This is a genomic window from Pseudomonas sp. HMSC065H01, assembly GCF_001815235.1.
Lineage (GTDB): Bacteria > Pseudomonadota > Gammaproteobacteria > Pseudomonadales > Pseudomonadaceae > Pseudomonas > Pseudomonas aeruginosa.
Genome location: NZ_KV819937.1, coordinates 66,569 through 113,747, shown reverse-complemented (window position 1 = coordinate 113,747; position 47,179 = coordinate 66,569). Strand labels below are relative to the sequence as shown.

The 47,179-nt window shown below is 66.4% G+C and carries 42 protein-coding genes and 1 pseudogene; 25 read left to right on the top strand and 18 right to left on the bottom strand.

From position 1 onward, the window contains the following. The 6 genes and pseudogenes from dctM to fabY form a co-directional block, all read left to right on the top strand. A pseudogene (dctM, locus tag HMPREF3014_RS30085) lies at window positions 1-803 on the top strand (C4-dicarboxylate TRAP transporter large permease protein DctM); the annotation flags it as partial. A 785-nt stretch (window positions 804-1,588) separates the two neighbouring features. After that, window positions 1,589-3,037 (top strand): arginine-ornithine antiporter, encoded by a 1,449-nt coding sequence (gene arcD, locus HMPREF3014_RS30080; RefSeq protein ID WP_003123669.1) that lies wholly within the window; start codon window positions 1,589-1,591, stop codon window positions 3,035-3,037. A gap of 21 nt (window positions 3,038-3,058) precedes the next feature. Continuing rightward, entirely contained in the window at window positions 3,059-4,315 is a 1,257-nt protein-coding gene (gene arcA, locus HMPREF3014_RS30075; RefSeq protein ID WP_003100029.1) for an arginine deiminase, read from the top strand. Window positions 4,316-4,394: 79 nt separating this feature from the next. Continuing rightward, window positions 4,395-5,405, top strand: a complete 1,011-nt coding sequence (locus tag HMPREF3014_RS30070; protein WP_003100031.1) for an ornithine carbamoyltransferase — start codon at window positions 4,395-4,397, stop codon at window positions 5,403-5,405. A gap of 60 nt (window positions 5,406-5,465) precedes the next feature. Next, a complete protein-coding gene (gene arcC, locus HMPREF3014_RS30065) occupies window positions 5,466-6,398 on the top strand; it encodes a carbamate kinase (RefSeq protein WP_003100033.1) in 933 nt (310 codons plus the stop codon). 415 nt (window positions 6,399-6,813) lie between these two features. Next, entirely contained in the window at window positions 6,814-8,718 is a 1,905-nt protein-coding gene (gene fabY, locus HMPREF3014_RS30060; RefSeq protein WP_019681080.1) for a beta-ketoacyl-ACP synthase FabY, read from the top strand. Window positions 8,719-8,764: 46 nt separating this feature from the next. Here fabY and cysQ read toward each other — a convergent pair whose 3' ends face one another. Beyond that, window positions 8,765-9,586 carry a 3'(2'),5'-bisphosphate nucleotidase CysQ gene (cysQ, locus tag HMPREF3014_RS30055; RefSeq protein ID WP_003114067.1) on the bottom strand — a complete coding sequence of 274 codons (822 nt, stop codon included), beginning with the start codon at window positions 9,584-9,586 and terminating at the stop codon, window positions 8,765-8,767. Continuing rightward, window positions 9,583-10,149: an ADP compounds hydrolase NudE gene (gene nudE, locus HMPREF3014_RS30050; protein ID WP_003096206.1), complete on the bottom strand. Its 567-nt coding sequence runs from the start codon at window positions 10,147-10,149 to the stop codon at window positions 9,583-9,585. Before nudE ends, cysQ begins: the two co-directional genes overlap by 4 nt. Window positions 10,150-10,274: 125 nt before the next feature. Between nudE and yrfG the strand changes: the two genes are divergently transcribed. Then, the gene (gene yrfG / locus HMPREF3014_RS30045) at window positions 10,275-10,940 is read left to right on the top strand and encodes a GMP/IMP nucleotidase (RefSeq protein WP_003114065.1); all 666 of its coding nucleotides are present in this window, start codon (window positions 10,275-10,277) and stop codon (window positions 10,938-10,940) included. A 51-nt stretch (window positions 10,941-10,991) separates the two neighbouring features. On the opposite strand, the gene lysM is transcribed toward yrfG, so the two are convergent. Then, window positions 10,992-11,429: a peptidoglycan-binding protein LysM gene (lysM, locus tag HMPREF3014_RS30040; RefSeq protein ID WP_003096210.1), complete on the bottom strand. Its 438-nt coding sequence runs from the start codon at window positions 11,427-11,429 to the stop codon at window positions 10,992-10,994. 173 nt (window positions 11,430-11,602) lie between these two features. On the opposite strand from lysM, the gene HMPREF3014_RS30035 reads away from it, so the two are divergent. The 5 genes from HMPREF3014_RS30035 (at window position 11,603) to HMPREF3014_RS30015 (ending at window position 17,080) form a co-directional block, all read left to right on the top strand. Beyond that, complete coding sequence (locus tag HMPREF3014_RS30035) at window positions 11,603-12,484, top strand: LysR family transcriptional regulator (protein ID WP_003100042.1); 882 nt, start codon at window positions 11,603-11,605, stop codon at window positions 12,482-12,484. Window positions 12,485-12,580: 96 nt separating this feature from the next. Beyond that, window positions 12,581-13,420, top strand: a complete 840-nt coding sequence (fdhD, locus tag HMPREF3014_RS30030; protein ID WP_003100044.1) for a formate dehydrogenase accessory sulfurtransferase FdhD — start codon at window positions 12,581-12,583, stop codon at window positions 13,418-13,420. A gap of 7 nt (window positions 13,421-13,427) precedes the next feature. Beyond that, the gene (locus HMPREF3014_RS30025; protein ID WP_003118023.1) at window positions 13,428-15,749 is read left to right on the top strand and encodes an FdhF/YdeP family oxidoreductase; all 2,322 of its coding nucleotides are present in this window, start codon (window positions 13,428-13,430) and stop codon (window positions 15,747-15,749) included. 309 nt (window positions 15,750-16,058) lie between these two features. Then, window positions 16,059-16,574, top strand: a complete 516-nt coding sequence (locus HMPREF3014_RS30020; protein WP_003100049.1) for a hypothetical protein — start codon at window positions 16,059-16,061, stop codon at window positions 16,572-16,574. A gap of 98 nt (window positions 16,575-16,672) precedes the next feature. Next, a complete protein-coding gene (locus HMPREF3014_RS30015; RefSeq protein WP_003100051.1) occupies window positions 16,673-17,080 on the top strand; it encodes a glycine zipper domain-containing protein in 408 nt (135 codons plus the stop codon). A 68-nt stretch (window positions 17,081-17,148) separates the two neighbouring features. Here HMPREF3014_RS30015 and HMPREF3014_RS30010 read toward each other — a convergent pair whose 3' ends face one another. Next, window positions 17,149-17,364: a carbon storage regulator gene (locus HMPREF3014_RS30010; RefSeq protein ID WP_003096222.1), complete on the bottom strand. Its 216-nt coding sequence runs from the start codon at window positions 17,362-17,364 to the stop codon at window positions 17,149-17,151. A gap of 224 nt (window positions 17,365-17,588) precedes the next feature. Between HMPREF3014_RS30010 and HMPREF3014_RS30005 the strand changes: the two genes are divergently transcribed. Further along, window positions 17,589-18,146, top strand: a complete 558-nt coding sequence (locus tag HMPREF3014_RS30005) for a chorismate mutase (RefSeq protein WP_003118024.1) — start codon at window positions 17,589-17,591, stop codon at window positions 18,144-18,146. On the opposite strand, the gene HMPREF3014_RS30000 is transcribed toward HMPREF3014_RS30005, so the two are convergent. Genes HMPREF3014_RS30000 through HMPREF3014_RS29985 form a run of 4 tightly spaced genes read right to left on the bottom strand, consistent with a single transcriptional unit; the run spans window position 18,128 to window position 22,811 of the window. Beyond that, window positions 18,128-18,571, bottom strand: coding sequence for an acyl-CoA thioesterase (locus tag HMPREF3014_RS30000; RefSeq protein WP_009877226.1), 444 nt, complete (start codon window positions 18,569-18,571; stop codon window positions 18,128-18,130). The two genes, HMPREF3014_RS30005 and HMPREF3014_RS30000, sit on opposite strands and share 19 nt — an antisense overlap. A 22-nt stretch (window positions 18,572-18,593) precedes the next feature. Then, a complete protein-coding gene (locus tag HMPREF3014_RS29995) occupies window positions 18,594-19,757 on the bottom strand; it encodes an iron-containing alcohol dehydrogenase (RefSeq protein ID WP_003114061.1) in 1,164 nt (387 codons plus the stop codon). A 26-nt stretch (window positions 19,758-19,783) separates the two neighbouring features. Next, window positions 19,784-21,574, bottom strand: coding sequence for an acyl-CoA dehydrogenase C-terminal domain-containing protein (locus HMPREF3014_RS29990; protein WP_003118026.1), 1,791 nt, complete (start codon window positions 21,572-21,574; stop codon window positions 19,784-19,786). Window position 21,575: 1 nt separating this feature from the next. Continuing rightward, entirely contained in the window at window positions 21,576-22,811 is a 1,236-nt protein-coding gene (locus tag HMPREF3014_RS29985; protein ID WP_009877227.1) for a 3-hydroxyacyl-CoA dehydrogenase, read from the bottom strand. A gap of 142 nt (window positions 22,812-22,953) precedes the next feature. Here HMPREF3014_RS29985 and HMPREF3014_RS29980 point away from each other — a divergent pair, with 142 nt between their 5' ends. After that, complete coding sequence (locus HMPREF3014_RS29980) at window positions 22,954-23,862, top strand: LysR family transcriptional regulator (RefSeq protein WP_009877228.1); 909 nt, start codon at window positions 22,954-22,956, stop codon at window positions 23,860-23,862. A gap of 14 nt (window positions 23,863-23,876) precedes the next feature. Here the strand turns inward: HMPREF3014_RS29980 and HMPREF3014_RS29975 are convergent, their stop codons facing one another. Further along, window positions 23,877-24,479 (bottom strand): nitroreductase family protein, encoded by a 603-nt coding sequence (locus HMPREF3014_RS29975; RefSeq protein WP_003100063.1) that lies wholly within the window; start codon window positions 24,477-24,479, stop codon window positions 23,877-23,879. 253 nt (window positions 24,480-24,732) lie between these two features. Here HMPREF3014_RS29975 and HMPREF3014_RS29970 point away from each other — a divergent pair, with 253 nt between their 5' ends. Next, the gene (locus HMPREF3014_RS29970) at window positions 24,733-25,089 is read left to right on the top strand and encodes a fimbrial protein (protein WP_003109981.1); all 357 of its coding nucleotides are present in this window, start codon (window positions 24,733-24,735) and stop codon (window positions 25,087-25,089) included. 57 nt (window positions 25,090-25,146) lie between these two features. On the opposite strand, the gene HMPREF3014_RS29965 is transcribed toward HMPREF3014_RS29970, so the two are convergent. Both HMPREF3014_RS29965 and hslO read right to left on the bottom strand, forming a co-directional pair. Beyond that, a complete protein-coding gene (locus tag HMPREF3014_RS29965) occupies window positions 25,147-26,688 on the bottom strand; it encodes a phosphoenolpyruvate carboxykinase (protein WP_003100068.1) in 1,542 nt (513 codons plus the stop codon). A gap of 115 nt (window positions 26,689-26,803) precedes the next feature. Continuing rightward, on the bottom strand, window positions 26,804-27,697 hold the full coding sequence (hslO, locus tag HMPREF3014_RS29960; RefSeq protein WP_003096245.1) for an Hsp33 family molecular chaperone HslO: 894 nt from the start codon (window positions 27,695-27,697) through the stop codon (window positions 26,804-26,806). A 112-nt stretch (window positions 27,698-27,809) separates the two neighbouring features. Between hslO and HMPREF3014_RS29955 the strand changes: the two genes are divergently transcribed. Continuing rightward, a complete protein-coding gene (locus HMPREF3014_RS29955) occupies window positions 27,810-28,613 on the top strand; it encodes a phosphatase PAP2 family protein (RefSeq protein WP_003096247.1) in 804 nt (267 codons plus the stop codon). A 37-nt stretch (window positions 28,614-28,650) separates the two neighbouring features. Here HMPREF3014_RS29955 and HMPREF3014_RS29950 read toward each other — a convergent pair whose 3' ends face one another. Continuing rightward, window positions 28,651-29,046, bottom strand: coding sequence for an RNA-binding S4 domain-containing protein (locus HMPREF3014_RS29950; protein WP_003120401.1), 396 nt, complete (start codon window positions 29,044-29,046; stop codon window positions 28,651-28,653). Between the two features lie 209 nt (window positions 29,047-29,255). Between HMPREF3014_RS29950 and HMPREF3014_RS29945 the strand changes: the two genes are divergently transcribed. The 3 genes from HMPREF3014_RS29945 (at window position 29,256) to HMPREF3014_RS29935 (ending at window position 31,841) form a co-directional block, all read left to right on the top strand. Then, entirely contained in the window at window positions 29,256-29,690 is a 435-nt protein-coding gene (locus HMPREF3014_RS29945) for a retropepsin-like aspartic endopeptidase RimB (protein ID WP_003123679.1), read from the top strand. Window positions 29,691-29,821: 131 nt separating this feature from the next. After that, window positions 29,822-30,727, top strand: a complete 906-nt coding sequence (rimK, locus tag HMPREF3014_RS29940; protein WP_003096254.1) for a 30S ribosomal protein S6--L-glutamate ligase — start codon at window positions 29,822-29,824, stop codon at window positions 30,725-30,727. Between the two features lie 190 nt (window positions 30,728-30,917). Continuing rightward, window positions 30,918-31,841: an LD-carboxypeptidase gene (locus HMPREF3014_RS29935; protein WP_003109987.1), complete on the top strand. Its 924-nt coding sequence runs from the start codon at window positions 30,918-30,920 to the stop codon at window positions 31,839-31,841. 76 nt (window positions 31,842-31,917) lie between these two features. On the opposite strand, the gene amgS is transcribed toward HMPREF3014_RS29935, so the two are convergent. Together amgS and amgR are read right to left on the bottom strand one after the other, a co-directional pair. After that, window positions 31,918-33,237 (bottom strand): two-component system sensor histidine kinase AmgS, encoded by a 1,320-nt coding sequence (gene amgS, locus HMPREF3014_RS29930; RefSeq protein ID WP_023087899.1) that lies wholly within the window; start codon window positions 33,235-33,237, stop codon window positions 31,918-31,920. Between the two features lie 94 nt (window positions 33,238-33,331). After that, window positions 33,332-34,075, bottom strand: coding sequence for a two-component system response regulator AmgR (gene amgR / locus HMPREF3014_RS29925; protein ID WP_003096259.1), 744 nt, complete (start codon window positions 34,073-34,075; stop codon window positions 33,332-33,334). A gap of 188 nt (window positions 34,076-34,263) precedes the next feature. Here amgR and HMPREF3014_RS29920 point away from each other — a divergent pair, with 188 nt between their 5' ends. From HMPREF3014_RS29920 to gshA, 3 genes are all read left to right on the top strand, one after another. Beyond that, window positions 34,264-36,603 (top strand): Tex family protein, encoded by a 2,340-nt coding sequence (locus tag HMPREF3014_RS29920; protein ID WP_003100071.1) that lies wholly within the window; start codon window positions 34,264-34,266, stop codon window positions 36,601-36,603. Between the two features lie 38 nt (window positions 36,604-36,641). Further along, window positions 36,642-37,004, top strand: coding sequence for a PaaI family thioesterase (locus HMPREF3014_RS29915; protein WP_042115369.1), 363 nt, complete (start codon window positions 36,642-36,644; stop codon window positions 37,002-37,004). A gap of 206 nt (window positions 37,005-37,210) precedes the next feature. Then, window positions 37,211-38,794 carry a glutamate--cysteine ligase gene (gene gshA, locus HMPREF3014_RS29910; protein WP_003109990.1) on the top strand — a complete coding sequence of 528 codons (1,584 nt, stop codon included), beginning with the start codon at window positions 37,211-37,213 and terminating at the stop codon, window positions 38,792-38,794. Window positions 38,795-38,836: 42 nt separating this feature from the next. Here gshA and argA read toward each other — a convergent pair whose 3' ends face one another. Then, on the bottom strand, window positions 38,837-40,135 hold the full coding sequence (argA, locus tag HMPREF3014_RS29905; RefSeq protein WP_003096265.1) for an amino-acid N-acetyltransferase: 1,299 nt from the start codon (window positions 40,133-40,135) through the stop codon (window positions 38,837-38,839). Between the two features lie 336 nt (window positions 40,136-40,471). On the opposite strand from argA, the gene HMPREF3014_RS29900 reads away from it, so the two are divergent. Further along, window positions 40,472-41,173, top strand: a complete 702-nt coding sequence (locus HMPREF3014_RS29900; protein WP_003114055.1) for a MarC family NAAT transporter — start codon at window positions 40,472-40,474, stop codon at window positions 41,171-41,173. Here the strand turns inward: HMPREF3014_RS29900 and argE are convergent. From argE to HMPREF3014_RS29885, 3 genes are all read right to left on the bottom strand, one after another. Further along, window positions 41,146-42,300: an acetylornithine deacetylase gene (argE, locus tag HMPREF3014_RS29895; RefSeq protein ID WP_003120396.1), complete on the bottom strand. Its 1,155-nt coding sequence runs from the start codon at window positions 42,298-42,300 to the stop codon at window positions 41,146-41,148. The two genes, HMPREF3014_RS29900 and argE, sit on opposite strands and share 28 nt — an antisense overlap. A 99-nt stretch (window positions 42,301-42,399) precedes the next feature. Next, the gene (locus HMPREF3014_RS29890) at window positions 42,400-43,668 is read right to left on the bottom strand and encodes an inorganic phosphate transporter (protein ID WP_023087900.1); all 1,269 of its coding nucleotides are present in this window, start codon (window positions 43,666-43,668) and stop codon (window positions 42,400-42,402) included. Window positions 43,669-43,712: 44 nt separating this feature from the next. Continuing rightward, on the bottom strand, window positions 43,713-44,390 hold the full coding sequence (locus tag HMPREF3014_RS29885; protein WP_003100081.1) for a TIGR00153 family protein: 678 nt from the start codon (window positions 44,388-44,390) through the stop codon (window positions 43,713-43,715). Between the two features lie 113 nt (window positions 44,391-44,503). On the opposite strand from HMPREF3014_RS29885, the gene HMPREF3014_RS29880 reads away from it, so the two are divergent. Together HMPREF3014_RS29880 and HMPREF3014_RS29875 are read left to right on the top strand one after the other, a co-directional pair. Further along, the gene (locus HMPREF3014_RS29880; RefSeq protein ID WP_023087901.1) at window positions 44,504-45,868 is read left to right on the top strand and encodes a CYTH domain-containing protein; all 1,365 of its coding nucleotides are present in this window, start codon (window positions 44,504-44,506) and stop codon (window positions 45,866-45,868) included. A gap of 37 nt (window positions 45,869-45,905) precedes the next feature. Continuing rightward, on the top strand, window positions 45,906-47,179 hold a 1,274-nt coding region (locus tag HMPREF3014_RS29875), incomplete at its 3' end, for a GspE/PulE family protein (RefSeq protein WP_049263257.1).

Below are 47,179 nucleotides of genomic sequence, written 5' to 3'. Positions count from 1 at the left end.
CCGCCACCGAGACCTCGGTGGGCAAGCTGTTCATCGCCGGCGTGGTTCCGGGGCTGCTGCTGGGACTGATCCTGATGGTGGTGATCTACATCGTCGCCCGGGTCAAGAAGCTGCCCGCCATGCCAAGGGTCAGTCTGCGCGAATGGCTGGCCAGCGCGCGCAAGGCGCTGTGGGGTCTGCTGCTGATGGTGATCATCCTCGGCGGCATCTATTCCGGCGCCTTCACCCCCACCGAGGCCGCCGCCGTCGCCGCGGTGTACTCGGCCTTCGTCGCACTGTTCGTCTACCGCGACATGCGCCTGAGCGAATGCCCGAAGGTGCTGCTGGAGTCCGGCAAGCTGACCATCATGCTGATGTTCATCATCGCCAACGCCATGCTCTTCGCCCACGTGCTGACCACCGAGCAGATACCGCAGAGCATCGCCAGCTGGGTCACGGAACTGGGACTTTCGCCATGGATGTTCCTGCTGGTGGTGAACATCGTGCTGCTGATCGCCGGCAACTTCATGGAGCCTTCGGCGATCATCCTGATCCTGGCGCCGATCTTCTTCCCCATCGCCATGGAGCTGGGCATCGATCCGATCCACCTCGGCATCATCATGGTGGTGAACATGGAGATCGGCCTGATCACGCCGCCGGTCGGGCTCAACCTGTTCGTCACCTCGGCGGTCACCGGCATGCCGCTGGGCGCGACCATCCGCGCAGCGCTGCCGTGGCTGATGATCCTGCTGGTGTTCCTGATCATCGTGACCTACATCCCGGCGGTATCCCTGGCATTGCCGAACTGGCTGGGGATGAGCTGACGGAACGGTAACGACGGCGGAAAACCCCGCCCTGCGCTCGGGCCTTCGGCAAAAATCCGCTCATGCCGCAGGCCCGTGCCCCGCAGTTGACGGGCCGGGCCACCTGTCGATGGCTGGCACGCCGCTTGCTCAATCGCTCGCAGTGCCCCTGGCACCGGCTTTCGGTTCGCCCAGCGAACCGCGCCCTTCGGCCACGAACCGGATGGCGGCCCCTTCCCCTGTGCCGACGTGCGCCAGCACGCGCGGCGGGTGGGCGGCGATCCCGTCCCCCCAGCGGTCTTCACACCCTGAAGCCCAAATGAAGAGCCCGGCGAACGCCGGGCTTCTTCATTTCTTTCCTTGTGCTTTTTCGTTCTTTGATAAGAGCGGAAAATTATTTTTACTTATAAATAAAAAATACTCCTCTCGAAATACTGCAACACTTCCCTGGAAAGTCGCGGCGGTTTTTCGACGGACCGTCAACAAGCCGGCGACCACCCACCTGAAAGTCAGAATACCGTCTCGCGAAATTCATTGATCGGCATCAACGATCCGGCTTTATCCGCGGCTTATAGCCCGATTTCAAGCTTTCCCCGTAGCGGATGGCAAGTCTTCCCCTAACACATGAAAAAACCGCCCTATTCCGGGCAGGTCTTAGATTCCTCTTCTATCTTTGGCACTCGCGACTTACAGGAATGCGTCATCTAATTACTTTGAGTAGGAAGCTATTGACGTGGATCAGCATTCAACAATAGCCGCTGCCGCCTAATGTCTTCACTCTCAATTCCTATAGGGAGATTCCGAAAATGTCCCAAGAATCCAGCCAAAAACTCCGACTAGGAGCGCTAACGGCTCTGGTTGTCGGCTCGATGATCGGAGGGGGCATCTTCTCCCTCCCGCAAAACATGGCAGCCAGCGCCGATGTCGGCGCCGTCCTGATCGGATGGGCGATCACCGCCGTCGGCATGCTCACCCTCGCTTTCGTCTTCCAGACCCTCGCCAACCGCAAGCCCGAACTCGACGGCGGCGTGTACGCCTACGCCAAGGCCGGCTTCGGCGACTACATGGGTTTCTCCTCGGCCTGGGGCTACTGGATCAGCGCCTGGCTGGGCAACGTCGGCTACTTCGTCCTGTTGTTCAGCACCCTCGGCTACTTCTTCCCGATCTTCGGCAAGGGCGACACCGTCGCGGCGATCGTCTGCGCCTCGGTCCTGCTCTGGGCCCTGCACTTCCTGGTGCTGCGCGGGATCAAGGAGGCGGCGTTCATCAACACCGTCACCACCGTGGCCAAGGTCGTGCCGCTGTTCCTGTTCATCCTGATCTGCCTGTTCGCCTTCAAGCTGGACATCTTCACCGCCGACATCTGGGGCAAGAGCAACCCGGACCTGGGCAGCGTGATGAACCAGGTGCGCAACATGATGCTGGTCACCGTCTGGGTGTTCATCGGCATCGAGGGCGCGAGCATCTTCTCCTCCCGCGCGGAAAAACGTTCCGACGTCGGCAAGGCCACCGTGATCGGCTTCATCACCGTCCTGCTCCTGCTGGTGCTGGTCAACGTGCTGTCCATGGGCGTGATGACCCAGCCGGAACTGGCCAAGCTGCAGAACCCGTCGATGGCGCTGGTACTCGAGCATGTGGTCGGCCACTGGGGCGCCGTGCTGATCAGCGTCGGCCTGCTGATCTCGCTGCTGGGCGCGCTGCTCTCCTGGGTGCTGCTGTGCGCCGAGATCATGTTCGCCGCCGCCAAGGACCACACCATGCCGGAGTTCCTGCGCCGCGAGAACGCCAACCAGGTGCCGGCCAACGCCCTGTGGCTGACCAACATCTGCGTACAGGTGTTCCTGGTGGTGGTGTTCTTCACCTCGGGCGACCCGGACGGCATGGACCCGTACACCAAGATGCTGCTCCTGGCCACCTCGATGATCCTGATCCCGTACTTCTGGTCCGCCGCCTATGGCCTGCTGCTGACCCTGAAGGGCGAGACCTACGAGAACGATGCCCGCGAACGCAGCAAGGACCTGGTCATCGCCGGCATCGCCGTGGCCTACGCGGTCTGGCTGCTCTACGCCGGGGGCCTGAAGTACCTGCTGCTGTCCGCCCTGCTGTATGCGCCCGGCGCGATCCTTTTCGCCAAGGCCAAGCACGAGGTCGGCCAGCCGATCTTCACCGGAATCGAAAAACTGATCTTCGCCGCAGTCGTCATTGGCGCCCTGGTGGCTGCCTACGGCCTCTACGACGGTTTCCTCACCCTCTGATTACTCCACTGGAGACGTGAAATGAGCACGGAAAAAACCAAACTTGGCGTCCACTCCGAAGCCGGCAAACTGCGCAAAGTGATGGTCTGCTCGCCCGGACTCGCCCACCAGCGCCTGACCCCGAGCAACTGCGACGAGTTGCTGTTCGACGACGTGATCTGGGTGAACCAGGCCAAGCGCGACCACTTCGACTTCGTCACCAAGATGCGCGAGCGCGGCATCGACGTCCTCGAGATGCACAATCTGCTGACCGAGACCATCCAGAACCCGGAAGCGCTGAAGTGGATCCTCGATCGCAAGATCACCGCCGACAGCGTCGGCCTGGGCCTGACCAGCGAGCTGCGCTCCTGGCTGGAGAGCCTGGAGCCGCGCAAGCTGGCCGAGTACCTGATCGGCGGCGTCGCCGCTGACGACCTGCCCGCCAGCGAAGGCGCCGACATCCTCAAGATGTACCGCGAGTACCTGGGCCATTCCAGCTTCCTGCTGCCGCCGTTGCCGAACACCCAGTTCACCCGCGACACCACTTGCTGGATCTACGGCGGCGTGACCCTGAACCCGATGTACTGGCCGGCGCGACGACAGGAAACCCTGCTGACCACCGCCATCTACAAGTTCCATCCCGAGTTCGCCAACGCCGAATTCGAGATCTGGTACGGCGACCCGGACAAGGACCACGGCTCCTCGACCCTGGAAGGCGGCGACGTGATGCCGATCGGCAACGGCGTGGTCCTGATCGGCATGGGCGAGCGCTCCTCGCGCCAGGCCATCGGTCAGGTCGCCCAGTCGCTGTTCGCCAAGGGCGCCGCCGAGCGGGTGATCGTCGCCGGCCTGCCGAAGTCCCGCGCCGCGATGCACCTGGACACCGTGTTCAGCTTCTGCGACCGCGACCTGGTCACGGTCTTCCCGGAAGTGGTCAAGGAAATCGTGCCCTTCAGCCTGCGCCCCGATCCGAGCAGCCCCTACGGCATGAACATCCGCCGCGAGGAGAAAACCTTCCTCGAAGTGGTCGCCGAATCCCTCGGCCTGAAGAAACTGCGCGTGGTCGAGACCGGCGGCAACAGCTTCGCCGCCGAGCGCGAGCAATGGGACGACGGTAACAACGTGGTCTGCCTGGAGCCGGGCGTGGTGGTCGGCTATGACCGCAACACCTACACCAACACCCTGCTGCGCAAGGCCGGCGTCGAGGTCATCACCATCAGCGCCAGCGAACTGGGTCGCGGTCGCGGCGGCGGCCACTGCATGACCTGCCCGATCATCCGCGACCCGATCGACTACTGACAGACAACCCGCTCTCGAGCTGAACGGCGGCGTCCCCAGGAGGGGCGCCGCCCACCGACTTCCCACAAGGAGATCAATCATGGCTTTCAACATGCACAACCGTAACCTGCTCAGCCTGATGCACCACAGCACCCGCGAGCTGCGTTACCTGCTCGACCTGTCCCGCGACCTCAAGCGCGCCAAGTACACCGGCACCGAGCAGCAGCACCTGAAGCGCAAGAACATTGCCCTGATCTTCGAGAAAACCTCCACTCGCACCCGCTGCGCCTTCGAGGTGGCCGCCTACGACCAGGGCGCCAACGTCACCTACATCGACCCGAACTCCTCGCAGATCGGCCACAAGGAGAGCATGAAGGACACCGCGCGGGTTCTCGGCCGGATGTACGACGCCATCGAGTACCGCGGCTTCAAGCAGGAAATCGTCGAGGAACTCGCGAAGTTCGCCGGCGTTCCGGTGTTCAACGGCCTGACCGACGAATACCACCCGACCCAGATGCTCGCCGACGTGCTGACCATGCGCGAGCACAGCGACAAGCCGCTGCACGACATCAGCTACGCCTACCTGGGCGACGCGCGCAACAACATGGGTAACTCCCTGCTGCTGATCGGCGCCAAGCTCGGCATGGACGTACGCATCGCCGCGCCGAAGGCGCTCTGGCCGCACGATGAGTTCGTCGCCCAGTGCAAGAAGTTCGCCGAGGAAAGCGGCGCCAAGCTGACCCTCACCGAGGATCCGAAGGAAGCCGTGAAAGGCGTGGACTTCGTCCACACCGACGTCTGGGTGTCGATGGGCGAGCCGGTGGAAGCCTGGGGCGAGCGGATCAAGGAACTGCTGCCCTACCAGGTCAACATGGAGATCATGAAGGCCACCGGCAACCCGCGGGCCAAGTTCATGCACTGCCTGCCGGCGTTCCACAACAGCGAGACCAAGGTCGGCAAGCAGATCGCCGAGCAGTATCCGAACCTGGCCAACGGCATCGAGGTGACCGAGGACGTCTTCGAGTCGCCCTACAACATCGCCTTCGAGCAGGCCGAGAACCGCATGCATACCATCAAGGCGATCCTCGTCTCGACCCTCGCCGACATCTGACCGCGCTCCTGCGCCCCGGCCCACGCGGTCGGGCGCAGCCGCCTTCCGGAGGTAACCGATATGCGTATCGTCGTCGCATTGGGCGGTAATGCCCTGCTACGCCGTGGCGAACCCATGACCGCGGACAACCAGCGGGAAAACGTGCGGATCGCCGCCGAACAGATCGCCAAGGTGGCGCCCGGCAACGAGCTGGTGATCGCCCACGGCAACGGTCCCCAGGTCGGCCTGCTGGCCCTCCAGGGTGCCGCCTACGACAAGGTCTCGCCCTACCCGCTGGACGTCCTCGGCGCGGAAACCGAGGGCATGATCGGCTACATGATCGAACAGGAGATGGGCAACCTGCTGCCGTTCGAAGTGCCGTTCGCCACCATCCTCACCCAGGTCGAGGTGGACGGTAAGGATCCGGCGTTCCAGAACCCGACCAAGCCGATCGGCCCGGTCTACTCCAGGGAAGAAGCCGAGCGCCTGGCCGCCGAGAAGGGCTGGAGCATCGCCCCGGACGGCGACAAGTTCCGCCGCGTGGTGCCCAGCCCGCGGCCGAAGAGGATCTTCGAGATCCGCCCGGTGAAGTGGCTGCTGGAGAAAGGCACCATCGTCATCTGCGCTGGCGGCGGCGGTATCCCGACCATGTACGACGAGGCCGGGAAGAAGCTCAGCGGCGTCGAGGCGGTGATCGACAAGGACCTCTGCTCCTCGCTGCTGGCCCAGGAGTTGGTGGCCGACATCCTGATCATCGCCACCGACGTCGACGCGGCCTACGTCGACTGGGGCAAGCCGACCCAGAAGGCCATCGCCCAGGCCCACCCGGACGAACTGGAGCGCCTCGGCTTCGCCGCCGGCTCCATGGGACCGAAGGTCCAGGCCGCCATCGAGTTCGCCCGCGCCACCGGCAAGGACGCGGTGATCGGTTCGCTCGCGGACATCGTCGCAATCACCGAGGGCAAGGCGGGAACACGGGTCAGCACGCGCAAGGCGGGCATCGAGTACCGCTGATACACCACCCCCAGGGCCGCTTCGCGGCCCTTCTTCATTCTCCTCTGCCGGCATCGGGCGAAAGGTGGATAGCGCCACGCCTCTGCGCGCGGACTTTCAAGCAAGTCCCGCAACACTCGCCTACGCCCCACCTCTGCCAACAGCCCGCCCATGGGCGTCAATCCCCCCACGGCAGACCGCCAGCACTTGTGGAAAGCCCACGCAACGCGGTATTCAGTAGGAAAATACGTGACTCGATAGTCATGATTCACGTCAGCATAGTCACCCTGATCATTTCAACGGCCACTGGCTCGTGCCCGGGTCCGTGAAGCTCGCCTCGCCGACGGGAAAGGCCGCCATCGCCGCCACGCGCTTCCCGCTCCGGACCAGGCAGCAGCCCGGCACGCGAACGACTATTCGAAGGAGTTTCTGAGTGATGTCTCGACTACCGGTCATTGTTGGTTTCGGTGGCTACAACGCAGCAGGCCGTAGTTCCTTCCACCACGGCTTCCGCCGCATGGTCATCGAATCGATGGACCCGCAGGCGCGCCAGGAAACCCTAGCCGGCCTGGCGGTCATGATGAAACTGGTCAAGGCCGAAGGCGGCCGCTACCTGGCCGAAGACGGCACGCCGCTGTCCCCGGAGGACATCGAGCGGCGCTACGCCGAACGCATCTTCGCCTCTACCCTGGTGCGACGCATCGAACCGCAGTACCTCGACCCGGATGCAGTCCACTGGCACAAGGTCCTCGAGCTGTCCCCTGCCGAAGGCCAGGCGCTGACCTTCAAGGCCTCGCCCAAGCAACTGCCCGAGCCGCTGCCGGCCAACTGGTCGATCGCTCCCGCGGAGGACGGCGAGGTGCTGGTGAGCATCCACGAGCGCTGCGAGTTCAAGGTGGACAGCTACCGTGCGCTGACGGTGAAGTCCGCTGGCCAGTTGCCCACCGGTTTCGAACCGGGCGAGCTGTACAACTCGCGCTTCCACCCGCGCGGCCTGCAGATGTCGGTGGTCGCCGCGACCGACGCGATCCGCTCCACCGGCATCGACTGGAAGACCATCGTCGACAACGTCCAGCCCGACGAGATCGCGGTGTTCTCCGGCAGCATCATGAGCCAGCTCGACGACAACGGTTTCGGCGGCCTGATGCAATCCCGCCTGAAGGGCCACCGGGTCTCGGCCAAGCAACTGCCGCTGGGCTTCAACAGCATGCCCACCGATTTCATCAATGCCTACGTGCTCGGCAGCGTCGGCATGACCGGCAGCATCACAGGCGCCTGCGCCACCTTCCTCTACAACCTGCAGAAGGCTATCGACGTCATCACCAGCGGCCAGGCCCGGGTGGTCATCGTCGGCAACAGCGAGGCGCCGATCCTGCCGGAGTGCATTGAGGGCTACAGCGCCATGGGCGCACTGGCCACCGAAGAAGGCCTGCGCCTGATCGAAGGCCGCGACGACGTGGACTTCCGCCGCGCCAGCCGGCCGTTCGGCGAGAACTGCGGCTTCACCCTGGCCGAGTCCAGCCAATACGTAGTGCTGATGGACGACGAACTGGCCCTGCGCCTGGGCGCGGATATCCACGGCGCGGTAACCGACGTGTTCATCAACGCCGACGGTTTCAAGAAGTCCATCTCCGCCCCCGGCCCGGGCAACTACCTGACGGTAGCCAAGGCGGTGGCCAGCGCGGTGCAGATCGTCGGCCTGGACACCGTGCGCCACGCCAGCTTCGTCCACGCCCACGGCTCCAGCACGCCGGCCAACCGGGTCACCGAATCGGAAATCCTCGACCGCGTGGCCAGCGCCTTCGGCATCGACGGCTGGCCGGTCACCGCGGTGAAGGCCTACGTCGGCCACTCCCTGGCCACCGCCAGCGCCGATCAACTGATTTCCGCCCTGGGCACCTTCAAGTACGGCATCCTCCCTGGGATCAAGACCATCGACAAGGTCGCCGACGACGTCCACCAGCAGCGCCTGAGCATCTCCAATCGCGACATGCGCCAGGACAAGCCGCTGGAGGTGTGCTTCATCAACTCCAAGGGCTTCGGCGGCAACAACGCCAGCGGCGTGGTGCTGTCGCCGCGAATCGCCGAGAAGATGCTGCGCAAGCGCCATGGCCAAGCGGCCTTCGCCGCCTACGTCGAGAAGCGCGAGCAGACCCGCGCCGCCGCCCGCGCCTACGACCAGCGCGCGCTGCAGGGCGACCTGGAGATCATCTACAACTTCGGCCAGGACCTGATCGACGAACACGCCATCGAGGTCAGCGCCGAACAGGTGACGGTGCCCGGCTTCAGCCAGCCGCTGGTATACAAGAAGGACGCGCGTTTCAGCGACATGCTCGACTGAGCGCCGCCACAACGGAAAAGGCCCGGCTAGACCGGGCCTTTTCGTTTCAGTGCAGCGCGCGCGCCAGTTGGATCAGCTCGCTGCGCCACTCGGCAGCGCGCGGCAGGGCCAGGAAGGAGCCGTTGAGGTAGTCCTCGCGCGGCTCGTAGGTGAATGGCGCACCATGCAGGTCGAGCACCTCGCCGCCGGCGCCTTCCAGCACACCCTGGGCGGCGGCCGTGTCCCATTGCGAGGTTGGCGTCAGGCGCGGATAGCAGTCGGCAGCGCCCTCGGCCAGCAGGCAGAACTTCAGCGAACTGCCGATGCTGGCTCGCCGCAGGTCGCCGAAGCGCTCGCTCAAGCCATCCAGCAGGCGCTCCTGGGCCGGGCTGCCATGGCGCTTGCTGGCCACCACGGTGAAGGCCTCCTCGGGCTCCAGGCGCACACTGATCGGTTGCGCGCGGCCATCGGCCTCCTCGCGCCAGGCACCGAGACCGGCGCCACCGTAGTAGCAGCGGCCGCTCACCGGCACGCCGACCAGGCCGAACAGCACCCGGCCATCCTCGACCAGGGCCACGTTGACGGTGAACTCCTCGCTACCGGAGATGAACTCCTTGGTGCCGTCCAGCGGGTCCACCAGCCACCAGCGCCGCCAGTGGCCGCGCTCGCTCAGCGGTATCTCGCAATCCTCTTCGGAAAGCACCGGAATGTCCGGCGCCAGCGCCCGCAATCCCGCCTCCAATATATGGTGCGCGGCCAGGTCGGCGGCAGTCACCGGCGATTCGTCGGCCTTCGAGCGCACCACCACGTCGGCGCGCCAGTGCGGCAGGATCGCCTCGCCGGCGCGCCGCACCAGCGCCACCAATTCGCCCCAAGGCACCGGCCTCATGCCTGGTACTCGCCGCGCTGGGTGAGCAGGTCGCGCACCAGGTACAGCGCGGCCAGGGCTCGGCCTTCGCTGAACTGGGCGTGCTGGGCCAGGCTCGACAGTTCGCGCAGGCTGATGCGATCGACGCCCATCGGCTCCGGCTCGTCGCCCGGCAGGCGCTCCTCGTAGAGGTCGCGCGCCAGCACCACCTGGATGCGCTGGCTCATGTAGCCCGGCGACAGCGACAGTTCGGTGATGTGCTCCAGTTGCCGGGCACCGTAGCCCGCTTCCTCCTTGAGCTCGCGGTTGGCCGCCGCGAGGATGTCCTCGCCCGGCTCGACCAGGCCCTTGGGCAGCGACAACTGGTATTCGTCGACCCCGGCGCAATATTCCTCCACCAGCACCGCGTGCTCGGCATCGAGCATGGCCACCACCATCACCGCACCGTAGCCCTGGCCCTTGCCGACCAGACGCTCGTAGGTGCGCTCGACGCCATTGCTGAAGCGCAGTTGCAACTCCTCGACAGCGAACAGTCGGCTCTTCGCGACGATCTCGCTGGCGAGTACGGTGGGTTTCTGACGCATGTGGATAACTCCTTGGCGAAGCCGGCGGGTTATCATACCCCGGCTTTTCCGATTATCCCTGTCGGAGATTGATGGGAAGCGACAGATTTCCGCATCGATCGCGACGAACCGCGACAAGAGCCGCCATGCCCACCCTGCCCTGGTCCGCCATCGACACCGTGCTGCTCGACATGGACGGCACCCTGCTCGACCTGCACTTCGACAACCACTTCTGGCTGGAACACCTGCCCCAGCGCTATGCCGAACGCAACGGCCTGAGTCGCACCGAAGCCGACGCCGTGCTCGAGCCGCTGTTCCGCGAACACGCCGGCCAGCTCAACTGGTACTGCCTGGATTTCTGGAGCCGGGAACTGGACCTGTCGATCCGCGAACTCAAGCACGAGGTGGCGCACCTGATCTCGCTGCGTCCGCACGCCGATACCTTCCTCGCCGCCCTGCGCCGGGCCGGCAAGCGCGTGGCGCTGATCACCAACGCGCACCGCGACTCGCTGTCGCTGAAGCTGGAACGGATCGAACTGGCGCCCTATTTCGACCGACTGATCAGCTCCCACGACTACGGCTACCCGAAGGAGGACGCGCGCTTCTGGAGCGCCCTGCAAGCCGATTTCGGCTTCGACCCGCAGCGCAGCCTGTTCATCGACGACAGCCTGCCGATCCTGCGCAGCGCCCGCGCCTATGGTGTCGCCCACCTGTTGGCGGTACGCCACCCGGACAGCCGTGGCCAGGTCCGGGACACCGAGGAGTTCGCCGCCCAGGAGGACTACCGGCGGCTGCTCGAAGGACTGCCGTAGCCGCGGAAACGAAAACCCCGCCACGCGGGCGGGGTTGGCGAAACGCCGGGATCACTCGGGAATGCGCAGGACCTGGCCGGGGTAGATCTTGTCCGGATGGCTGAGCATCGGCTTGTTGGCCTCGAAGATCTTCATGTAGGCGTTGGCATTGCCGTATTCGGCCTTGGCGATGGCGCTCAGGGTGTCGCCTTTCTTCACGGTGACGAAGCGCGCCTCCGGAGCGGCCTGGGCCACGGTGATCTTGTCTTCCACCGAGGAGACGCCGGCGACGTTGCCCAGCGCCAGCAGGATCTTCTCTTTCTCCTCCTGGCTGGCCACCTCGCCCGAGGCGATGACCTTGTCGCCTTCCACCGAAACCTGGATGTTCGGGTTGCCCAGGCCGACCTTGGCGACGTGCTCCTTCAGCGACTCGGCCGCCTGTGCCTCATGCCCCGTCAGCGTATCCCACAGCTTTTCACCGGCTTCCTTCACGAACGCGAAAATACCCATCTTTGGTTCTCCCTTTACGGTTACGGTTGCAAGCGGCCGGCGCAATCCCGATCCGCGACTAGCCAAGTCTAGACTGCAAAAACCGGCGAAATATCCCCAGGCTCCTTCGTCACCCCATAACACTGCGCCCATTCGCGTTAAGATTCGGCGACACCCCCGCCACGGAAGCGCCGATGGACATCAAGCAACTGAAATTCCTCTGCGCCCTCGACGAAACCCGCCACTTCGGCCAGGCCGCCGCGCGCTGCCACGTCACCCAGCCGACCCTGTCCATGCGCCTGCGCAGCCTGGAGGAAGAACTCGGCCTGGAACTGGTGCGACGCAGCCAGCGCTTCGAAGGCTTCACCGAGGCCGGCGAGCGCGTACTGGCCTGGGCACGCAGCCTGCTGGCGGCCCAGGAAGGGCTGTACGCGGAAGCCGCCGCCTGCCGCGGGCAACTGGTCGGGACCCTGCGCCTGGGCGTGGTGCCGCTGGCCAGCTTCGACCCGATGCGCCTGGTCCAGCACATGGCCGGGCGCCACCCGGAGTTGCGTTTCCAGCTCTATTCCCTGAGTTCGGAACAGGTACTCGAAGGCCTGGCGCGCAACCAGTTCGATCTCGGCGTCTCTTATCTGGACCGTCTGGACCGCAGCCATTTCGAGGGCATCGAACTGGCGGAGACCCGCATGGGCCTGCTCCATCACCCCAGCCATTTCCCGCTCGACGCCGCGCTGCTGAACTGGGAAGCGCTGGCTGGCCTGCCGCTGGGTCTGCTCTCGGCGGGCATGCACTTCCGCCAATCCATCGACCACAACTTCCGCAGCCGCGGGTTGAGCCCCATCGCGCGCCTGGAAACCGACTCGGTACAGCAACTGCTGCAGGCGGTGCAGCGCGGCTTGTGCTGCGCGATCATGCCGCTGGGCAGCGAAGTCGACGGCGAGTTGCGCCTGATCCCCATCGAGGACGCCCATACCCTGGCAGCGCTCGGTCTGATCATCCGCAGCGGACAGCCGCGCTCGGCGCTGGCCGAAGCCTGTTTCGAGGAAGCCCGGAACTGGTTGGCGCCGCAGTCTTGATAGATCACGTCGATCAGCGCATCGGCACAACCGATTAGACGCTGCCCCGCGTCAGGCCTAGGCTGGTGCCACACCTAGAACGATAGGGCCCAGCCCATGCCTTGCCAGCCTGCATGCCCGGTATCCGCGGATACCTGGGCGCCTTCCGCCGTTCCCGACGATTACCGCTACGCCGACCTGCACCTGCCGCAGCAGGTCGGCCAGGCCTCCCTTGCCGCCGAGTGTGCCGTGGCGATCAGCTACAACGGACTGAACCAGGCGGTGATGATGGCCTCGCCCGAGGACATCGAGGATTTCGTCCGCGGTTTCAGCCTCAGCAGCGGCTTCGTGGAGTCCATCGACGACATCTATGAAATCCGCGTCAGCGGCCAGGGCGAATCCCTCCACGCCGAGGTCGAAATCAGCAGCCGCGCGTTCTGGAACCTCAAGCGCCAACGCCGGCAACTGGCCGGCACTTCCGGCTGCGGCCTGTGCGGCGTCGAAGCCCTGGAACAGGCCCTGCCGCAACTGCCGGAACGGTCGCCGCAGGCGCTGCCTCCCGCCGCCCATCTCGGCGCCCTGCGCCAGCGTATCGAGCAGGCCCAGCGACTGGCGCGCCATAGCGGCGCCCTGCATGCCGCGCTGTATTTCGACGGGCATGGCGAGCTGCGCCTGTGTCGCGAGGACATCGGCCGCCACAACGCCCTCGACAAGCTGATCGGCGCCCTGCACCGCCAAGGCCTCGACGCCGCGCGCGGTTTCGCCGTGGTCACCAGCCGCTGCAGCCTGGAGCTTATCCACAAGGCCGTACGTGCCGGGATCGGCACCCTGGTCAGCCTCTCCGCACCCACCGCCCTGACCGTGCAATGGGCGCGCCGCCACCAACTGAACCTGATCCACCAGCCCCATCACAACGCCCCGCGGGTCTACAGCCCGGCGCCGGCCGCAACCGAGTGAGTCCGCCATGAGCCTGCAACCTCTCCAACCCCGCTACAAGCCCTATGCCGGCGCCGCCGCCGGCTGGGGCGCGCTGCGCAGCGTGGCGCACTTCTGGCTGGACAGCAAACAGCCGTTCAAGAACCTCCGCGCTCTGCTCAAGACCAACCAGAACGGCGGTTTCGACTGCCCCGGCTGCGCCTGGGGCGACTCGCCGGAAGACGGCCGGGTGAAGTTCTGCGAGAACGGTGCCAAGGCAGTCAACTGGGAAGCCACCAAGCGCCGCGTCGACGCGGCGTTCTTCGCCCGCTACAGCGTCAGCGCCCTGCGCGAACAGAGCGACTACTGGCTGGAATACCAGGGCCGCCTCACCGGACCGATGCGCTACGACCCGCTCAGCGACCACTACCAGCCGATCACCTGGGACGCCGCCTTCGCCCTGGTCGCCGAGCACCTGCGACGCCTGGATAGCCCCGACCAGGCGGAGTTCTATACCTCCGGGCGGGCCAGCAACGAGGCGGCCTACCTCTACCAGTTGTTCGTCCGCGCGTTCGGCACAAACAACTTCCCCGACTGCTCGAACATGTGCCACGAAGCCAGCGGCGTGGCACTGGGCCGCAGCGTCGGGGTCGGCAAGGGCAGCGTGACCTTCGACGACTTCGAACACGCCGACGCGATCTTCATCCTTGGGCAGAACCCCGGCACCAACCACCCGCGCATGCTCGAGCCGCTGCGCGAGGCAGTGAAGCGCGGTGCCCAGGTGGTCTGCTTCAACCCTCTCAAGGAGCGCGGCCTGGAGCGCTTCCAGCATCCGCAGAACGCGCTGGAAATGCTGACCAACGGGTCCTCGCCGCTGAACACCGCGTTCTTCCGTCCGGCACTGGGCGGCGACATGGCGGCGATCCGCGGGATCGCCAAGTTCCTCCTCGCCTGGGAGCGCGAAGCCCAGGCCGAGGGTAGCGAGCCGGTATTCGACCACGCCTTCATCGCCGAGCACACCGACGGCCTCGAGGCCTACCTGGCCGAACTGGATGCCACCCCCTGGGAACACCTGGAGCGCCAGTCCGGGCTGGGCCTGGCGGAAATCGAGCAGGCTGCGCGGATGTACCGGCGGGCGAACAGGGTCATCGTCTGCTGGGCGATGGGCATCACCCAGCACCACCATTCGGTGGCGATCATCCAGGAAATCGTCAACCTGCAACTCCTGCGCGGCAACCTGGGCCGCCCGGGCGCCGGTCTCTGCCCGGTCCGCGGCCACAGCAACGTTCAGGGTGACCGCACCATGGGCATCAACGAGCGGCCGCCGGCGGCGCTGCTCGACGCACTGGAACGGCGCTTCGGCTTCGAAGTGCCACGCCACAACGGGCACAACGCCGTCGAGGCGATCGCCGCGATGCTCGCCGGCAAGTCGAAGGTCTTCATCGGCCTGGGCGGCAATTTCGCCCAGGCCACCCCGGACAGTCCGCGCACCCACGCCGCCCTGGCGTCATGCGACCTGACCGTGCACATCAGCACCAAGCTCAACCGCAGCCACCTGACCACCGGCCGCGACGCACTGATCCTGCCCTGCCTGGGGCGCACCGACATCGACCGCCAGGCCGAAGGCCCGCAGGCGGTCACGGTGGAAGACTCGTTCAGCATGATCCACGCATCCTACGGGCAACTGGAGCCGCTCTCGCAGCAGATGCGTTCGGAGCCGGCGATCATCGCCGGCATCGCCAAGGCAACCCTGGGCAACCATCCGGTGGACTGGGACGCGCTGATCGCCAACTACGAGCGCATCCGCGAGCTGATCGCCGACACCATCCCCGGTTTCGCCGACTTCAACCGCCGCGTCCGCCATCCCGGTGGCTTCTACCTCGGCAACTCCGCCGGCGAACGACGCTGGAACACCGCCAGCGGCAAGGCCAACTTCGTCGCCAACCCGCTGCCCCGCGACCTGTTGCCGGCACAGGTGCGCGACAGCGGCCTCGAACCCGACCTGATCCTGCAGACCCTGCGCTCCCATGACCAGTACAACACCACCATCTACGGCCTGGACGATCGCTATCGCGGAGTGAAGGGCCAGCGCGAAGTGGTATTCGCCAACGAGGCGGATATCCGCCGCCTGGGCTACCAGCCGGGCGACAAGGTCGACCTGGTCTCGCTGTGGAGCGATGGCATCGAACGCCGGGTACGCCGCTTCACCCTGCTCGCCTTCGACATCCCGGCCGGCCAGGCAGCCGCCTACTACCCGGAAACCAATCCCCTGGTGCCGCTGGAGAGCGTCGGCGTCGGCAGCCATACGCCGACTTCGAAGTTCATCGCGGTACGCCTGGAAAAGGCCACGGGCGACGGGCGCATTATCTGAAGCTCATGAAAAACGCCGCCTCCTGCAACAGGAGGCGGCGTCTTAAGGAAAAAGTCGATGAAAGGCCTTGAAGGCAGGCCGCTCGTCGGCGTTAGAATGGCCAGCATCCCGCCAGCAAAAATACCGATTTCGACCCTGAAATCGCGCTTCACATTCGGTCTACGACCGCCTCTACTTAAGAAAGTTCCCCATACAAAACAAGTACTTGGAATATTTCGAATTTGCTCTACCAATCGTCGGCTGGCGCTTGTCAGCGGTTTGGGCCAACCCCAGCATCGCAGCCGTCATCCCCACAGAGAGAAACTCTCTATGAAGTATTCCTCGATACTCCTGTTGTCCCTGAGTCTGGTCGGTAGTACCGCCTTCGCAGGCGACGACACCCGCGCGGCCATCGGCGGCGCCTTGGGCGGGGTGTTGGGTTCGGTCGTCGGCGATGCGGTCGGCGGCAGCACTGGCGCCGCGATCGGTAGTGGCATCGGTGGCGCTGCGGGCGGTGCAGTCGGCGCCGGACGCGGCAACAAGACCGAAGCGGCGATCGGCGGCGGCCTCGGTGCCGCAGGCGGCAACGTCATCGGCCGGCAGATCGGTGGCAGCACCGGTGGCCTGATCGGCGCGGCCCTCGGCGGCGCCGGCGGCGGCGCGCTGGGCAACCATTATGGCGACGGCAACCGCCGCTACGACGACGATGACGACTACCGCGACCGTCGCTACTACCGCCGCGCCGGCTATCGCGATGGCTATTACCGGCATGACAACGGCCATCACTATGGCCAGTACAAGAAGTGGAAGCGCCACAAGCATCATCGTCGCTACTACGACGACTGAACCCGCCGCTCCCTACGACGCAAAGGCCGGGCCGGATGGTCCGGCCTTTGTGCGAACGACCGTATTTCCCTCCCGATTGAAACGATGAGGCACGCACGATGCGTAAATCTCTCCTGGTAATCGCGTTCGGCCTGCTGAGCGCACAAGCCGCGCTCGCCGGCGATTCCACCAAGACCGCGGTGGGCGGCGGCGTAGGCGGTGCCCTGGGCAACGTCGTGGGCGGCGCCATCGGCGGTAGCACCGGTGCGGCCATAGGCGCCGGCCTGGGTGGCGCGGCCGGCGGCGCGATGACTGCCAAGGACGGGCGCAAGACCGAAGCCGCCCTGGGTGGCGGGCTAGGCGCGGCCGGCGGTTCGGTGATCGGCAACAAGCTGGGCGGCAGCACCGGCGCGACCATAGGTGCAGGCCTCGGCGGCGCAGCGGGTGGCGCGGTCGGTAACAACCTGGGCAAGGACAACGACAGCGGTCACCGCGGCAAGAAACACCGCAAGCACAAGCATCGTTGATCGGCATGCTTGCCGAAGCTGATGTGTAAAAGCCCCGCGAACGCGGGGCTTTTACTTTCTACCGTTCGTCAGCCTTTCGGTGCCGTTTTCAACTCGTCGCGAACGATCAGGACGCCACGCGGCGCCTCGATCCCGACCCGGGCCTGGTTGCCGATGATATCGGTGACCAGGATCCGGATGCCGCCTTCGCGCAATTGCCGAATCAGTTCCTCCGCCGGGTAGTCGGCCTTGAGGGACAGGGTGATGCCTTCGCCTTCTCGGCGGGAGAGTATCAGGAAACCCATGTTCCGCGTCCTTGCCAGTCATAGCAGGGGCAAACCGGCCCCTTTGGTGAATGAAATGGTGTGGAGGGATGGTCACAGAACATTGCTCCAGCGTCGAGACTGCAAACGTTCAATCAGAAATGTCCCATCCAGCGCTTCCTGTTCGCCTCACGCCATGTCATGGATTGTCGCACCGGGCTCGCTTTGCTAGCGTGCCGGACATCAATTCCATCCGAGATTTCCAGATGCGCCCGTCGTTCGCCAGTTGGGGCCTGCTTGCCCTCCTGCTCCTGCAAGGCCCGTTGCTCCAGGCCCAGCCGCTGTCACCGGCTCTCCAGCAACTGTTGAGCCTGAGCAGCCAGCGTTTGCAACTAGCCGATCAGGTAGCCCAGAGCAAGGCCCAGTCGGGCAAGGCGGTACAGGACAGCCCGCGGGAAGAACAACAGTTGCAGATGCTCGCCGGACAAGCCGGGAGCCACGGGGTCGGCGCCGAGCAGGTGCGCCTGCTGTTCGCCGCGCAGATCGAGGCGAACAAGCTGGTCCAGTACCGCCTGCTCAGCCGGCCGCTACCGGACGCTGGCCAGGCGGTCGACCTGGAGCGCATCCGCAGCCGCCTCAATCAGCTCAACCTGGAGCTGCTGCGCGGCTACGCCCCGGCGCTCGCCGAACTGCGCGTCGACGACTGCCGGCCGAGGCTCAACCAGGCGCTGCAACGGCAGGTACGCGACGATCGCCTGGACGAGCTGCACGCCATCGCCCTGTCACGGGCGGCGGGCGATCTCTGTCACTGGGCCGCGCTCTGAAGCGCGGCCAGCGCATCGCGTAGTTCCTGCGGAATGGCCACCGGGCGGCTGCTTCGGCGCTCCACGAAGACATGCACGAAACGCCCGGCCGCGCAGGCCTCCCGCTGCCCTTCGAGGAACAAGGCCAGTTCGTACTGCACCGAGCTGTTGCCCAGGCGCGCCACCCGCAGGCCCATCTCGATCCGCTGGGGGAAGGCCACCGGCGCGAAATAGTCGCAGCTGGAGCTGACCACCAGGCCGATCACTTCGCCGCCCTGGATATCCAGGCCGCCGCGCTCGATCAGGTAGGTATTCACCGCCGTGTCGAAGAATGCATAGTAGGTCACGTTGTTCACGTGTCCGTAGATGTCGTTGTCGTGCCAGCGCGTGCTGATCGGCTGGAAATGAAGGTACTGCTCGCGCAGCGGTCGCGGGGCGGTCGCCATGCCCGGTCCTCGTAGAAGGGATTCAGTATGCCGCGCGATAGATCGCCAGGGCATCCGCCTCGCCGACCTCGCGCGGGTTGTTAACCAGCAGACGCTGCTGGAGCATCGCGTCGGCGGCCAGGCGCGGCAGCATCGCCTCGTCCACCCCGGCGTCGCGCAAGCGGCTCGGCAGGCCGTTGCGCGGACTGAGCTGGGCCAGTTCGTCGATCAGCTGCACGGTAAGCGCGTCGCGATCGCCCGGACGCAAGCGGTCGCCCAGCAGCAGCGGCGCCAGCTCGGCATAGAGTCCAGCGGCAGCGGGAGCGTTGAAACGGATCACCTCCGGTAGCACCAGCGCATTGCTCAGGCCGTGGGGAATGTGGAAATGCCCTCCCAGCGGATAGGCCAGGGCATGCACCGCCGCCACCGGCGCATTGGCGAAGGCCTGCCCGGCCAGGCAGGCGCCCAGCAGCATGGCCTGGCGCGCCTCGCGGTCGCCGCCGTCGCCTACCGCGCGTTCCAGGTTGGCCGCCAGCAGGCGCAACGCCTCCCGCGCCAGCAGGTCGGACAGCGGGTTCTTCTTCAGTTTGCTGGTATAGCTCTCGATCGCATGCACCATCGCGTCGATACCGGTCGCCGCGGTGACCGCCGGCGGCAAGCCGAGGGTCAGGTCGGCGTCGAGCAGCGCCAGGTCGGGCAGCAAGTGGGGCGAGACCACGCCCATCTTGGTGGTCTCGCCGGTGGTGACGATGGCGATCGGCGTCACCTCGGAGCCGGTCCCGGCGGTGGTCGGCACCTGGATCAGCGGCAGGCGCGGCCCGCGTGCGTTGCCGACCCCGAAGACCTCGCCGAGCCCCTGCCCTGCTTCTGGGTGGGCGAGCAGCGCGACCAGCTTGGCTACGTCCATGGAGCTGCCGCCGCCGAAACCGACCACCAGCTCGGCAGCCATGCCCCGCGCCCGCCCGAGCGCGGCCTCGACCACCGACTCGGGCGGATCGGCGAGCACCTGGTCGTACACCTCGACGGCCAGGCCCAGGCGCGGGAAGCCGGGCAGGATCGCATCCAGCAAGCCGAGCCGGGTGATCCCCGGATCGGTCACGATCAACACGCGGCGCGCCCTTCGCTCGCGGCAGAGTTCCGCCAGGCGGATGGCGGAGCCGGCCTCGCAGAGGATCTGCGCGGTAGTGGCGAAACTGAAAGCTTGCATATCGGTCTCCTTGGGCGAGACGCCCGTCAGAACGAGAAATGCTCCTCGGGCAGGGCCATCAGGCAGTCGGCGCCACCGAGCAAGGCTTCGCGGTGCATGCTCGCCCGCGGCAGGATACGCCGCAGGTAGAAATCGGCGCTGCGCAGCTTGGCCCGATAGAAATCGCCCTCACCGGAGCCGCCGTCCAGCGCTTCCTGGGCTCGTGCCGCGGCTTGCAACCAGAGGGCCGCGAGCAATACGTAGGCGCTGTACTGGAGGAAGTCCACCGAAGTGGCGCCGATCTCCTGGGGATCGCGGGCGCAGGCCTCGAGTACCTGGCCGGTGAGCTGCCGCCACTCCTCCAGGCGTTGCAGCACCGGCTCAGCCAGTGGCGCCAGCGCAGCACGCCCTTGCAGCGCCTCGCTGGCCACCGCCAGTTCGCCTTGCAGCGCCAGCAGTTCGCCGCCCTGGTCGCCGAGCAGCTTGCGGCGGACCAGATCGAGCGCCTGGATGCCATTGGTGCCTTCGTATATCTGGGTGATGCGACTGTCGCGCATCAATTGCTCCATGCCCCATTCGCGGATGAAACCGTGACCGCCATAGACCTGTACGCCGAGGCTGGCGACTTCCTGGCCGACATCGGTAAGGAAGGCCTTGACGATGGGGATCAGCAGCGCTGCACGGCGCGTCGCCGCGCGCCGGCCGTCAGCATCCGGATGGCCGTGTTCCAGGTCGAGCTGGCGTGCGCAGCAGGCCGCCAGCATGCGGCAGCCTTCGACCAGGGTCTTCTGGGTCAGCAGCATGCGCCGCACGTCGGGGTGCACGATGATCGGGTCGGCGACCTTGTCCGGTGCCTGCGGGCCGACCAGGGCGCGCGACTGCAGGCGTTCGCGGGCGTAGCCGAGGGCGCCCTGGAAGGCCCGTTCGGCGATACCCAGGCCCTGCAGGCCGACCTGGAAGCGCGCGTCGTTCATCATCGTGAACATGCAGGCCAGGCCCTGGTTCGCCTGGCCCAGCAGCCAGCCCCTGGCGCCGTCGAAGTTCATCACGCAGGTGGAGGCGCCCTTGATCCCCATCTTGTGCTCGATGGCGCCGCACCCCAGGCTGTTGCGCTCGCCCAGGGAGCCATCGGGATTGGCGACGAACTTCGGCACCAGGAACAGACTGATGCCCTTCACCCCGGCCGGCGCGTCCGCCAGGCGCGCCAGCACCAGGTGGACGATGTTCTCGGTGAGGTCCTGCTCGCCACCGCTGATGAAGATCTTGCTGCCGCTGATCGCGTAGCTGCCGTCGGCCTGCGCCTCGGCGCGGGTGCGCAGGAGGGCGAGGTCGGTGCCGGCCTGGGGTTCGGTCAGGCACATGGTGCCGGCCCATTCGCCGCTCACCAGCTTGCCTAGGTAGTCGCGCCGCAACGCCTCGTCACCATGCTTGTACAGGGCCAGCACGGCGCCCTCGGTCAGCCCCGAATAGACGCGGAAGGACAGGCTGGCGGCCATCAGCATCTCGTGGAAGCACGCGGAGACCATCTGCGGGAAGCCCTGGCCGCCGTACTCGGTGGGTCCGGTCATGCTCGCCCAGCCGTTCTCGCTGTACTGCCGGTAGGCTTCGCGAAAGCCGGTGGGGGTGGTCACCACGCCGTCCTTCAGCTTCGCGCCTTCCTCGTCGCTGTTGCGATTGAGCGGCGCCACCACCTGGCCGGTGTAGCGCGCGCCTTCCTCGAGCACGCCGTCGATCAGTTCGCGATCGATGCCGTTGCCCAGCAGTTCGCAATGCGCGCCGACATCGAACAGTTCATGGAGAACGAAGCGCATGTCGCGCAAGGGGGCCTGGTAATCCATCTCAGCGCACCTCCTGCAGGTCGGCGAAGGCTCCGCCCTCGGCGGCCAGGCGCTCGACCAGGGACGCCGGCTTCCAGCGCGCGCCGTGGCGCTGTTCGAGGAAACGCAAGCGTTGCAGCAGCTCGGCCGCGCCGAGGCGATCGGCCCAGGCCATGGGACCGCCCTCCGCGGCGGGGAAGCCGTAGCCGTTCAGGTAGACAGTGTCGATGTCGGCACTACGGGCGGCGATACCCTCGTCGAGGATCTTCGCGCCCTCGTTGACCAGCGCCAGCAGGCAACGCTCGAGGATTTCCTCGTCGGCGAAATCGCGCCGCGGGTAGCCCAGCGTCTCGGCAACCCGGAGCACCAGGGCATCCACCTCGGTATCGTGCTCCGCCTGGCGGCTGCCCGGCGCGTAGCGGTAGTAGCCGGCACCGCTCTTCTGGCCGAAGCGGCCCATCTCGCAAAGGCGGTTGTCCACCTGCACGGCCGGCTGGTCCTGGCCGACCCCGGCCAACTCGCGGGCGCGCCACTCAAGGTCGATACCGACCACGTCGTACATGCGGAACGGCCCCATGGCGAAACCGAACGCCTGGAGAGCCCGGTCCACCTGGTACGGCAGGGCGCCTTCCAGCAGCATCAGGCGGGCCTCGGTGGCGTAGGGTTCGAGCATGCGGTTGCCGATGAAGCCGTGGCAGTTGCCGGCCACCACGCTGACCTTGCCCATCCGCTCGCCCAGCGCCAGGGCCGCCTCCAGCACCGCCGGCGCGGTCTGCGCGCCGCGCACGATCTCCAGCAGCCGCATGATGTGCGCCGGGCTGAAGAAGTGCAGGCCGAGCACCTGACGCGGACGCGCGGTGACCGCGGCGATGGCGTCGATGTCCAGGTAGGAGGTATTGCTGGCCAGCACCGCGGAGGGCTTCAGCGCCGCGTCCAGCTCGCGGAAGATCGATTGCTTGAGTTCCAGGTTCTCGTAGACCGCCTCGATCACCAGGTCCGCCTCGCGCATCGCGGCGAGGTGCTGGACCGGCGTGATGCGGGCGCGGCGCGCGGCCGCTTCCTCTTCGCCGATGCGCCCCTGGCGCACGTTGTGCGCGTAGGTGTCGGCCACGGCGCCGAGCGCCTGGTTGAGCATCTGCGGGTTGCTGTCCAGCCACTGCACGTCGAGACCGGCGTTGGCCAGGCACATGACGATACCGCGACCCATGGTGCCGGCGCCGATCACCGCGGCCTGGCGGAAGGAAAAGTTCTGGCTCATGGTCTTGTCCTCGTTGTAGCGAGCGCAGGAGGAACGGTGGACGAAACCTGGGGCAGTCCGACCGCACAAAAAGCGACCACTACCTTAGGGGAAGGTCGTACTATTTTTGAAATTTAGTCTTGTGATAGCTGGAATTCAGGCAGTGAATATCCAAACCTTCGACCTCAACCTGCTACGCGTCCTTGACGCGCTGCTGCGCGAACGCAACGTCTCGCGCGCGGCGGAGCGCCTGGCGCTGAGCCAGCCGGCAGTAAGCAATGCGCTGAACCGCCTGCGCGAGCTGCTCGACGACCCGCTGCTGGTCCGCGCCGGTCGTGCGATGCAGCCGACGCCCCGGGCGCTGGCGCTGGAAGCGCCGATCCGCGCGGCGCTGCGGCAGATCGAACAGAGCCTGGGCGACGGCGAGGGCTTCGATCCGGGGCGCAGCCGGCAGCGCTTCACCGTAGCGGTGACCGACTACGTCGAACTGATCTGCATGCCCGCCCTGATGCGCCGCCTGAGTGAGCGGGCGCCGGGAATCTCCATCGCCATCCAGCACCTGACCCCGACCTTGCCGGCCGAGGCGCTGGACAAAGGCGAACTGGACCTGGTGCTAGGCCGCTTCGAAAACGTCCCGGCGCGCTTCCAGCGCCGCCATTGGGCCAGCGAGATCCTGCAACTGGTCGCCCGGCGTCAGCACCCGCTGCTGGCGCAGGCTCCCGACCTGGCCACCTTCCTGGAGCTGCAGCACCTGTGGGTGCACGGCGGGCAGACCAAGGGGATGGTCGACCAGTGGCTGGGCAGCCAGGGGCTCAAGCGGCAAGTGGCCTACACCACGCCGAACTACCTGCAGGCAGCGCACATCGCCGCGTACAGCGACCTGGTCGGCGTCCTGCCGCGACAACTGGCGCACTACTTCGAACGATTGCTGCCCCTGCAATCGTTCGACCTGCCGTTCGACCTCGGCCCGTTCCACCTGGAACTGGTGTTTCTGGCCCAGCGCGAACGCGACATCGCCCTGCAATGGCTGGTCGAACAGATCCGCCAGGTCGGGGCCGCCGGACCGGACTAGGGGAATCCGGGCAGTCAGAAGCGGTCGCGAATGACCAGTTCTTCCCGCGGCAGCTTGCCGCTGCGCGGCCAGGGTTCAACGGCCTTTTTCCCGACCGCGACCATCAGGCCGATCACATGGTTGTCCGGCAGGTTGATCAGCCGGGCCACGGCATCGAAGTCGAAACCATCCATCGGACACGAATCCAGGCCCTGGCCGCGGGCGACCAGCATCAGGGTCTGCGCCAGCAGGCCGCAGCTGCGCATGGCTTCATCGCGCTGTACCTGGGGCTTGCCGCGGTAGTAGGTGTCGATGGCGCCTGCCATGAACGCCTGTACCGCCTCGGGAGCACCGTCCCAGACCCGCTGCGCGTTGCGCTCCCAACTGTCGAGCTGGGCGCACACCACCACCAGCATCGCCGCGTCGGTGACCTGCGCCTGGTCCCAGGCCACTTCACGCAACTGCACGCGCAATTGCGGATCGCTGACCTCGACCAGCCGCACGTGTTGCAGGTTGAAGGCGGAAGGCGCATGCAGCGCCAGGTCCAGGAGATGGTCCTTCTCTTCGCGAGTCAGGCTGAAGGATGAGTCGTAGCCCTTGATGGCACGGCGACTACGAACGGCGTCTTCGATATGCATGGGGGAAATCCACTGCGAGGGAACAAAGGGGCGCCCACTCTAGGGCATTGGCGAGAAGATAAACCAGACTTCAATAAATCCGACGCAGCCCCACAGCAGCTACTTACAGAATTAGGACTAGGACTATTCCTAGGAAGGAATTTTCCTAAGGAATTGTCCTATATTCCACTCCAATGCCAGCGCCTGGGAGAGGGCCCCTCCCGGGACGCACGAACGCAGAAAAATAAGGATGAACTCACGTAGGAGTAAGCTCATGAACAGGATGGGCCAACTGGCTTTGTTCGGTCTTCTTGTAGGAACTTCCAGCAACCTGTTCGCCGCCCCCGGCAGCATCAGCGGCGTCATCCGCTTCACCGGCGCCATTGTCGAGCCACCATGCTCGATGAGCGCTCCCCGCCAAGACGAAAGCAAGGGCAGTTTCCACCTCAGTGGCTGTCCCATGCAGGCGCGCACCGCGGATGTCAGCATCCGTTCGATGAAGACCGGCGAGGTGCGCCACTTGCAACCCAGCGATACGGTCATCGGTGAACGGGATTTCTCGGCGCGCTATGAGCTGGCCGGAAGCGGTCGCCGCTCCGGCAACTACCTGATCACCGTCACCTACCCCTGACGTTCGCCCATGAAAAAACCGCCCGAAGGCGGTTTTTTCATGGTGCCGAAACGTGGCTTACAGCTGCGGGCCGGCGGCCTTGATCGCATCGGAAACCTCGAATTTCTTGAAGTTTTCGATGAACTGCTTGGCCAGGCCCTTCGCCGCCTCGTCGTAGGCAGCCTTGTCAGCCCAGGTGTTGCGCGGGTTGAGCAGATTGGTCTCGACGCCCGGAACGGCCTTCGGCACGTCCAGGTTGATGATCTCCAGGTGCTCGGTTTCCGCGCCGATCAGCGCGCCGCTCTGGATCGCCGCGATCACGCCACGGGTGGTCGGGATGTTGAAGCGCTTGCCGACGCCGTAGCCACCGCCGGTCCAGCCAGTGTTGACCAGGTAGACCTTGGAGCCGAAGGCCTTGATGCGCTTGATCAGCAGCTCGGCATAGACGCCGGCCGGACGCGGGAAGAAAGGAGCACCGAAGCAGGTGGAGAAGGTCGACTTGATACCGCCGCCGGAACCCATCTCGGTGGAGCCGACCAGCGCGGTGTAGCCGGACAGGAAGTGGTAGGCCGCCTGCTCATTGTTCAGGATCGATACCGGCGGCAGTACGCCGGTCAGGTCGCAGGTCAGGAAGATCACCGCGTTGGGCTCGCCGCCGAGGTTCTTCTCCGAACGCTTCTCGACGTGCTCCAGCGGGTAGGCGGCGCGGCTGTTCTGGGTCAGGCTGTCATCGGCGTAGTTGGGCACGCGCTCTTCGTCGAGAACCACGTTCTCCAGCACGGCGCCGAACTTGATGGCTTTCCAGATGACCGGCTCGTTCTTCTCGGACAGGTCGATGCACTTGGCATAGCAACCGCCTTCGACGTTGAACACCACGCCCTCGCCCCAGCCGTGCTCGTCGTCACCGATCAGGTAACGGCTTTCATCGGCGGACAGGGTGGTCTTGCCGGTGCCGGACAGGCCGAAGAACAGGGTCACATCGCCCGCTTCGCCGATGTTGGCAGCGCAGTGCATCGGCAGCACGTCGCGCTCGGGCAGCAGGAAGTTCTGCACGGAGAACATGGCTTTCTTCATCTCGCCGGCATAGCGCATGCCTGCGATCAGCACTTTCTTCTGGGCGAAATTGAGGATCACGCAACCGTCGGAGTTGGTGCCGTCGCGCTCGGGCACGCATTCGAAGTTGGCGACATTGAGGACCTGCCACTCGTCCTTGCCGGCCGGGTTGTACTGCTCCGGCTCGATGAACAGGCAACGGCCGAACAGATTCTGCCAGGCGGTAGCGGTGGTCATCTTCACCGGCAGGTAGTAAGCCTCGGCGGAACCTACATGAACATGGGAAACGAAATGGTCCTGGGCGTTGTTGAACGCTTCCACGCGGGCCCACAGCGCATCGAACTTGTCGGCCGGGAACGGACGGTTGATGTTGCCCCAGGCGATCGCGTCCTTGGTGCTCGGCTCTTCGACGATGAAACGGTCGACCGGCGAACGGCCGGTGCGATGGCCGGTACGTACGACCAGCGAGCCGTTGGCGGCCAGTTCGCCCTCACCGCGGCGAATGGCTTCTTCTACCAGTTGGGCGGCGCTGATATCGGTGTACACGGCGTTGTTGGCTTGCGTCATGTGGTTCCCCGTCGGCCAGAGGCCGAGTCCTCCAAACTTCGTAGCGCTTCAAAAAACTCACTACAGGAAAAAAGTGGCGGGATTATGCCAGAAAAGCCCGCTGGATGAAAAATCGTCAGTGGCGGGTCTCGGAAGGCCCCTGGCTGCCAGCGCCAGCGAACAACTGGGCGACGTCGGAGGCGTCGAACAGGTAGCGCTGGTTGCAGAACTGGCAGTCGATGCTGATCGAGCCTTCTTCCTCCTCGAGCAGCCGCTCGCAGTCGGCCTGCCCGAGACTGACCAGGGCGTTGGCCGAACGTTCCCGCGAGCAACTGCAATGGAAGACCAGCGGTTGCGGCTCGAACAGGCGCACGGTTTCCTCGTGGTAGAGGCGGTGCAGGACGGTCTCGTTGTCCAGCGCCAGCAGCTCTTCGGCGGTCAGCGTGTCGGCCAGGGTGGTCAGGTGCTGCCAACTGGCCTCGCGGGCCTCGGGGTCCTTCAGGCGGTCGGCGGGAAGCTGCTGCAGCAGCAGGCCGCGGGCGCGGCGGCCGTTGGCGTTGAGCCAGAAACGGGTCGGCAGCTGTTCCGAGCTGGCGAAGTAGTTGGACAGGCATTCCGCCAGGTTCACCCCCTCCAGGGCGACGATCCCCTGGTAGCGCTGGCCCTTGACCGGGTCCACGGTGAGGGTCAGCACGCCTTCGGGCATCAGTTCCTGCATGCCGGCGTCGGCGCCGATGGACTCCGCCGAATAGCGGGCCAGGCCACGCACCTGGCGGTCGCTGGAACACTCCACCATCAACAGCGGAACCGCGCCGCTGGAGCGCGCCTGCAATACCAGCAGGCCGTCGAACTTGAGCGTGCCGCAGAGCAGCGAGGCCGCCGCGAGCATCTCCCCGAGCAGCTGCGCGACCGGTTCCGGATAGGGATGTTTGGCCAGCACTTCGCTGTAGCTGCGCTCGAGATCGACCATCTCGCCGCGCACGTCGGTATCGTCGAAAAGGAAACGCTGGCTCTGATCTGAATGGGACATGCGGGACACAACGCTACGAATGAGGGAATGACAAGTGAGTGACAAAGGCCTATAAAAGCGCGCTTCGTGACAGTCGTACGCCGACCCGGCGCCGATAGGGGGAAACGATTTTATGGATAATGCCTCTCCGTTCCAAGCGGCCTGGCAATGGCGCAAGTTCGCCACCTGTCATCTTCTGGCGCTCCTGCTGCTGATCCTGTGGCTCTGGGGCCCCACCCGCGAGCTGATGAACGGCTTCGACTTCTGGCTCTTCGACAAGCTCAACGGCTCCCTCGCCCTCAACGAAACCTGGCTGAAACTCTGGGGCCTGCTCAGTACCCGACCGTTCGACGCGGTGGTCGGAGTGATCCTGCTCTGCCTGCTGATTCGCGGCGACTGGCTGCTGCCGGCGAACCAGGTACGGCGGCTGACCTTCGGCTTCATCGTGACCCTGCTGATCCTGGTGGTGATCCGCGTGCTCTACGCGAAGATCGCCCACCACCTGCACTGGCAGCACGCCAGCCTGTCGATGCTGATGGACAAGGCCATCCACCTCAGCGACCACTTCCCGGACTGGGAACGCGTGTGGGAAATCAAGGACCGCTCCAAGCGCAGCTTCCCCGGCGACCACGCCTCGGTGCTGCTGGTCTGGGCGCTGTTCATGTCGCTGTTCGCTCGCCGCGCCGGGCAGTTCCTGCTGATCTGGACCCTGGCCGTGCTGTTCATGATGCCGCGCCTGGTAGCCGGCGCGCACTGGGGCCAGGACGACTACATCGGCGGCCTGCAGATGGCCCTGCTGGCCCTCGCCTGGGGCTGCTACACACCGCTGGCGGCGAAGGCCAGCGGCTGGCTGGTGCAGGTGACCGAACCGCTGTTCCGCCTGCTGGCGAAATTGCCGCTGATCGGCCGCCTCGGCGTGGTCCGCGACTCGGCCTGAGGCCATCCCGGTCTCCCCTGCGGGAGACCGGCGCTTCTCAGTCCTGGCCGCCGCGCAACTGGTGGATCTGCCGCCGCTGCTTCTTGCTCGGCCGCCCCTCTGTCTGTACGCCCAGCGCCCCGGCCTTGCGCATGGCCGCCGCGCGCTCGCGGCTTGCCACGCTGTCCGCGGTTTCCTCGTAGAGAGCCTGGGCCTCCGGCGCGCCACGCCGGACTACGGAAAGCGCGCGAATGGTCACGGTTCGCTCGTCGAAGCCCGTACGAATGGTCAACTCCTCCCCTACCCTGGGTTCCTTGCTCGGCTTGCACCGCTCGCCCCGGCAATGCACCTTGCCGCCCTCTATCGCGGCCTTGGCCAGCGCCCGGGTCTTGAAGAAGCGCGCCGCCCAGAGCCACTTGTCCAGGCGCACCTTGTCGTCGTCTTTCTCGCTCACTGGCATTTCCCGTATCCGTTCCGCCGCTGTCTCGCGACTGTCATCGACAGCCGCTAGGTTCGTCTTCGGCATCCTCGGGCAGCCGTCTGGCGGCCGCCCATAGCCCTGCTAGAATGCCGGCAAAACGCCTGGAATGCCTACCCGTGAAGACATTCGACCAGCTTTCCGTCATCGGTCTGCGCGAGTGGATCGCCTTTCCCGAACTGGGCATGGTCGGGCTGCGCGCGAAGATCGACACCGGCGCCAGCACCTCCAGCCTGCATGCCTCGGACATCGTTCCCTTCGAGCGCGACGGCGAGAAGTGGGTGCGCTTCACCGCCCACCTCGGCACGCTGGTACAGCGCCGGCACCGTTGCGAAGCGCCGATGGTCGCGCGCAAGACCATTCGCAGCTCCAACGGCCAGGCCCAGACCCGCTACGTGATCCGCACCACCCTGGCGCTGGGCGATCGCATGTGGCCGGTGGAGTTCACCCTGGCCTGCCGCAAGTCCATGCGCTATCGCGTGCTGCTCGGCTCCAAGGCGCTGATCGCCGGGCAATTGGTGGTCAACCCGGCCCTGGCCTACGTCCAGGATCGTCCCGAGTCGCCGGCCGCCCTGCCCGCGGCGACGGGCATCAACCTGCTCGACGGGAGTCCGGTTTGAGCCATTCGCCGGCAGCACCTGTCCAACCTCCATCCATTCCCGAAACGGCCGGTCCAATGCCTGCCGCGACGACAACCCACAGCCTCGCCGCCGCTGCCCGCCAGCCGGTCCAACCCATCCACAGGTGCTGAATGAAAATCGCCGTGCTGTCGCGCAATCCCCGGCTCTACTCGACCCGTCGCCTGGTGGAGGCCGGGCGGGAGCGCGGCCATGAAATGGTGGTCATCGATACGCTGCGCGCCTACATGAACATCGCCAGCCACAAGCCGCAGATCCACTACCGGGGACAACCGCTGGAGGGCTTCGACGCGGTGATCCCGCGCATCGGCGCCTCGGTGACCTTCTACGGCTGCGCGGTATTGCGCCAGTTCGAGATGATGGGCGTGTTCCCGCTCAACGAGTCGGTCGCCATCGCTCGCTCGCGGGACAAGCTGCGCTCGCTGCAACTGCTCTCGCGCAAGGGCATCGGCCTGCCGGTGACCGGCTTCGCCCACTCCCCGGACGATGTCCCGGACCTGATCGAGATGGTCGGTGGCGCACCGCTGGTGATCAAGCTGCTGGAGGGCACCCAGGGCATCGGCGTGGTCCTCTGCGAAACCGAGAAGGCCGCCGAATCGGTGCTCGAGGCTTTCATGGGGCTCAAGCACAACATCATGGTCCAGGAGTACATAAAGGAAGCCGGCGGCGCCGACATCCGCTGCTTCGTGGTCGGCGACAAGGTGATCGCCTCGATGAAGCGCCAGGCAGCGCCCGGCGAGTTCCGCTCCAACCTGCACCGCGGCGGCAGCGCCAGCCTGATCAAGATAACCCCGGAAGAACGCATGACCGCCATCCGCGCCGCCCGCGTGATGGGCCTGAACGTCGCCGGGGTGGACATCCTGCGCTCCAACCATGGTCCGCTGGTAATGGAGGTGAACTCCTCGCCGGGCCTGGAAGGTATCGAATCCACCACCGGCAAGGACATCGCCGGAATCATCATCCAGTACCTGGAAAAGAACGGCGGCCCCCACCTGGCCAGGACGAAGGGAAAAGGGTGAGCCGGACCAGACAACGCATGCGTTGTCCCAGCGCATCGGACGCACCGCATTACGCTGGCGATCCCGGCCTCGACAGAAGGTCCATGCCACGCTTGAATGAAGCACCGCCGCAACCGATGCCGGAAACCCCGCCGAACCCCGGGCTCTTCCGGCACTCGAATCCTTTCCTGACGCTTCATGGAATCGCCGCATGACCCCTCGTCCCTCCTCCGACCAGACCTGGCAGCCCATCGACGGCCGGGTGGCGCTGATCGCGCCAGCCTCGGCCATCGCCACCGACGTGCTGGAGGCGACCCTGCGGCAACTGGAAGTGCACGGCGTGGACTACCATCTCGGCCGCCACGTCGAAGCCCGCTACCGCTACCTCGCCGGGACCGTCGAGCAGCGCCTGGAAGACCTGCACAACGCCTTCGACATGCCGGACATCACCGCGGTCTGGTGCCTGCGCGGCGGCTACGGCTGCGGCCAGTTGCTGCCGGGCCTGGACTGGGGGCGCCTGCAGGCGGCCTCGCCGCGGCCACTGATCGGTTTCTCCGACATCTCGGTGTTGCTCAGCGCTTTCCACCGCCACGGCCTGCCTGCGATCCACGGCCCGGTGGCCACCGGACTCGGTCTGTCGCCGCTGAGCGCCCCCCGCGAGCAGCAGGAGCGGCTAGCCTCTCTGGCCTCGGTCAGCCGCTTGCTGGCCGGAATCGACCATGAACTCCCGGTGCAGCACCTCGGCGGACACAAGCAACGCGTCGAAGGCGCGCTGATCGGCGGCAACCTCACCGCCCTGGCCTGCATGGCCGGCACCCTCGGCGGCCTGCACGCCCCGGCGGGGTCGATCCTGGTCCTGGAGGACGTCGGCGAACCCTACTACCGCCTGGAGCGCAGCCTCTGGCAATTGCTCGAAAGCATCGACGCGCGCCAGCTCGGCGCGATCTGCCTGGGCTCGTTCACCGATTGCCCGCGCAAGGAAGTCGCCCACAGCCTGGAGCGGATCTTCGGCGAATACGCCGCCGCCATCGAGGTGCCGCTCTACCACCACCTGCCCAGCGGGCATGGTGCGCAGAACCGAGCCTGGCCTTACGGGAAGACCGCGGTGCTCGAGGGAAACCGGTTGCGCTGGTAGGGACGGGGCGCGCCCCTCTCCGTAAGCGCGAGAGGGGTTGGGAAGTGCCGCTGGAACGGCACAAACCCGTCGAGTATCAGGCCGCGCCGCGCGGTAGCAGCAACCCCAGCGGCAGGCAGACCCGCGCTTCCAGGCCGCCGCCATCGCGGTTGCGCAGTTCGACGCTGCCGCCGTGCTGGGCGGCGATGCGCTTGACGATCGCCAGGCCGAGGCCGGTGCCCTTGCCGCCACGCGCCTTGTCGCCGCGGATGAAGGGATTGAAGATGCTGTCCACTTCCGCGGGATCGATGCCCTGGCCGCGATCGAGCACACTCAGCACCACGTAGGGCGCCGCGCTTTCGCCGGCCACGTAGCTGGCCACCTCCACCGAACCGCCACCGTGGTTCAGGGCATTGTCGATCAGGTTGCCCAGCAGACGCTTCATCGACACCCGCCGCAACGGCATCGCCGGTACCGGTTGCAAGGCCATGCGCACCTGCTCGCGAGTCTGGTTGAACGGCGCCACGACCTCGCGCAACAGGTCGGTCAGGTCGCCCTCCTCCACCGGCTCGTCGCGGCCGTCGCGGATGAAGGCGAGGAACTGGTCGAGGATCGCATCCATGTCCTCGATGTCGCGGACCATGTCCTCGACCATCTCCCGTTCGCTCTCCGGCAGCAACTCCAGCGACAGGCGCAGGCGCGTCAGCGGGGTGCGCAGGTCGTGGGAGACACCGGCCAACATCAATTCGCGTTCGCGCCCGCCCTGCTCGATGTCCTCGGCCATCTGGTTGAAGGCGCGATACACCTCGGCCATTTCACTCGGCGTCTCCGGCCCCAGCGGCAGACGCACGCTGCGCCCCTGGCCGAACTGGCGGGCGGCGACCACCAGGCGCTTGAGCGGCTGGCTGAGCTGGCGGACGAAGATCCAGGCGGCGGCGGTGGAAAGCAGGCCGATGCCGAGGAACCAGCCGAGCACGCTCCAGATCCGTTGGCCACGCAAGGGATGCGGATACAGCGGCACCGCCAGCCAGCCTTCGCCGAGGCTCGGTGCGCGCACCCAGAGCTGCGACGGCTGGTGGATACGCAGGCGGGTCTCGGTGTCCGGCCCCAGCTCCATCTGCATCTGCCGCTGGAAGATTTCCGTGTACGGCCAGTGCTGCTCGCCGGGCTGGTCGGCGCTGCTCGGCACCCAGCGCAGGCCGGAAGCCTTGGCGATGGCCGCGCGCGACTCCTCGTCGGCAGCCCAGAACGCGCGGATGGTCAGCGCCGCGCCGTGGCTGTACTGGCGGTCGACGATCACGTCCTCGTTCATCAGCAGGTAGACCAGGGTCAGCGCCTTGGAGAACAGCACGACGATCAGCACCAGCCAGAGGGTGCGGGCGAAGAAGCTTTGCGGGAACCAGAGCGGCGTTTTCATCGATCGGACCGGTTGCGCGCCGGCGGACGGGGCCGACGCCTGTTGCGGGTAAGACGACGCGGCCGGTGCATCGCTGCACCGGCCGCGCGGAGACTCAGGCCTTGCGCGCGTTGCCGTCCGGCACGAACACGTAGCCGACGCCCCAGACCGTCTGGATATAGCGCGGCTTGGACGGATCCGGCTCGATCAGCCGGCGCAGGCGCGAGATCTGCACGTCGATGGAACGCTCCAGGGCATCCCACTCGCGGCCACGGGCGAGGTTCATCAGCTTGTCCCGGGTCAGCGGTTCGCGGGCGTGCTGCACCAGGGCCTTGAGCACGGCGAACTCGCCGGTGGTCAGCATGTGTACCTCGTCGCCCTTCTTCAGTTCGCGGGTGGCGAGGAACAGCTGGTAGTCGCCGAAGGTCACCACCTCGTCGGCACCGGCAGGCGCGCCGGGCACCAGCGGCGCCTGGCGGCGCAGCACGGCCTTGATCCGCGCCAGCAGTTCGCGAGGGTTGAACGGCTTGGCCAGGTAGTCGTCGGCGCCCAGTTCCAGGCCCTGAATGCGGCTGCCCTCGTCGCCCTTGGCGGTGAGCATGATGATCGGCACCTGGTTGTTCTGTTCGCGCAGGCGGCGGCAGGCAGTGAGGCCGTCCTCGCCGGGAAGCATCAGGTCGAGCACAACCAGCTGGAACAGTTCGCGGGATAGAAGGCGATCCATCTGCTCGGTGTTCTCCACCGCGCGGACGCGGTAGCCCTGCTCGTCGAGGAAACGTTCGAGCAGGCGGCGCAGGCGGGCGTCGTCGTCGACGACGAGGATCTTTTCACCTTCGGCCAGGGCGGCAGGGTTCGACATAGAAACTCCCAGAATGAGTCAGGCGGGCATTATCGCCCAGGTAGCGGCTGGGCCGGACTGTCCATTGTTAGCAGATTTTTCCCCGACCAGCCGCCCTCCAAGGCGAAACTTGGCAGGTATAATGCGGCGCTTTTGCGGCGGGGCGTTGTCTACACGGCCCGTTTTCGTTCGTTTTACCAGGTGGATCAATGGACAGCATCAACACCCGTATCGCCGAAGAGCTCTCCGCACTGCCCTCCGGCCGCGTTCAACCGCAGCAAGTCGCCGCTGCCGTCGCCCTGCTCGACGAAGGCTCCACCGTTCCCTTCATCGCCCGTTACCGCAAAGAGGTCACCGGCAGCCTCGACGATACCCAGTTGCGCATGCTGGAAGAGCGCCTGCGCTACCTGCGCGAACTGGAAGAACGCCGCGGCGCGATCCTCGCCAGCATCGAGGAACAGGGCAAGCTGACCCCCGAACTGGCCCGCGACATCAAGCTCGCCGACACCAAGACCCGTCTCGAAGACCTCTACCTGCCTTATAAGCAGAAGCGCCGCACCAAGGGCCAGATCGCCCTGGAAGCCGGCCTCGGCGCGCTGGCCGACGCACTGTTCGACGACCCGACCCTGGTCCCGGAAAGCGAGGCCGCGCGTTTCGTCGACGCCGAGAAAGGCTTCGCCGACGTCAAGGCGGTGCTGGAAGGCGCCAAGTACATCCTCATGGAGCGCTTCGCCGAAGACGCCACGCTGCTCGACAAGCTGCGCGTGTTCATGAAGAACGAAGCGACCCTGACCGCCCGCGTGGTCCCCGGCAAGGAACAGGAAGGCGCCAAGTTCAGCGACTACTTCGAACACGACGAGCCGCTGAAAAGCGCCCCGTCGCACCGCGCCCTGGCGATCTTCCGCGGACGCAACGAAGGCGTCCTCAGCGCCTCGCTGAAGGTCGGCGAGGAAGCGCCGGGCACCCTGCACCCATGCGAGGTCATGATCGCCGAGCGCTTCGGCCTGTCCAACCAGGGCCGCGCCGCCGACAAGTGGCTGGCCGAGGTGGTGCGCTGGACCTGGAAGGTCAAGCTCTATACCCACCTGGAAACCGACCTGTTCGGCGAGCTCCGCGACGGCGCCGAGGACGAGGCGATCAGCGTGTTCGCGCGCAACCTGCACGACCTGCTGCTGGCCGCCCCGGCCGGCCCGCGCGCCACCCTCGGCCTCGACCCGGGCCTGCGCACCGGGGTCAAGGTCGCGGTGGTCGACGCCACCGGCAAGCTGCTGGACACCGCCACCGTCTACCCACATGCGCCGAAGAACCAGTGGGACCAGACCCTCGCCGTGCTCGCCGCGCTGTGCGCCAAGCACCAGGTCGAGCTGATCGCCATCGGCAACGGCACCGCCAGCCGCGAGACCGACAAGCTGGCCGGCGAACTGATCAAGAAGTATCCGGGCATGAAGCTGACCAAGATCATGGTCAGCGAAGCCGGCGCATCGGTGTATTCCGCCTCCGAACTGGCGGCGAAGGAGTTCCCCGAGCTGGACGTGTCCCTGCGCGGCGCCGTATCCATCGCCCGTCGCCTGCAGGACCCGCTGGCGGAGCTGGTGAAGATCGAGCCCAAGTCGATCGGCGTCGGCCAGTACCAGCACGACGTGTCCCAGCTGAAGCTGGCGCGTAGCCTGGACGCGGTGGTCGAGGATTGCGTGAACGCCGTCGGCGTCGACGTCAACACCGCCTCCGCCGCCCTGCTGGCACGCATCTCCGGCCTCAACTCGACGCTGGCGCAGAACATCGTCGCGCACCGCGACGCCAACGGAGCGTTCCGCACCCGCGACGAGCTGAAGAAAGTCAGCCGCCTGGGCGAAAAGACCTTCGAGCAAGCCGCCGGCTTCCTCCGCGTGATGAACGGCGACAACCCGCTGGACGCCTCGGCGGTGCACCCGGAGACCTATCCGCTGGTGCAGCGCATCGCCGCCGACACCGAGCGCGACATCCGCTCGCTGATCGGCGACTCGGCGTTCCTCAAGCGCCTCGACCCGAAGAAGTTCACCGACGAGACCTTCGGCCTGCCGACCGTCACCGACATCCTCAAGGAACTCGACAAGCCCGGCCGCGACCCGCGTCCGGAGTTCAAGACCGCAGAATTCCAGGAAGGCGTCGAGAGCCTCAAGGACCTCAAGCCGGGCATGGTCCTGGAGGGCGTGGTGACCAACGTCACCAACTTCGGCGCGTTCGTCGACATCGGCGTCCACCAGGACGGCCTGGTGCATATCTCGGCGCTGTCCGAGAAGTTCGTCAAGGATCCGTACGAAGTGGTCAAGGCCGGCGACATCGTCAAGGTCAAGGTCATGGAAGTGGACATCCCGCGCAACCGTGTCGGCCTGTCCATGCGCATGAGCGACACCCCCGGCGAGAAGGTCGAAGGCCAGCGCGGCGGGCGTCCCACCGGCAGCGGCCAGCCGCGCCAGGAGCGTGGCGCCCCGCGCGGACAGAGCGCGCCGCCGGCGAACAACGCCATGGCCGCGCTGTTCGCCAACGCCAAGCAACTGAAGAAGAAGTGACGGAGCCGTCCATGAGCGAGATGCCCGCCCGCGAGCAGATGATCAGCGCCTACAGCGAACTGGTCGGCCTGGACCCGGTCAGCCTCGGCGACGGCGTCGCCGAGGTACGCCTGCCGATGGCCGCGCACCTGCGCAACCGCGGCGGGGTCATGCATGGCGGCGCGCTGTTCTCGCTGATGGACGTGACCATGGGGCTGGCCTGCTCCAGTTCCCATGGTTTCGACCGCCAGAGCGTCACCCTGGAATGCAAGATCAACTACATCCGCGCCGTCGCCGACGGCGAGGTGCGCTGCGTCGCCCGCGTCCTCCATGCCGGGCGCCGCAGCCTGGTGGTGGAAGCCGAGGTGCGGCAAGGCGACAAACTGGTCGCGAAAGGACAAGGTACCTTCGCCCAGTTGTAAACCGGCGCGGCCGCCATGCGGCAGAATGGCGCGCAACGGCGATCCCGATCCCTGCCGGGCGCCCGCCTCGACGGCTCCCGCTGAAGTCGCGGCGACCGGCCCCAGGACGAAGCGAAAACGCATTTACGTCCTCCCTCTTGTAGACCGCTCGGTCCACCCTCATATTGGGGCGACCGATCTGGGACGCGATCACAAGGAATCCCGACTTGAGCGATCTTCTCTCCCGCCGCCTGGCTCTGCTCGGCGCCGCAGCCAACCTGCCCCTGCTGACCGAGTGCCTGCATGGCATCGAGCGCGAATGCCTGCGAGTCGATAGCGACGGCAAGCTGGCGCTCACCCCCCACCCCCGGGCCCTGGGTTCGACCCTGACCCATCCGCAGATCACTACCGACTACTCCGAGGCCTTGCTGGAGTTCATCACGCCCACGGAAACCGACGTCGCCGACACTCTGGGCGATCTCGAGCGCATCCACCGCTTCGCCAGTTCGAAACTGGACGGCGAATACCTGTGGAGCCCATCGATGCCCTGCGAGCTGCCGGACGAGGAGAGCATCCCGATCGCCCGCTACGGCAGCTCGATGATCGGCCGCCTGAAGTACGTCTACCGCAAGGGCCTGGCGCTGCGCTACGGCAAGACCATGCAGTGCATCGCCGGCATCCACTACAACTTCTCCCTGCCGGAGAGGCTCTGGCCGCTGCTGCGCCAGGCCGAAGGCAGCGAGCTGTCGGAACGCGACTACCAGTCCGCCGCCTACATCGCCCTGATTCGCAATTTCCGCCGCTACAGCTGGCTGCTGATGTACCTGTTCGGCGCCTCGCCGGCCCTCGACGCCGGCTTCCTGCGTGGCCGCCCGAGCCAGTTGGAGCGCCTCGACGAACACACGCTCTACCTGCCCTACGCCACCAGCCTGCGGATGAGCGACCTGGGCTACCAGAACAACGCCCAGGCCGGCCTGACGCCCTGCTACAACGACCTGCAGAGCTACATCGACAGCCTGCGCCAGGCGGTCAGCACGCCCTACCCGCCCTACGAGAAGGTCGGCACCAAGCAGGATGGCGAATGGGTGCAGCTGAACACCAACATCCTGCAGATCGAGAACGAGTACTACTCGAGCATCCGGCCAAAGCGCGTCACCTACACCGGCGAGCGTCCGGTGCAGGCCCTGGCCGCTCGCGGCGTGCAGTACGTGGAAGTGCGCTGCCTGGACATCAACCCGTTCCTGCCGCTGGGCATCGACCTGGACGAGGCGCGCTTCCTCGACGCCTTCCTGCTGTTCTGCGCGTTCAGCGACAGCCCGCTGCTGAACGGCGAGTGCAGCGACGCCACCGACAACTTCCTCGCCGTGGTCAAGGAAGGCAGGCGGCCGGGCCTGCAATTGCAACGTCGCGGCCAGCCGGTGGAATTGCAGGTCTGGGCCAACGAGCTGCTCGAACGAATCGCTGACACCGCGGCGCTGCTCGACCGCGCGCGCGGCGGCGAAGCCCACGCGGCGGCGCTGGCAGCGCAGCGGGCGAAGGTGGCCGATGCGGAACTGACGCCTTCGGCGCAGGTGCTGAAGGTCATGCGCGAGCGCGGCGAGAGCTTCGAAGCGTTCTCCCTGCGCCAGAGCCGCGAACACGCGGAGTATTTCCGCCAGCATCCGCTGGCCGCCGAAGAGCAGGCGCGCTTCGAGAAGATGGCCAGCGACTCCCTGGCCGAACAGACGGAGCTGGAACGCGACCAGGATGGCGACTTCGATACCTTCGTCGCCGCCTACCAGGCGAGCATCCTCGGCCTGATCAGCAACTGAGCCAAGCCGGCGCGCCCCTGCGCCCAGGGACGCGCCGGCGGATCACAGGCTCTTCTCGAATACCTGCGAATTGCGCTGGAAGTTGTACAGCGAGGCCCGCGCCGCCGGTAGCCGTTCGACGCTGCTGGGCTGGAAGCCGCGCTCGCGGAACCAGTGCGCGGTCCGCGTGGTGAGCACGAACAGGGTCTTCAGGCCGAGTCCGCGCGCGCGCTCCTCGATCCGCTCCAGCAGTTCGTCGCCACGCCCGCCGTGGCGGTACTCCGGGTTGACCGCCAGACAGGCCAGCTCGCCCGCCTCGGAATCGGCGATCGGATAGAGCGCGGCGCAGGCGATGATCAGCCCTTCGCGCTCGACGATGCTGAACTGTTCGATCTCGCGTTCCAGCACCTCGCGGGAACGGCGTACCAGGATGCCCTGCTCTTCCAGTGGGCGGATCAGCTCGATCAGCCCGCCAACGTCCTCGATGCCCGCCTCGCGCAACTGCTCGAACTGCTCCTGGGCGACCAGGGTGCCGTTGCCGGTGCGGGTGAACAGCTCGCTGAGCAGCGCGCCGTCCTCGGTGTAGCTGACGATATGGCTGCGCTTGACCCCGGCCCGGCAGGCCTGCGCCGCGGCGTCCAGCAGCTCGGCCTGGTAGCTGTTGCCCAGCCGTTGCAGGTGCGCGGGCACCTGCTGCGGGCGCAGTTCGCGGACCAGCTTGCCGGATGCGTCCAGCAAGCCCTGTTCGGCGCCGTAGAGAATCAGCTTTTCCGCTTCCAGGTCGATGGCGGCGCGCATGGCCACGTCTTCGCAGGCCAGGTTGAAGATTTCCCCGGTCGGCGAGTAGCCCAGCGGCGAGAGCAGGACGATGCTGCGCTCGTCGAGAAGACGGCCAATGCCCTTGCGGTCGATGCGACGGACCTCGCCGGTATGGTGATAGTCGACACCCTCGACCACGCCGATCGGCCGCGCGGTGACCAGGTTGCCGCCAGCGACCCGCAGGCGCGCGCCCTGCATCGGCGAGGCGGCCATGTCCATCGACAGCCGCGCCTCGATGGCGATGCGCAGGCTACCCACGGCGTCGATGACGCACTCCAGGGTCGGTGCATCGGTCACTCGCAGGTCGCGGTGATAGCGCGGAGCCAGGCCGCGCGCGGCCAGGCGCGCCTCGATCTGCGGACGCGAACCGTGCACCAGCACCAGGCGCGCACCGAGGCTGTGGAGAAGGACCAGGTCGTGGACGATATTGCCGAAATTGGGATGCTCCACCCCTTCGCCGGGGAGCATGACCACGAAGGTGCGGTCCCGGTGCGAGTTGATGTAGGGCGAAGCGTGACGTAACCAGTTGACGTAGTCGGGCATGGTGGGGAAAGCCTGTCGTTTCGTGAGCGAGAGCAAAGCGTGAGCGGCCGGGACGGCCCGAAGGGCGCCGTTATCGTCGTCGCAGCAACATCGACAGGCTTCTCCTCACTTTCTGGTTAACGAGACGGATGGATCACGCGCGAGTTTAAACCCTCGGCGGCCCCGCAGCGGCGGGATTCGACCATGGTACGGGGCCTGGGACCGGACCGAACCGTTTTACCACTATTTTTGAAAAAAACTATCCGAAAACCCCGGTTAACTCGCACAGCGCTTTTTCGCTAGGCTGCCTCGTTCGCCGTGCCGTCCGGCACGCAACCACGCGAACGAGGAAAATCCATGAGCGAATACTTCCATCACGTCCTGATCGGACTGCTCGCCGTGCTTCCGGTGGCCAACCCGCTGACCAGCGTCTCGCTACTGCTCGGCCTCGGCGGCAGCCTGCCGCCGGCGGAGCGCAACCGGCAGATATTCAAGGCCAGCCTCTACGTGGCGCTGATCATGCTGGTCAGCTTCTACGGCGGCAGCCTGGTGATGCAGGTGTTCGGCATCTCCATTCCCGGCCTGCGCATCGCCGGCGGGCTGATCGTCGCCTATATCGGTTTCACCATGCTGTTCCCCGCCACCACGCCGGACGAGACCGAAGTCCAGCACGACCTGCTGTCGGACGAGGAAAAGATCACCCCGCACTTCCGCGACCTGTCCTTCGTTCCGCTGGCCCTGCCGGGTACCGCGGGGCCGGGGACCATCGCCCTGGTGGTCAGCTCGGCGTCGACGCTGCAATCCACCTACGGAAGCATTCCGCTGTTCATCCACCTCGCGGCGATCACCGTCACCCTGCTCACCGCGCTGATCTTCTGGATCGCCCTGCAAAGCTCCGGGCGCATCATGAAGTTCCTCGGCGAATCCGGGATCGACGCCATCTCGCGAGTGGTCGGCTTCCTGCTGGTGGCGATGGGCGTGCAGTTCGTCATCAACGGCGGCTTCGAGCTGGTCGCCGGCCACGCCGCGCTTCAGTCGGCGGCGGGCGTCAGGCAGTAATGCTGGATCAGCCGGCGCAGCACGCCGACCATCGGTTCGATACGCGCCAGTTCGAGGTGCTCGTCGGGCTGGTGGGCACAGGCGATGTCGCCGGCACCGAGGACCAGGGTCTCGCTGCCCAGGCGCTGGAAGTACGGCGCCTCGGTACCGAACGCCACGGCCTCGGCGCGATGCCCGGTCAGGCGTTCGGCGACGCGTACCAGTTCGCTGTCCTGCGCCTGTTCGAACGGCGGCACGGCAGGGAACAGCGGCTGGTAGTCGATGCTCACCTGGTGCCGTTCGGCCAGCGGCCGCAGGCGCTGGCGGATCGCCTCGCGCAACTGCTCAGGCTGCATGCCGGGTAGCGGGCGCAGGTCGAATTCCAGCGAACACTGGCCGCAGATGCGGTTGGGATTGTCGCCGCCGTGGATGCAACCGAAGTTCAGGGTCGGCTGGGGCACGCTGAACTGCGGGTTGTTCCAGGCCCGCTGCCATTCCCCGCGCAGCGCCATCAGCTCGCCGATGGTCGCGTGCATGGCCTCCAGGGCGCTACGGCCGAGGTTCGGATCGGACGAATGGCCGCTCTGCCCGAGAATCTCGATGCGCTCCATCATCACCCCCTTGTGCAGGCGGATCGGCCGCAGGTTGGTCGGCTCGCCGATCACCGTGGCGCGACCCAGCGGTCGCCCGCTTTCGGCGAGGGCACGGGCGCCGGCCATCGAGCTTTCCTCGTCGCAGGTGGCGAGGATCATCAGCGGCTGGCGGAACGGCTGGTCGAGCAGCGGCAGCAAGGCCTCGATGGCCAGCGGGAAGAAGCCCTTCATGTCGCAACTGCCGAGGCCGTACCAGCGGCCGTCGCGCTCGTCCAGGCGCAGCGGATCGCTGCTCCACAGCGCTTCGTCGTAGGGCACGGTATCGGTGTGGCCGGCCAGCACCAGCCCGCCGGAACCGCTGCCGTAGCTGGCCAGCAGGTTGAACTTGCCCGGCGAGACTTCCCGGATCTCGCAGCGGAAGCCTAGATCGCCCAGCCAGGAGGCCAGCAGGTCGACCACCGGGCGGTTGGTCTGGTCCAGCTCGGGCTGGGTGCAACTGACGGAAGACGCGGCGATCAGCGCGCCGAACTGGTCTTTCAGAGACGGCAACGGCATGGGACTCTCCACACGGATCGAGCCCCATCATGGCCTATCGCGGCAGTGGATAAAACCGTCCGTTCCGGTTCCGCCTGCGCCAGCCGACGAAGATCGCGCTCAGGCGCCGAACAGCGCGCGCAGGACCAGGAAGAACAGGATCGCCAGCACCGCGCCGGCCGGCAGGGTCACTACCCAGGACAGGAAGATCGAGCCGATCACCCGCAGGTTGAGCGCGCCGATGCCGCGCGCCATGCCGATGCCGAGCACCGCGCCGACCAGGGTATGGGTGGTGGATACAGGCAGGCCGATGGCCGAGGCGCCAACCACCGTGGAGGCGGTCGCCAGCTCGGCGGCGAAGCCGCGGCTGGGGGTCAGCTCGGTGATCTCCCGGCCGATGGTGGCGATCACCCGGTAGCCATAGGTAGCCAGGCCGATGACGATGCCCACCGCGCCCAGCAGCAGTACCCAGGACGGCACCGGCGAACGGCTCACCAGATCCAGGTCGCCGCCGGCCTGGACCACCGCGACGACCGCCGCCACCGGGCCGATGGCGTTGGCCACGTCGTTGGCACCATGGGCGAAAGCCATGGAGCAGGCGGTGAAGATCATCAGCACCGCGAAGACCCGCTCGACGCTGGCGAAGCCGCCACGCGGATCGGCTCCGCCAGTGGATCGGATGCGCAACAGCAGGACGATGCCCAGGCCCATCACCAGGCCGCCGGCGAGCAACGCCAGGCCCAGCGTCTGGAGGCCGGAAAGCTCCAGGCCGACATGCTTCAGGCCCTTGCCGACGGTCATCAGCGCGACCATGAAGCCCGCCAGGAACATGTACAGCGGCACGTAGCGGCGCGCGCTGCGGAACGGGTCCTCGGCATGCAGTACCAGCCACTGCACGCTCCTGAACAGGGCGAAGGCGAGCAGCCCGGACAGCACCGGCGTCACCACCCAACTGGCGACGATCGGGCCGATCGCGCCCCAGTGCACCGCGTGCACCGAGACACCGACCGAGGCGAAGCCGATGATCGCGCCGACGATGGAGTGGGTGGTCGACACCGGCCAGCCCTTGATCGTCGCCAGCAACAGCCAGACCCCGGCGGCCAGCAAGGCCGAGAGCATGCCGAAGACCAGCAGGTCGGGGGTCATGTACTGCGGGTCGACGATGCCGCTCCTGATCGTTTCGGTGACTTCGCCACCAGCGAAATAGGCACCGCAGAACTCGAAGACCATGGCCACCAGGATCGCCTGGCGGATGGTCAGAGCGCGCGAGCCCACCGAAGTGCCCATGGCGTTGGCGACGTCGTTGGCGCCGACGCCCCAGGCCATGAAGAAACCGAACAGGCAGGCGAGTACGAGGAAGGCGAAGCCGTGGTCGGCGATCAGGGACATGGGCGGTATCCGTGTGCAGGCAGGGTCGGAAAGAAGACTGGCGCTCACCGCGCCAGCAATTGCTCCAGGCGGTTGCCGACCCGCTGGGCGCGGTCGGCGACATCGCCGATCCATTCGATGATCTGGTAGAGGAACATCACGTCCACCGGCGGCAGCTCGCTTTCCAGACGGAACAGCTCGCGGCGTACCTCGACCTGGATGCGGTCGGTATCGTTCTCGATCGCCTCGAGTTCCTCCACCATGCTCTCCACCAGGCTGGTCTCGCGCCCGCCGAAGCCGGTCTCGAGCAGTTCGTTGAGTTCGTTGACCACCCGCAACGCCTGGGCGCTGGCGTCCACCGAGCGCTGCACATAGGCGAGCATCTGGCCCTGTAGCGGCAACGGGATGCGCATGCGCCGGCCCAGCATCAGCCCGACGATGTCCTTGGCGCGATTGGCGACTTTGTCCTGTACACTGAGCAGCTCCAACAGATCGGAGCGCGGCACCGGAAGGAACAGGCTCTTGGGCAGGTGCATCCGGACGTTCTTCTTCAGCCGATCGGCTTCCTGCTCCAGTCGCACCATGTCCTGCTGAACCTGTTCGACCTGCGCCCAGTCCTCGGCGATCACCGCGCGGAAGAACGGCAACAGGCCGGCCGCGCATTCGTGGGCCTTGGCGATGTGCTGCTGCATCGGCCCGATCGGCGAACGGCCGAACAGGCTGATGAACGGATTGGTCGGCATGGAACGCCTCCCTGGTGGAAATGCCGAAAAGTATAGGCCACCCACCCCGCGCGCCTTTGATCTGGAACACCTTCACCCGCGGACGCCTGGCGTCCCGAGCCGGACATCGCCCCATGCAGAAAGAAACCGAAATCAAACTCCGCGTCAGCCGCGCCACCCTGGAAGCCTTGCAGGAGCACCCGTTGCTGAAGAAGCGCAACAAATCGGGCTGGGAGCGCCGCGAACTGTACAACCAGTACTACGACACCCCCGGCCGCGAGCTGGCCCGGGCCAAGGTCGCGCTGCGCATGCGCCGCGACGGCGAGCAGTACATCCAGACGCTGAAAAGCCGCGGGCAGAGCGTGGCCGGGTTGTCCGAACGCAACGAGTGGGACTGGTACCTGGAAAAGAACAAGCTCGACCTGAAGAAACTCGACGACAAGTGCTGGCCGGCGGCCCTCAAGGATCTCGACAAGAAGCAGCTCAAGCCGATCTTCAGCACCGACTTCGTCCGCCAGCGCGCCGAGATCGCCTGGGGCCGCGGCAAGGCCAGGGTAGTCGTGGAGGCGGCGCTCGACCTGGGCAAGGTGGTCGCCGGCGACAACCAGGAGGAAATCTGCGAACTGGAGCTGGAACTGCGCCAGGGCGATGCCGCCGCGCTGCTCGAGCTGGCCGCGGAACTGGCCGCCGACCTGCCGCTGATGCCCTGCGACATCAGCAAGGCCGAGCGCGGCTACCGCCTGTTCGACCCGAACAGCTACGAGGTCGATCCCCCGGCCCAGAAACTGCTGGCGGAAACCCCGCTGGACGGTGCCTTCGCCGCCATCGCCTGGTACCTGCTCGGCAGCAGCCAGAGACTGGCCGAACAGTATCGCTTCAACGGCCACTGGCGCCTGCTGGAGGACTGGCTGCAACACCTGCAGGACCTGCGTACCCTGCTCGGCAGCCTCGGCCAGGCGGTGCCACGCGCCAGCAGTCGCGAGCTGCGCGAAGCGCTGGACGCTCTCCTCGCCGACTGGGCGCCGCGCATCGAGCGCGGCCGTGACGACGAGACGCTACGCCAGCAGGCGCCGCAACTGTTCCGCGGCGAACTCGACGAGACCCGCTGGGGCCTGTTCTCCCTGAATGCATCGTGCTGGCTGCTGGCCAAGGCCTGGACCGAGTCGCGCAACGAGCGCGGCAACCGCCAGGGCGCCGCCGCGCTGGGCAAATGGCTGCTGCGCAGCCTTGCCGAAGAAGCCCAGGCCACGCCGCTGGCGCGCGCCCACCAGCATCCCGAGCTGCTCCCCGACCAAGCGCCGCGCCTGCAGCGCATGCTTACCTGGTTGCGCCTGGCGCGCGGCGTGCTCGACCTGCCGGAAGCCGACCGCCTCTACGGCGAACTGGCCAAGTTGCTGGAGCTGCTGCGGCAACCTGTCGATGCCGAGCGCCTGGCTGCCCGCGCCACGCAGGCCCATACTGTGCTGACGCTCAAACCCTGGAAGGCGCTGATGAAATAAGCTTCGCCGCTACCGCCATCATCCGAAGGGAGTCTGCATGTCCGTGTTCGCCACCGCCGCCCAGGACCGCCTGCTGGACCTCGGCGACCTGCTCCGCGAGCTGGTCGCCCAGGGCCGGGTCGGGCAGGAGCAGGCCGAACAGTGCCTGGCGATCCGCCGCAGCGCGGTGCGCAACCAGCAGCATCCGCTGGAGTTCCTCGCCGCGCAGCAGGTCGAGGATCTCAAGCGCCCCGGACGCAAGCTCGATCTGGAGACCCTCACCCAGTGGCTGGCCGAGTACGCCGGCCAGCCCTACCTGCGCATCGACCCGCTGAAGATCGACGTCGCCGCGGTGACTCCGCTGATGTCCTACGCCTTCGCCCAGCGCCATGGCATCCTCGCCGTCGCGCTGAGTCCGGAGGAAGTCACCATCGCCAGCGCCCAGCCCTTCGTACAGGGCTGGGAAAGCAACCTGGTGCATGTGCTCAAGCGACCGATCAAGCGGGTGGTGGCGAACCCGGCGGACATCCAGCGCTACACCGTCGAGTTCTTCCGCCTGGCCCGCTCGGTCAGCGGCGCCACCTCGCCGGACCAGAAGATCAGCGGCGTCGGCAACTTCGAGCAGTTGCTCAACCTCGGCGCCGCCGACCAGGAGCCGGACGCCAACGACGCGCACATCGTCACCATCGTCGACTGGCTGTTCCAGTACGCCTTCCAGCAGCGCGCCAGCGACATCCACATCGAGCCGCGCCGCGAGCAGGGCACCGTGCGCTTCCGTATCGACGGCGTGCTGCACAACGTCTACCAGTTCCCGCCGCAGGTGACCATGGCGGTGGTCAGCCGCCTGAAGTCGCTGGGACGGATGAACGTGGCGGAGAAACGCAAGCCGCAGGACGGCCGGGTCAAGACCAAGACCCCGGACGGCGCCGAGGTGGAGCTGCGCCTGTCGACCCTGCCCACCGCCTTCGGCGAGAAGATGGTGATGCGCATCTTCGACCCCGAGGTGCTGCTCAAGAGCTTCGACCAGCTCGGCTTCTCCGCCGACGACCTGCGCCGCTGGCAGAGCATGACCAGCCAGCCCAACGGCATCATCCTGGTCACCGGCCCCACCGGCTCGGGCAAGACCACCACGCTCTACACCACGCTCAAGCAACTGGCCACCGACGAGGTGAACGTCTGCACCATCGAGGACCCGATCGAGATGATCGAGCCCTCGTTCAACCAGATGCAGGTCCAGCACAACATCGACCTGACCTTCGCCAGCGGCGTACGCGCCCTGCTGCGGCAGGACCCGGACATCATCATGGTCGGCGAGATCCGCGACCTGGAGAC

Coding starts and splice junctions, on each gene's coding strand:
- hslO (WP_003096245.1), bottom strand. CDS start 27,697: ATGTCCCATTCAGATCAGAGCCAGCGTTTCCTTTTCGACGATACCGAC.
- fdhD (WP_003100044.1), top strand. CDS start 12,581: ATGCCTTGCCAGCCTGCATGCCCGGTATCCGCGGATACCTGGGCGCCT.
- cysQ (WP_003114067.1), bottom strand. CDS start 9,586: ATGAGGCCGGTGCCTTGGGGCGAATTGGTGGCGCTGGTGCGGCGCGCC.
- HMPREF3014_RS29945 (WP_003123679.1), top strand. CDS start 29,256: ATGGTCGGGCTGCGCGCGAAGATCGACACCGGCGCCAGCACCTCCAGC.
- arcD (WP_003123669.1), top strand. CDS start 1,589: ATGTCCCAAGAATCCAGCCAAAAACTCCGACTAGGAGCGCTAACGGCT.
- HMPREF3014_RS30020 (WP_003100049.1), top strand. CDS start 16,059: ATGAAGTATTCCTCGATACTCCTGTTGTCCCTGAGTCTGGTCGGTAGT.
- nudE (WP_003096206.1), bottom strand. CDS start 10,149: ATGCGTCAGAAACCCACCGTACTCGCCAGCGAGATCGTCGCGAAGAGC.
- HMPREF3014_RS30025 (WP_003118023.1), top strand. CDS start 13,428: ATGAGCCTGCAACCTCTCCAACCCCGCTACAAGCCCTATGCCGGCGCC.
- HMPREF3014_RS29935 (WP_003109987.1), top strand. CDS start 30,918: ATGACCCCTCGTCCCTCCTCCGACCAGACCTGGCAGCCCATCGACGGC.
- HMPREF3014_RS29965 (WP_003100068.1), bottom strand. CDS start 26,688: ATGACGCAAGCCAACAACGCCGTGTACACCGATATCAGCGCCGCCCAA.
- amgR (WP_003096259.1), bottom strand. CDS start 34,075: ATGTCGAACCCTGCCGCCCTGGCCGAAGGTGAAAAGATCCTCGTCGTC.
- HMPREF3014_RS29920 (WP_003100071.1), top strand. CDS start 34,264: ATGGACAGCATCAACACCCGTATCGCCGAAGAGCTCTCCGCACTGCCC.
- lysM (WP_003096210.1), bottom strand. CDS start 11,429: ATGGGTATTTTCGCGTTCGTGAAGGAAGCCGGTGAAAAGCTGTGGGAT.
- arcC (WP_003100033.1), top strand. CDS start 5,466: ATGCGTATCGTCGTCGCATTGGGCGGTAATGCCCTGCTACGCCGTGGC.
- amgS (WP_023087899.1), bottom strand. CDS start 33,237: ATGAAAACGCCGCTCTGGTTCCCGCAAAGCTTCTTCGCCCGCACCCTC.
- HMPREF3014_RS29890 (WP_023087900.1), bottom strand. CDS start 43,668: ATGTCCCTGATCGCCGACCACGGCTTCGCCTTCCTCGTACTCGCCTGC.
- argE (WP_003120396.1), bottom strand. CDS start 42,300: ATGCCGTTGCCGTCTCTGAAAGACCAGTTCGGCGCGCTGATCGCCGCG.
- HMPREF3014_RS29880 (WP_023087901.1), top strand. CDS start 44,504: ATGCAGAAAGAAACCGAAATCAAACTCCGCGTCAGCCGCGCCACCCTG.
- HMPREF3014_RS29990 (WP_003118026.1), bottom strand. CDS start 21,574: ATGGATTACCAGGCCCCCTTGCGCGACATGCGCTTCGTTCTCCATGAA.
- HMPREF3014_RS29955 (WP_003096247.1), top strand. CDS start 27,810: ATGGATAATGCCTCTCCGTTCCAAGCGGCCTGGCAATGGCGCAAGTTC.
- HMPREF3014_RS30015 (WP_003100051.1), top strand. CDS start 16,673: ATGCGTAAATCTCTCCTGGTAATCGCGTTCGGCCTGCTGAGCGCACAA.
- arcA (WP_003100029.1), top strand. CDS start 3,059: ATGAGCACGGAAAAAACCAAACTTGGCGTCCACTCCGAAGCCGGCAAA.
- HMPREF3014_RS30010 (WP_003096222.1), bottom strand. CDS start 17,364: ATGGGTTTCCTGATACTCTCCCGCCGAGAAGGCGAAGGCATCACCCTG.
- HMPREF3014_RS29885 (WP_003100081.1), bottom strand. CDS start 44,390: ATGCCGACCAATCCGTTCATCAGCCTGTTCGGCCGTTCGCCGATCGGG.
- HMPREF3014_RS29995 (WP_003114061.1), bottom strand. CDS start 19,757: ATGCAAGCTTTCAGTTTCGCCACTACCGCGCAGATCCTCTGCGAGGCC.
- HMPREF3014_RS29975 (WP_003100063.1), bottom strand. CDS start 24,479: ATGCATATCGAAGACGCCGTTCGTAGTCGCCGTGCCATCAAGGGCTAC.
- HMPREF3014_RS29915 (WP_042115369.1), top strand. CDS start 36,642: ATGATCAGCGCCTACAGCGAACTGGTCGGCCTGGACCCGGTCAGCCTC.
- yrfG (WP_003114065.1), top strand. CDS start 10,275: ATGCCCACCCTGCCCTGGTCCGCCATCGACACCGTGCTGCTCGACATG.
- HMPREF3014_RS30000 (WP_009877226.1), bottom strand. CDS start 18,571: ATGGCGACCGCCCCGCGACCGCTGCGCGAGCAGTACCTTCATTTCCAG.
- HMPREF3014_RS30035 (WP_003100042.1), top strand. CDS start 11,603: ATGGACATCAAGCAACTGAAATTCCTCTGCGCCCTCGACGAAACCCGC.
- argA (WP_003096265.1), bottom strand. CDS start 40,135: ATGCCCGACTACGTCAACTGGTTACGTCACGCTTCGCCCTACATCAAC.
- HMPREF3014_RS30070 (WP_003100031.1), top strand. CDS start 4,395: ATGGCTTTCAACATGCACAACCGTAACCTGCTCAGCCTGATGCACCAC.
- HMPREF3014_RS29985 (WP_009877227.1), bottom strand. CDS start 22,811: ATGAGCCAGAACTTTTCCTTCCGCCAGGCCGCGGTGATCGGCGCCGGC.
- HMPREF3014_RS30005 (WP_003118024.1), top strand. CDS start 17,589: ATGCGCCCGTCGTTCGCCAGTTGGGGCCTGCTTGCCCTCCTGCTCCTG.
- HMPREF3014_RS29970 (WP_003109981.1), top strand. CDS start 24,733: ATGAACAGGATGGGCCAACTGGCTTTGTTCGGTCTTCTTGTAGGAACT.
- HMPREF3014_RS29900 (WP_003114055.1), top strand. CDS start 40,472: ATGAGCGAATACTTCCATCACGTCCTGATCGGACTGCTCGCCGTGCTT.
- rimK (WP_003096254.1), top strand. CDS start 29,822: ATGAAAATCGCCGTGCTGTCGCGCAATCCCCGGCTCTACTCGACCCGT.
- fabY (WP_019681080.1), top strand. CDS start 6,814: ATGTCTCGACTACCGGTCATTGTTGGTTTCGGTGGCTACAACGCAGCA.